Origin of the sequence: Pseudoalteromonas sp. TB25 (assembly GCF_000497995.1) — a bacterium.
Taxonomy (GTDB): domain Bacteria; phylum Pseudomonadota; class Gammaproteobacteria; order Enterobacterales; family Alteromonadaceae; genus Pseudoalteromonas; species Pseudoalteromonas distincta.
Genome location: NZ_AUTI01000279.1, coordinates 1 through 46,603 on the forward strand (window position 1 = coordinate 1; position 46,603 = coordinate 46,603).

General features: G+C 38.9%; 38 protein-coding genes, 2 pseudogenes and 1 other annotated feature. Of the genes and pseudogenes, 16 read left to right on the forward strand and 24 right to left on the reverse strand.

Going from position 1 to position 46,603, the window contains the following annotated elements; translation table 11 throughout:
- The 4 genes from L652_RS0109500 to L652_RS0109520 form a co-directional block, all read left to right on the forward strand.
- Window positions 1-3,162, forward strand: a 3,162-nt coding sequence (locus L652_RS0109500; protein WP_024603424.1) for an Ig-like domain-containing protein, incomplete at its 5' end; no start/stop codon positions are given.
- A 9-nt stretch (window positions 3,163-3,171) separates the two neighbouring features.
- The gene (locus tag L652_RS0109505) at window positions 3,172-4,005 is read left to right on the forward strand and encodes an MBL fold metallo-hydrolase (protein WP_024597121.1); all 834 of its coding nucleotides are present in this window, start codon (window positions 3,172-3,174) and stop codon (window positions 4,003-4,005) included.
- Window positions 4,006-4,133: 128 nt separating this feature from the next.
- A complete protein-coding gene (locus L652_RS0109515) occupies window positions 4,134-6,245 on the forward strand; it encodes an adenylate/guanylate cyclase domain-containing protein (RefSeq protein ID WP_253947736.1) in 2,112 nt (703 codons plus the stop codon).
- Window positions 6,217-7,884 (forward strand): HD family phosphohydrolase, encoded by a 1,668-nt coding sequence (locus tag L652_RS0109520; protein ID WP_024597119.1) that lies wholly within the window; start codon window positions 6,217-6,219, stop codon window positions 7,882-7,884. Before L652_RS0109515 ends, L652_RS0109520 begins: the two co-directional genes overlap by 29 nt.
- Before the next feature lie 289 nt (window positions 7,885-8,173).
- On the opposite strand, the gene L652_RS0109525 is transcribed toward L652_RS0109520, so the two are convergent.
- From L652_RS0109525 to L652_RS0109585, 14 genes and pseudogenes are all read right to left on the reverse strand, one after another.
- Window positions 8,174-9,601: an NAD-dependent succinate-semialdehyde dehydrogenase gene (locus tag L652_RS0109525; RefSeq protein WP_024597118.1), complete on the reverse strand. Its 1,428-nt coding sequence runs from the start codon at window positions 9,599-9,601 to the stop codon at window positions 8,174-8,176.
- A gap of 247 nt (window positions 9,602-9,848) precedes the next feature.
- On the reverse strand, window positions 9,849-10,187 hold the full coding sequence (gene fdx, locus L652_RS0109530; protein WP_002958430.1) for an ISC system 2Fe-2S type ferredoxin: 339 nt from the start codon (window positions 10,185-10,187) through the stop codon (window positions 9,849-9,851).
- Between the two features lie 11 nt (window positions 10,188-10,198).
- Window positions 10,199-11,849: pseudogene (gene hscA / locus L652_RS01000000123620) on the reverse strand (Fe-S protein assembly chaperone HscA).
- The gene (locus L652_RS1000000125605; protein WP_275451731.1) at window positions 11,771-12,043 is read right to left on the reverse strand and encodes an Hsp70 family protein; all 273 of its coding nucleotides are present in this window, start codon (window positions 12,041-12,043) and stop codon (window positions 11,771-11,773) included. Before L652_RS1000000125605 ends, hscA begins: the two are co-directional and overlap by 79 nt.
- A gap of 41 nt (window positions 12,044-12,084) precedes the next feature.
- Entirely contained in the window at window positions 12,085-12,612 is a 528-nt protein-coding gene (gene hscB / locus L652_RS0109540; RefSeq protein WP_024597117.1) for a co-chaperone HscB, read from the reverse strand.
- An 82-nt stretch (window positions 12,613-12,694) separates the two neighbouring features.
- The gene (gene iscA / locus L652_RS0109545; protein WP_002958427.1) at window positions 12,695-13,018 is read right to left on the reverse strand and encodes an iron-sulfur cluster assembly protein IscA; all 324 of its coding nucleotides are present in this window, start codon (window positions 13,016-13,018) and stop codon (window positions 12,695-12,697) included.
- Between the two features lie 12 nt (window positions 13,019-13,030).
- A complete protein-coding gene (iscU, locus tag L652_RS0109550; protein WP_002958426.1) occupies window positions 13,031-13,414 on the reverse strand; it encodes a Fe-S cluster assembly scaffold IscU in 384 nt (127 codons plus the stop codon).
- Between the two features lie 41 nt (window positions 13,415-13,455).
- A complete protein-coding gene (locus L652_RS0109555; protein WP_002958425.1) occupies window positions 13,456-14,673 on the reverse strand; it encodes an IscS subfamily cysteine desulfurase in 1,218 nt (405 codons plus the stop codon).
- 24 nt (window positions 14,674-14,697) lie between these two features.
- Window positions 14,698-15,189 (reverse strand): Fe-S cluster assembly transcriptional regulator IscR, encoded by a 492-nt coding sequence (gene iscR / locus L652_RS0109560; RefSeq protein WP_002958424.1) that lies wholly within the window; start codon window positions 15,187-15,189, stop codon window positions 14,698-14,700.
- A 237-nt stretch (window positions 15,190-15,426) separates the two neighbouring features.
- The gene (gene trmJ / locus L652_RS0109565) at window positions 15,427-16,152 is read right to left on the reverse strand and encodes a tRNA (cytosine(32)/uridine(32)-2'-O)-methyltransferase TrmJ (RefSeq protein WP_002958423.1); all 726 of its coding nucleotides are present in this window, start codon (window positions 16,150-16,152) and stop codon (window positions 15,427-15,429) included.
- A gap of 160 nt (window positions 16,153-16,312) precedes the next feature.
- Window positions 16,313-17,068 carry a class I SAM-dependent methyltransferase gene (locus L652_RS0109570; RefSeq protein ID WP_024597116.1) on the reverse strand — a complete coding sequence of 252 codons (756 nt, stop codon included), beginning with the start codon at window positions 17,066-17,068 and terminating at the stop codon, window positions 16,313-16,315.
- 57 nt (window positions 17,069-17,125) lie between these two features.
- A complete protein-coding gene (locus tag L652_RS0109575; protein WP_024597115.1) occupies window positions 17,126-18,304 on the reverse strand; it encodes a response regulator in 1,179 nt (392 codons plus the stop codon).
- A 139-nt stretch (window positions 18,305-18,443) separates the two neighbouring features.
- Window positions 18,444-20,487, reverse strand: a pseudogene (gene prlC / locus L652_RS01000000123625) (oligopeptidase A).
- A gap of 86 nt (window positions 20,488-20,573) precedes the next feature.
- On the reverse strand, window positions 20,574-21,248 hold the full coding sequence (locus L652_RS0109585; RefSeq protein ID WP_024597114.1) for a DUF2461 domain-containing protein: 675 nt from the start codon (window positions 21,246-21,248) through the stop codon (window positions 20,574-20,576).
- Between the two features lie 78 nt (window positions 21,249-21,326).
- Between L652_RS0109585 and gorA the strand changes: the two genes are divergently transcribed.
- The 5 genes from gorA (at window position 21,327) to L652_RS0109610 (ending at window position 28,215) form a co-directional block, all read left to right on the forward strand.
- Window positions 21,327-22,685 (forward strand): glutathione-disulfide reductase, encoded by a 1,359-nt coding sequence (gorA, locus tag L652_RS0109590; protein WP_024597113.1) that lies wholly within the window; start codon window positions 21,327-21,329, stop codon window positions 22,683-22,685.
- A 93-nt stretch (window positions 22,686-22,778) separates the two neighbouring features.
- Window positions 22,779-23,999, forward strand: a complete 1,221-nt coding sequence (locus tag L652_RS1000000125385) for a site-specific integrase (protein ID WP_008467214.1) — start codon at window positions 22,779-22,781, stop codon at window positions 23,997-23,999.
- Window positions 23,996-25,699 carry a hypothetical protein gene (locus tag L652_RS0109600; RefSeq protein ID WP_008467212.1) on the forward strand — a complete coding sequence of 568 codons (1,704 nt, stop codon included), beginning with the start codon at window positions 23,996-23,998 and terminating at the stop codon, window positions 25,697-25,699. Before L652_RS1000000125385 ends, L652_RS0109600 begins: the two co-directional genes overlap by 4 nt.
- Before the next feature lie 9 nt (window positions 25,700-25,708).
- The gene (locus L652_RS0109605; RefSeq protein ID WP_008467210.1) at window positions 25,709-27,796 is read left to right on the forward strand and encodes a hypothetical protein; all 2,088 of its coding nucleotides are present in this window, start codon (window positions 25,709-25,711) and stop codon (window positions 27,794-27,796) included.
- Window positions 27,793-28,215, forward strand: coding sequence for a hypothetical protein (locus L652_RS0109610; RefSeq protein ID WP_008467209.1), 423 nt, complete (start codon window positions 27,793-27,795; stop codon window positions 28,213-28,215). The genes L652_RS0109605 and L652_RS0109610 overlap by 4 nt, the downstream gene beginning before the upstream one ends.
- A gap of 360 nt (window positions 28,216-28,575) precedes the next feature.
- On the opposite strand, the gene L652_RS0109615 is transcribed toward L652_RS0109610, so the two are convergent.
- The 8 genes from L652_RS0109615 to L652_RS0109650 are packed head-to-tail and all read right to left on the reverse strand — an operon-like array spanning window position 28,576 to window position 37,222.
- Window positions 28,576-28,914 carry a DUF6488 family protein gene (locus L652_RS0109615; RefSeq protein ID WP_008467207.1) on the reverse strand — a complete coding sequence of 113 codons (339 nt, stop codon included), beginning with the start codon at window positions 28,912-28,914 and terminating at the stop codon, window positions 28,576-28,578.
- A gap of 25 nt (window positions 28,915-28,939) precedes the next feature.
- Window positions 28,940-29,470 (reverse strand): hypothetical protein, encoded by a 531-nt coding sequence (locus L652_RS0109620; RefSeq protein ID WP_008467204.1) that lies wholly within the window; start codon window positions 29,468-29,470, stop codon window positions 28,940-28,942.
- A gap of 13 nt (window positions 29,471-29,483) precedes the next feature.
- Window positions 29,484-30,179 (reverse strand): HupE/UreJ family protein, encoded by a 696-nt coding sequence (locus L652_RS0109625; RefSeq protein WP_008467202.1) that lies wholly within the window; start codon window positions 30,177-30,179, stop codon window positions 29,484-29,486.
- Window positions 30,169-33,312 (reverse strand): CusA/CzcA family heavy metal efflux RND transporter, encoded by a 3,144-nt coding sequence (locus L652_RS0109630; protein ID WP_008467199.1) that lies wholly within the window; start codon window positions 33,310-33,312, stop codon window positions 30,169-30,171. Before L652_RS0109630 ends, L652_RS0109625 begins: the two co-directional genes overlap by 11 nt.
- Window positions 33,313-33,321: 9 nt before the next feature.
- Entirely contained in the window at window positions 33,322-34,560 is a 1,239-nt protein-coding gene (locus L652_RS0109635) for an efflux RND transporter periplasmic adaptor subunit (protein WP_008467197.1), read from the reverse strand.
- An 8-nt stretch (window positions 34,561-34,568) separates the two neighbouring features.
- The gene (locus tag L652_RS0109640; protein WP_008467195.1) at window positions 34,569-35,849 is read right to left on the reverse strand and encodes a TolC family protein; all 1,281 of its coding nucleotides are present in this window, start codon (window positions 35,847-35,849) and stop codon (window positions 34,569-34,571) included.
- A 12-nt stretch (window positions 35,850-35,861) separates the two neighbouring features.
- Window positions 35,862-36,836 carry a M56 family metallopeptidase gene (locus L652_RS0109645; protein ID WP_008467193.1) on the reverse strand — a complete coding sequence of 325 codons (975 nt, stop codon included), beginning with the start codon at window positions 36,834-36,836 and terminating at the stop codon, window positions 35,862-35,864.
- A gap of 2 nt (window positions 36,837-36,838) precedes the next feature.
- Window positions 36,839-37,222: a BlaI/MecI/CopY family transcriptional regulator gene (locus tag L652_RS0109650; protein WP_008467191.1), complete on the reverse strand. Its 384-nt coding sequence runs from the start codon at window positions 37,220-37,222 to the stop codon at window positions 36,839-36,841.
- Window positions 37,223-37,318: 96 nt separating this feature from the next.
- On the opposite strand from L652_RS0109650, the gene L652_RS0109655 reads away from it, so the two are divergent.
- Window positions 37,319-37,672, forward strand: coding sequence for a DUF3147 family protein (locus L652_RS0109655; RefSeq protein ID WP_008467186.1), 354 nt, complete (start codon window positions 37,319-37,321; stop codon window positions 37,670-37,672).
- Window positions 37,673-37,842: 170 nt separating this feature from the next.
- Here L652_RS0109655 and L652_RS0109660 read toward each other — a convergent pair whose 3' ends face one another.
- Complete coding sequence (locus L652_RS0109660) at window positions 37,843-39,222, reverse strand: DEAD/DEAH box helicase family protein (RefSeq protein ID WP_008467184.1); 1,380 nt, start codon at window positions 39,220-39,222, stop codon at window positions 37,843-37,845.
- Window positions 39,216-39,764 carry a hypothetical protein gene (locus L652_RS0109665; RefSeq protein ID WP_024597111.1) on the reverse strand — a complete coding sequence of 183 codons (549 nt, stop codon included), beginning with the start codon at window positions 39,762-39,764 and terminating at the stop codon, window positions 39,216-39,218. The genes L652_RS0109660 and L652_RS0109665 overlap by 7 nt, the downstream gene beginning before the upstream one ends.
- A gap of 196 nt (window positions 39,765-39,960) precedes the next feature.
- On the opposite strand from L652_RS0109665, the gene L652_RS0109670 reads away from it, so the two are divergent.
- The 6 genes from L652_RS0109670 to L652_RS0109700 all read left to right on the forward strand — a co-directional run bounded on the left by L652_RS0109670 (window position 39,961) and on the right by L652_RS0109700 (window position 46,564).
- Window positions 39,961-40,269 carry a helix-turn-helix transcriptional regulator gene (locus tag L652_RS0109670; protein ID WP_008467181.1) on the forward strand — a complete coding sequence of 103 codons (309 nt, stop codon included), beginning with the start codon at window positions 39,961-39,963 and terminating at the stop codon, window positions 40,267-40,269.
- A 31-nt stretch (window positions 40,270-40,300) separates the two neighbouring features.
- Complete coding sequence (locus L652_RS0109675) at window positions 40,301-44,083, forward strand: SIR2 family protein (RefSeq protein WP_024597110.1); 3,783 nt, start codon at window positions 40,301-40,303, stop codon at window positions 44,081-44,083.
- 20 nt (window positions 44,084-44,103) lie between these two features.
- Window positions 44,104-44,595 carry a hypothetical protein gene (locus L652_RS0109680; protein ID WP_008467177.1) on the forward strand — a complete coding sequence of 164 codons (492 nt, stop codon included), beginning with the start codon at window positions 44,104-44,106 and terminating at the stop codon, window positions 44,593-44,595.
- A 19-nt stretch (window positions 44,596-44,614) separates the two neighbouring features.
- Window positions 44,615-44,956, forward strand: a complete 342-nt coding sequence (locus L652_RS0109685; protein ID WP_008467175.1) for a hypothetical protein — start codon at window positions 44,615-44,617, stop codon at window positions 44,954-44,956.
- Window positions 44,957-44,978: 22 nt separating this feature from the next.
- A complete protein-coding gene (locus L652_RS0109690) occupies window positions 44,979-45,332 on the forward strand; it encodes a hypothetical protein (RefSeq protein WP_024597109.1) in 354 nt (117 codons plus the stop codon).
- A gap of 12 nt (window positions 45,333-45,344) precedes the next feature.
- Window positions 45,345-46,564 (forward strand): IS3 family transposase gene (locus L652_RS0109700; protein WP_223230517.1). Its coding sequence is split into 2 segments (ribosomal slippage): window positions 45,345-45,633 and window positions 45,633-46,564, totalling 1,221 coding nucleotides; the frame shifts between segments, so codons are not numbered across the junction.
- Window positions 45,623-45,739 (forward strand) — a sequence feature (AL1L pseudoknot). It overlaps the preceding gene by 117 nt.
- Window positions 46,565-46,603 lie beyond the last annotated feature (39 nt).

Genomic DNA, 46,603 nt, shown 5'->3' on the forward strand with positions numbered 1-46,603 from the left:
GCAACCTCAGCTGACATTGGCTCGGTCTCAGTAGTTGGCAATCAAATTCAATACACCCCTGCACCCAATGCAAATGGACTCGCAACTGTTGTTTATACGGCAATTGATAGCAACGGTGGTGCCAGTACAGCAACACTATCTATTACTATTACTCTCGTAAACGATGAACCCATTGCAAATACCGACACGGCGACTATGGATGAAGATGCTGCGCCGCTACTCATTGATGTGCTGGTTAATGATACAGACGCGGATAGTGATAGCCTAAGCATAACAGCAGCGTCAGTCGATAGCGGNGTTGTCGATAACAAACTACAGTACACACCGGCTGCAAATACCAACGGTATTGTTGTTGTCAGTTATACTGTAAATGATGGGAATAACGCTACAGATACTGGTAGTTTATCAATTACGATTACTCCTATTAACGATGCTCCAGTTGCGTCAAACCAAGGTTTTAATATTAGCGAAAACGCAACCGATGGTGACACTATTGGGACTGTTAGTGCCTCAGACATTGAGAACCAAAATTTAAGTTACACCCTGCTCAGTGGTGCCCCCATATTCGAAATAAATAATGATTCTGGCTTATTAACTGTAAAAGGTGAAAGCCCGTTTGATTTTGAAACAACTCCTCAGTACATATTGAGCCTAGCTATTACTGACGATGGTACGCCTAACGAAACAACTACTATTGATATAATAATTGATGTCACTGATGATGCGGAGCCTCTAGTTCCTGTTGAAGATGAAACATTTGGTCGCCCTATAACAGGTGAACTTGAGCTTTCGGGTGTTTTTTCAAGTGGTGAATTTAATGACAGTATTGAGCTAAATAATAACCTTTACTTTGTAGGTTTTAGTAATAACAGCGACAAAGATATTGTTATTGCATCCTATACAACGAGTGGTGTGATAAATACAGCATTTAACAGTGATGGCGTTAAGGTATTAGATTTAGAAAATGATGAAGAAGCAACTGCTATTATCTCTGATGGTACAAGCCTCTTTGTTGCTTACACTAGTTTTGATGGCACAAATACCGAAGCATGTTTGTTGAAAATGAATACCGCTGGCGTATTAAGTAATAACTCTGGAGATAATAATTCAGGTATTCACTGTACCGCATTAGCAAGCACTCTCGTTATTAATGACCTTGAGTTTAGCGACAATAAAATTCAAGCTGTTGGTAAGTCATTTAATGGTAACGACGACGATAGCTTATGGATAAAATACGATATATCTACACTCGCTTATGAAGCCGGAAGCCCTAAAATAGTCGATGTGAGCGGTGCTAATAGAGATGACGAAGCGTTTGCTATTAAAAACTTTAATAGCTCTGATCTTATGGTTGCCGGCAGTGTAACAAGTGCAACTGGCGATAAAGACGTACTTATTCGTTATTTAATTTCTGATGGTGAAAACAACGGAAGTTTTAATGGTAGCGCAGCATTATCGTTCGACTTGTCTGAGAATAATAAAGATGACGAATTATTTGCAATTGGCGGCGCTAAAAACACCGAATTTACAGCTTTTGCAGGTGGTTACATAACTCGTAACAGTGGTGAAAAAGAAGCCGTGGTTTTGGCTATTGATAAAACGGGTACTCTTATAACGAGTTTTGGTGATGCAGGTACTGCTATTTACGATATTGATGGTAACGGTGGTGCAGGTAATGGTGGCGCGAACGTAACAGGCGTAAAATACGAGCCAATTAAAAATGAAATTACTTTATCTGGCACTACCGGTGTTTCAGCTAACGAAAAGTTATTTTCTGCCCGTATTTTAACTTCAGACGGCTCACTTGATAGTACTTATGGTGCATCAGGTATTAATATCATTTCAGATATCAATGGAAAACAATTTGCCAAATCAGCAACTATAGATGCTAATGATACTGTATGGATATCGGGTGTTGTTGACGACTCAACCACCAAACCATTTGTTGCTGCAGTTGACGAGCAAGCCACATTATTTACCAACTTTGCAGACGTTGGTTATCTTGCTTTTGATACTATAAGCGCAGAATCTGACGATCAATCAATGCACGTTTTACAACTTAGCAATGACCCTCATGCCGGTAAGTACATTCTTGCATCAACGGCTAAATCGGACTCAATTACTAAGTTAGTATTAACACGCTTTACGAGTGCAGGTGATATCGATACTAGCTTTAGCGAAAGTGGCCATAAAGAAATTGCCATAGATTTGAGTAAGTCGCGTGTTGCTTTAACCGAGCAAAGCGACGGCAATTTAGTTATTACAGGCTCTAAAAATAGTGAAAATGGTGAAGCGGGCTTTGTAGCTAAAGTTGATCAGTCTGGTAATTTAGACTCTTCATTTGCTACAGATGGTGTATATACAACTTCTGTCAGTGGCGCAGAATTGGTAAACCTGACAGATATTGCACTTGATAACAGCGGTAACATTATTACTGTTGGGTCAATAGTAACAAGTGGCACTCCTAGCCCAATCGTTATAATGTTGACGCCAGAAGGTACTCTAGAGCCTAACTTTGGCACTGGCGGAAGTATCATAGGCTCAGCTTTTGAGTACTATAACCGCGTACATACCGACAATGCAGATATTTTCATTGGTGGTAAGTCTGTATTAAGTGGCACTTCAAAGCTAATCGCATTGAAGTTGAGCTCAAACGGTACTGAAACCTTTAAATATGTAGGTGAAGAAACTACAGATACCGACAATAAAATAGTGCAGATTTTAACTGACACAACGGGTAAGTTATATTTAATAGCAAACCTTATTGATTCGCCAAATAAAGCCAATGTTATTAGGTTGCTTGTTACGGGTACGCTTGATACTAGCTTTGCCGTAAACGGTGTCGGTGAATATACTTTGGCCTCAACCGGTAACACTGAGCTAAGTGGTGCAGCGCTAGATAGCAGCGATCAACTTATTTTAGCAGGCAAGGCTAACAATAAAGGAATGTTAGCGCGCATTTTAACTGATGGTACTTTAGATAATACGTTTGGATCCAGTGGTGCCGGATTTTACGAAGCAAGCCAATGTACCAGTACACATGTATTTACTTCAATCATCTTACAAAATGACACCCAAGTAGTTGTAAGCAGCACCTGTAATGACACTAACTCTAACAATGTTAGTATTTCTAAATTCAATTTTGTAGAAGATGGAGCTTAGCCTTAAATTATGAAAGTTGAATTTTTTGGTGTTAGAGGCTCAATGGCTTCAGCAGGAAGTAATACACACATTTTTGGAGGAAATACCTCATGTGTGTACATCGAACAAAATAATGGCAAAGATCTCATTTTAGACTCTGGTACCGGTATTGTAGAACTCGGTATACGTTTACTAGAAACACAAAGTCCTATCAATATTTTGCTAACGCATAACCATTGGGACCATATTCAAGGGTTTCCTTTTTTTAAACCTATTTACCAACCCAACCGTGATATAACTATTACTGTGGGTAACGTTGATGATAAAAAAAGCCAAGATGCCATATTAAAGCAAATGAGTGGTTCGTACTTTCCGGTGTGTTATCAAGATTTACCTGCCAGCATTACGCTTAATACTGATTTATCGTCTCAAAAGCAATTTACACTTAATGGTTTTTTGGTTTCGACTGCTCCACTAAATCACCCTGGTGGTGGTACTGCTTATTGTATTAAAGCAGATGAAAAAAAGGTGGCTTACGTTACCGACAATGAGCTAAATCCGCCAGAAAAAGCAAACACAAGTATTAGCGAATGGGTCAACTTTATTGAAGGCGCTGATTTACTAATTCATGATGCTCAATTTATAGATGCAGACTTGCCTCTTAAACATGGTTGGGGGCATAGCACCATAGATCAGGTGGCTGAGCTTGCTATAAAAGCGAGTATTAAAAATGTGGTTATTATTAGCCACGATCCATCAAGAACCGATGAACAGTTATTAGCTATAGAAAAATATTTACACACGCAGTACTCTCAACAGGTAAAAATAGAATGCGGCCGAGAAGGACGAGTTTTTGATTTTTAGTCTATCAAGGAGCGCTACTCATTAGCTCCTTAAAACCAATTACTTCAAAGCACTTTTTCATTGGCGCTGTTATTACATTATTAATTGCATCAATAGAGCTATTTTCAACAGGGTCGCTTGCAAAGTTAGTGAACCGCGTAGAAGGTATAATATACGACTCTCGTTTATTACTGACGCTTTCAGAGACGCCTAGGCGCATCGATGAAACCGTTGTAATAATTGATATCGATGAAAAGAGCATGCAAGAACAAGGACGCTTTCCTTGGAGTCGCTCAAAAGTAGCTGACCTTGTTACAAAGCTTACCGATGCAGGTGTTATTGTTATTGCATTCGATATATTTTTTTCTGAACAGGAAGAAAACCCTGTTACAAAAATTATGTCTGAGATTCCTGATTTATCAAAAAAGTACACCATCCCCTTTGCTGAAATTACTAAACAAGTCGATGCAGACTCAAAGCTAGCAAGCGCATTATCTAAAAATGATACTGTTCTTGGTTTTTTATTAATTGATGAACAACTCACAAATCAAAACTTGCCAGCTAAAAGCAGTGTTGTATGGGCAAATGCAGATCATACTAATTCACAAATAAACCAGTTTCCTGGTGCTATTGTAAATATTCCTCAGTTACAAAATGCGACAACGGGTACCGGTTTTATCAATGCACATAGCGATGAAGATGGTTTTATACGTAAAGCAGCTCTTGTAAATCGAGTTGGCGATACACTCTACCCTTCTTTAGCACTTGAAGTTGCTCGGCTGTATACCCTTGCTGAAAACATAGAAACCCGTTCCAATATGTTAGATGGTATAACCTTATTCGAAGGTATAAAGTTTCAAGATAAGTGGATTCAAACTGATGAGTATGGGCAAGTATTAATTCCTTACAAAGGCCGTGCGCATAGCTTTCCTTATTATTCGGCTACCGATATTTTGACTCAGCGAATTGGCTCAGAGGAATTAGAAGGCACTGTAGCGTTTATTGGCACATCGGCAATTGGGCTCGCTGATTTAAGATCGACACCGGTTGGTTTGCAGTACCCTGGTGTTGAGGTACATGCCAACATATTTGAAGGATTAATGCACCCAGAACTACTTCCATCTAAACCTAATTGGTCACTGGGGGCAAGCTTACTCATCATTGCATTAACTGGTGGCGTATTATCGTTTTTTAGCCACGGTAAGAGCGCACGTTTTATTATTATTTTGTCTCTTATAGTCACAAGTGTCGTTATATTTTCAAACGTTTATTTATGGTCAGTACAAAAAATTAGTTTACCTTTATTAATGCCTCTTTTACTCATCATTATATTAGCCGGTTATTACATCATTGTAGGCTCTATCGCTGAAATGAAACACAGCCGAAAAATAAAATCTATGTTTGACCAATATGTTCCTCCTGAGCGTATAAACCAAATGATACTGCAAGGTAAAAGTTTATCTCAAAAAAGTGAGCGAAAAAATATGACTGTGTTGTTTGCCGACATTCGTAGTTTCACTTCACTATCAGAAAGTATGACCCCTCATCAGTTAAGTGAATATTTAAACGAATATCTTACGGCTATTACCAAAATCATATTTGATCATCACGGAACTATTGATAAGTACGTAGGCGATATGGTGATGGCATTTTGGAATGCCCCACTAAAAGATGAAAATCACGCTCGCCATGGTGTTGAAGCCGCAATGTCTATGATCCACGGGTTAACGAAAATAAATCAGTTATTTGCAGAAAACAACCAGCCTGCAATAAAAATAGGTATCGGTTTAAGTACTGGCGACATGAATGTAGGTGATATGGGTTCGGTTTACCGTAAAGCCTATACAGTTCTTGGTGATACTGTTAATTTAGGTGCTAGAGTAGAAAGCTTGACCAAATTTTATGGCGTAGCTATTCTTGTTACAGAAGAAACGATGAAGGAATGCCCTCATATTTCATTTCGTTTAATAGATAAAGTACAAGTTGTCGGAAAAACAACGGCTATACAGTTGTTTGAGCCTATAAATTTTACAGATAAGCTCGATGAAGAACAGTTAAATGAAGTTAAAAAATCACAGCAGGCCATGACGCTTTTTTATAATAAAAACTGGCCACAAGCGCTTAGCTTATTTAAAGAACTACACAGCACGACCGTATTTAGCTCTGACGTTTATACCATTTTTATCGAACGTATTAAGGGCACTGATTTGCAAACACTAGCTAAGGATTGGAATGGTGCCTTCAAACATACTAAAAAGTAGTAAACATATGCGACAGCACATTAAAGACAAAACAAACCTTCAGCATTTTATCGATATTAGTATTAGGCTAACAACAGAAAAAAACTCGTCTAAGTTACTTGATGAAATACTGCAAGTTGTGATGTCGATAGCAAATTCTGATGCTGGCAGCATTTACTCTATTACCCCAAACAAACAACTCAAGTTTGAAACGGTAATAAATAAGTCATTAAATCTTTATTTAGGTGTAGGTGGCACTTTAGGGAGCCCTGTAGATTTTCCTAATATAGATCTTTTTATTGATGGCAAACCAAACGAAACAGCTATTGTTGCCCACTCTGCAAATTCCGGCGAAGTGATTAACATTCCTGACGTGTATGATGCCCTGCCCTTTGATATGAGCGCAGCTCGCAAAATGGATGCCCGCACGGGTTACCGCTCTGAGTCCATGCTAACAATTCCTTTAAAAGATCATGAAGATGACATTATTGGTGTAATCCAGCTTATAAATGTAAAAGATGCGCAAAATAAAAATATCCCTTTTAGTGAAGAGCTTGTCACTCTAATTCGATCTTTTGCCTCTTTAGGCGCTATTTCACTAACTAACTCGACACTAATTAAGGGAATGGAAGATCTTTTTTCGACCTTTGCTGAAACAATTGCGATGGCAATAGATGAAAAGTCTCCTCATACCGGTGGCCATTGTAAACGAGTGCCAGCACTCACGTTAATGCTAGCAGATGCCGTGCATGATATAAATAAAGGCCCTTTGGCTTCATTTTCTATGAGTGAAGCTGACCGACATGAGCTTGATATAGCAGGCTGGTTACATGACTGTGGGAAAATAGCGACTCCCGATCACATTATGGAAAAGTCGACAAAACTAGAAACTATTTTTGATCGAATAAAATATGTAGATGCTAAATTTGAAATAATTAGCCGAGATTTAAAAATAGCGTATCAGCAAAAAATCATCTGTGCGATGAAGCTGCAAAAACCTATCGAAGTTCAACAATTTGAACGCCTACTTGATACCGAGCTTAAACAGTTGGCATTAGACCGTGCATTATTACAGCGTGTGAATGTAGGGGGCGAGTTTTTAGGTGATGCAGAACTTGAGCACATTGAACGCATTGCAAACAAATACCAACTCGTTATAAATGATATTAATACACCATTGCTCTCAGCTGATGAAGTTGAAAACTTAACAATACGAAGAGGCACGCTAACCGAAGCCGAACGTGAAGTAATGAAACGTCATATGGATGTAACTAAAAATATTTTAGATGCCCTGCCGTTCCCTAAACACTTAAGCAATGTGACTGAATATGCTTTAGGTCATCATGAAAAACTTGACGGTACTGGTTATCCAAGAGGTTTAACCAAAGAGCAAATGTCGGTGCCTGCAAGGTTAATGGCTATTACGGATATTTTTGAAGCGCTATCTGCGGTAGACAGGCCCTACAAAAAAGCAAAACCGGTCAGTGAGTGTTTATTTATTTTAGGCTCAATGGTTGCTAAAAACCATCTTGATGCTGACATTTTTGCTATTTTTATTGAGTCGCAAGTCTATAAAAATTATATCAATGAATATGCTAACCCAGAGCAGCTAGATGAGGTAGATTTTGATAACTTACCCGGTTACACACCTATAAGTTAGCACCTATAAAGCCATGCCTTTATTCAAAATACGCTTATTACAGCCTATACCTATCCAAACAAAAAAATGCCACCTTACGGTGGCATTTACACACGGGGTTATTTCTACTTATAGAAATCCTTTTACTTTTTATTTGTTTTTTTATGTTGTTTTATTAACAAAAAATATGGCTCCAAAGGTAGCATTTAGTGCTCTGTGTAGCAACAGTAAAAGATAAAGTTCATATATCTGCCATATTAACGTCATAAAAAAGCGCGAAGTAAATTCGCGCTCGTATACTTAACGGGCGTTATATTTTAATACACACGTATTTTTCTTCTAGGTACTCATCCAGCCCTTGATGCCCACCTTCTCGGCCCAAACCAGATTGTTTAACGCCACCGAAAGGCGCTACTGGGTTTGATATAACACCTTCATTTACACCTACCATACCAAATTCAAGCCCTTCACTAATTCGGTAAATTTGCTTAATATTTTGGCTGTAAAAGTAGGCTGCTAGACCAAATGGTACATCGTTAGCAAGTGCAAGCACTTCACTTTCTTCATCAAAAGGAATAACCGTTAATACTGGACCAAATACTTCTTCGTGGTAAATATCCATCTCTGTCGTTACGTTGTTTACTATTAATGGGTTTTGAAAGCTGCCACCTAAGTCACTATTATCGCCAATCAACGTAGCACCTTTATCGAGTGCGTCTTGTACTAACTGTTGTACTTTCTCTTTGGCTTTAGGGTAAATGAGTGGGCCAATATCAACATCGTCTTCAAAACCATTTGCCACTTTTAACGCTGCAACCTTAGGCGTGATTTTTGACAGTACTTTGTCGAGAATATTACGCTGTATAAAGATACGGTTTGCAGCAACACATGCCTGCCCACTATTTCTAAATTTAGCCGCCATTAGCCCTTCTACAGCTTCATCTAAATCTGCATTATCAAAAATGATAAAAGGCGCATTGCCGCCAAGCTCCATCGAGGTGCGTTTAATTGTGTCTGCACATTGCGACAGCAACTGCTTACCTACACCGGTAGAGCCGGTAAATGTAAACTTACGCACGATTTCTGAGTCAGTCAGCATTTTACCTACTGTTTTGGCATCTTGTGAAACCAGTACATTAAATGCACCTTTAACAAAACCAGCTTGATCGGCCAGATAAGCAAGTGCGATAGCGCATAGTGGCGTATGTTCAGAAGGTTTAAGTATAAAGCTACAGCCCGCAGCGTAAGCTGGAGCTACTTTACGAGTAACCATAGCAATAGGAAAGTTCCACGGTGTAATCCCAGCTACAACACCGACAGGCTGCTTAAAGCTAGTTAAACGATGCGAGTCATCTGTTGGCGGAATTACATCTCCGTAACTACGTTTGGCTTCTTCTGCAAACCATTTGATAAAACCTGCACCGTAGTTAATTTCGCCAAGGGATTCTTTGAGCGGCTTGCCTTGCTCTTTGGTCATAAGCTCTGCAAGTGTTTGTTTGTGTTTTATAACTAGCTCATACCAGCGCATCAAGGTTTCGCTTCGCTCAGTGGCATTCGTCGTTTTTAACTTAACAAAAGCCCCTTGAGCTGCGGTTATTGCGCTATTTACACCCTGCTCGTCAATATCGCTTACTTCAACAATACTTTTTTCGGTAGCGGGATCGTTAACGCTAAAGCGCGTATCGGTTTTATAAAATTCGCCGTTAATAAATGAGTCTGAGAAAATAAGATTACTCAAAATAAACCTCCAAAATAGATTTTAGGGATTGGGTTGAACTCGTAGCAGCGGGTTTACCCCGCGTTTATATAATCTGAAAAAATACGTGATCATTTTGATGTTCAAGTTTGAGATTAGAAAAATTTAACTTAAAACGTTTGAGATTTAAAAACGCGACATAAAGTCGCTGCTACGTATTTATAAATGCTTTCTTGAAACAAAAAAGCCGCTGTATCAAACAGCGGCTTTTAATATATATCGTTAAAAACTAGTGCTCTTCATTAACGATATTGAGATTGTACTTAGGTATTTCAACCACTAGGTCTTCATCTCTTATAATTGCTTGGCAACCAAGGCGTGACTCAGGCTCTAAGCCCCATGCTTTATCTAGCATGTCGTCTTCTAGCTCATCACTTTCTTCAAGTGAGTCAAATCCTTCACGAATCACTAAGTGACACGTAGTACATGCACAAGACTTTTCACAAGCATGCGCAATGCTAATACCATTTTTAAGCGCAGCGTCGAGTACCGTTTGACCTGTAGGAGCTTCAATTGCAGCGCCGTCAGGACATAATTCAGGATGTGGAAGAAAAACAATTTGTGGCATTCTAATCTCTCTTAAATGTTGTCTACTGACTGCCCTGTAAGGGCCTTTTTAATTGATGCATCCATTCTACGCGATGCAAAGTCGCTACTCGCATTATCGACTTTTTCGATAGCTGCTTTAATTTCGCCAGGCTCTTGTGCATTTTCGCGCACTTTTACCAGTTCTGCAATTTCAGCGCGTAAGTTAGCTAGTTGCATATCGTCAAGTAATGCACCATCGGCTTCAAGTGATGCGTTAAGCGCTTCTATTACGCGCAACGCTTCTACTTGTTGCTCTTTAAGCATACGCGCTTGCATGTCGCCTTTAGCGTTGCTCATTGATTCTTTTAGCATGTTAGCTACTTGGTCATCAGATAAACCAAACGAAGGCTTAACTTGAATCTCAGCTTGTACACCTGTTGATTTTTCCATAGCTGAAACACTTAATAGGCCATCAGCATCAACTTTAAAGGTTACACGAATATGCGCAGCGCCTGCCGCCATTGGTGGAATACCTTTTAAGCTAAACTTAGCAAGCGATCGACAATCATCAACAAGCTCACGCTCACCTTGCAGCACATGTAATGACATGGCTGTTTGACCGTCTTTAAACGTTGTAAATTCTTGTGCGCGTGCTACCGGAATCGTTGTATTACGCGGAATGATTTTTTCAACCAAACCACCCATAGTTTCAAGGCCTAGCGATAACGGTAATACATCAAGCAATAACATGTCAGAATCGGGCTTATTGCCAATTAACACGTCGGCTTGAAGCGCGGCACCTAAGGCTACAACACGATCAGGATCGATTGAAGTTAGCGGCTCTTTATCAAAAAAGCTTTGTACTTGGCTACGTACCAATGGCATACGGGTTGAACCACCTACCATAATAACTTGCAGCACTTCTTCGTTTTCAATGCCAGCATCTTTTACAGCACGACGACACGAGCGCAGCGTTTTTTTAATTAGTGGCATAGCCATTTCATCAAACGTTTCGCGCGTTACTTCAACGGTGTATTTTTGATCGTCAAACTCAAGGCCCACGTTTACTTTAGCGTATTGGCTTAATGCTTCTTTACACGCTTTTGCTTTATTGATAAATAAACGTAAAACTGAAGGTGATAATGCTGACACACCTGTTTGCTGCTTAAAGTAATCAACAAGGAGCGAATCAAAGTCATCGCCGCCGAGGCTAGAGTCGCCACCGGTTGCCATTACTTCAAACACACCTTGGTGTAATCTAAGTACTGATATATCGAACGTACCACCGCCTAAATCGTAAACAGCAATAATACCTTCTTGACCTGAATCTAAACCATAAGCAACCGCTGCTGCTGTTGGTTCATTTAATAAACGTAGTACGTTAATACCAGCAAGCTCTGCGGCATCTTTAGTACTTTGGCGCTGTGCGTCATCAAAGTAGGCCGGTACTGTAATTACAGCCCCTAAAATTTCTTGGTTGCCAAAACTTTGCTCAGCTCGTGCTTTTAATGCAGCTAAAATATGGCTTNCCTGCCGCAGTTTCTATTGCTAGCGCACCATTGTGCTCACAAAATTCATACGGTAGTTGCCCATAACTTTGCTCTATTTCAGCCTGAGTTTTACCTAAAAAACGCTTAACCGAAATAAGTGTGTTAGCAGGATCTTGCGTTGCTGCTTGTGCAGCTTCTGCGCCAACAGTAATACCGCCTGCTTGATAACGAACAACCGANCCGACGGTAACATAGCCGCGCCAAGATCATCAGTTAACGTGCGGGCTTCGCCACTTTGCACTGTTGCAACTAAAGAATTAGTTGTACCAAGGTCAATACCAATCGCTAGTTTATGTTCGTGTGGTGCCGCGCTTTGCCCCGGCTCAGCAATTTGCAATAATGCCATAATGCTCTTTAAACTCGTGTTGCTCGCTTTGCAGCAAGTAATTAATCGTCAAATAAACTGTCTTCGATACGCTCTAGTTCTTCACGTAACTTATAAACAAACTTCAGTTTACGAATATTATCTGCGGCAAGTTGATATTGCTGCTCATCGTTACTTGCTAATTGCTCAGCAAGTTGTGCACTGTATTGCGCATTTAATTGCTTAATTTGTTTTTCAAAATTTACAATGGCGGTATCAGGATCGCTAGCTGATGTTAGCTCTTCAAGTTCTTCGCGAAGTTCCATTTGCTGCATTAAAAACATTGGATCTTGCAAGGTTTGCTGCTCTGCACGAATATCAACGCCTAGCTCACTCAACATATATTCGGCACGTTTTACTGGGTGCTTTAATGTTTGTAGCGCATCGTTAATTTCGGCGGTGCTTTGCACAGCCATTAACTTATCGCGGCTGCTCGCATTCGCGTGGCGATCGGGATGTACAGTACGCTGTAATTCCAAGTAGTGCTTGTTAACCGTTGCTAAATCAATATTGTAATCAACGGGGACTGCAAATAATTCAAAGTAACGCATAACTTCAACCAATAATATTCAGAAATAACAAAGCCCTACATTAACTGGCAGGGCTTATTTATACTACAAAGATATTTAAAGCTTAAACAGTAAAGCTTTCGCCACAACCACACTCATCTGCTTGATTCGGGTTATTAAATTTAAACCCTTCATTTAAGCCTTCTTTAGTGTAGTCGAGCTCTGTGCCATCGATGTAAACTAAGCTTTTAGCGTCAACAATTAATGTGACACCTTTAGCCGCAAAAGTTTCATCGTCTTCGTTTAAATCGTCAACAAACTCAAGTACATAAGCAAGACCTGAACAGCCCGTCGTTTTAATGCCAACGCGCAGGCCTAAACCTTTACCGCGGTTTGCTAAAAATGATTGTACGCGGTTTGCTGCCGCATCTGTCAATGTCACTGCCATGAGTTTCTCTTCTTACTTCGCTTGTTTGCTTTTGTAGTCTGCAATTGCTGCTTGAATTGCGTCTTCGGCTAAAATTGAACAGTGGATTTTCACTGGTGGCAACTCAAGCTCTGCACTGATATCAGTGTTTTTAATTGTCGCTGCTTCGTCTAGCGTTTTGCCTTTAACCCACTCTGTTACAAGTGAAGAAGAAGCAATTGCGCTACCACAACCGTAGGTTTTGAATTTTGCATCTTCAATAACGCCAGTGGCAGATACTTTAATTTGCAGTTTCATTACGTCACCACATGCTGGTGCGCCTACCATACCCGTTGCCACTGACGGATCGTTCTTATCTAGAGTACCTACGTTACGTGGGTTTTCTACGTGGTCAATTACTTTATCACTATAAGCCATTATTCTATCCTCATTACCTGCTAGGGTATGTGCTCACACTATTAGTGGTGAGCCCATTCAACTGAATCTAAATCAATACCTTCTTGATGCATCTCCCAAAGTGGAGACATCTCACGTAGGCGACCGATAGAGTTTTTCATTAATTCGACGGTGTAATCAATCTCTTCTTCGGTAGTAAAGCGACCAATACTAAAACGAATTGAGCTATGTGCTAATTCGTCGTTACGGCCAAGTGCACGTAATACATAAGAAGGCTCTAAGCTTGCAGATGTACAGGCTGAACCTGACGATACTGCAATGTCTTTTACTGCCATAAGTAACGACTCACCTTCAACAAAGTTAAAGCTGATGTTTACAATACCCGGTACTGATTGGTCTTGTGTGCCGTTAAAGTATACTTCGTCCATATCAGCCATAATGCCGTCGATTAAACGATTACGTAAGGCGCTGATGTGTGCGTGATCTTTTTCGAAATCTTGCTTAGCAATTTTAAACGCAGTACCCATACCCACTAATTGGTGAGTTGCTAGTGTACCAGAGCGCATACCGCGTTCATGTCCGCCACCGTGCATTTGCGCTTCAAGGCGAGCACGTGGTTTACGACGAACGTAAAGTGCACCAACACCTTTAGGGCCATACACTTTATGTGCAGAGAACGACATAAAATCAACTTTAAGCTGTTGCACGTCGATTAATACTTTGCCCGCGCTTTGCGCTGCATCTACGTGGAACATAATTTTACGTTCGCGACACATTTCGCCAATAGTCGCGATATCTTGAATTACACCTAGCTCGTTATTAACGTGCATGATGCTTACAAGTACTGTGTCGTCACGCATTGTGTCGGCAAGTTTTTGTAAATCAAGTAGGCCGTTTTCTTCAACGTCCATGTAAGTTACTTCAAAACCTTGGCGCTCAAGCTCACGACATGTGTCGATTACAGCTTTATGCTCAGTTTTAGCGGTAATAACGTGCTTACCTTTTTTCTTGTAAAACTGTGCTGCACCTTTAATAGCAAGGTTATTTGATTCTGTTGCACCCGATGTGAAAACAATTTCACGTGGGTCTGCATTAATTAAATCAGCAATATCTGTACGCGCTTGGTCAACAGCTTCTTCTGCTTGCCAACCAAAACGGTGTGAGCGTGACGCAGGATTACCAAACTTACCGTCCATTGTCAGGCACTGCATCATTTCTTTAGCAACACGTTCATCAACAGGCGTGGTCGCTGCGTAATCTAAATAAATCGGTAACTTCATTTCTCTCTCCGCTGCAGGTCAACCTTAAAGTTGACAGCTTACTTGAATGTTTTCCAACTGCTTAATTGCATTATTGATACTGTTATCTTGGCGCGATGCTATTTCTTTCACATCTGATTTTTCCACCAATTCAGCAAGGGTAATATTATTCAAAAATTCTTCTATGCGTGCGCTTAAGTCTGACCACAAATTATGTGTTAAACAACGCATACCACTCTGACAGCCGGTATCGGCACCTTGGCAACGTGTTGCATCGACCGATTCGTCTACGGCGCTAATAATATCGCCAACAGAGATAACGCCCGCTTCACGCCCTAGTAAATAACCACCACCAGGTCCACGAACAGAACTTACTAGGCCATTTTTACGTAAACGAGCAAATAATTGTTCAAGGTAAGACAAAGAAATTTCTTGTCTTTGTGAAATATCAGCAAGGGCTACAGGACCTACACCTGTGTGTAGTGCAACATCCAGCATAGCTGTAACGGCATATCTGCCTTTTGATGTTAACTTCATAACGCCCCCTGCACAAAAGAGTGCAAATTTTAATTACCAGAGTAAATTAGTCAAGTATTATCACTTGATAAAAATTTGATTTATAAACTCTTACTTTTTAAATTGTAGAGTTAACAAACTTTCAATACTTGACCTCTTTGGTCAAGTATTACAGCCATTGTAATTACCTGAGTATTTTAGTCAAGTATTAGCTAGTTATTTACCCATTGGTTTTTATAACTAATAGCTATACCTAAGTTACTTAGGGATAGACTTATTAATTGAGGTGAGAATACCGCGTAAAATATTCATTTCGGCATCTTCAGGGTGAGCTCGGTTAAATAAACGACGTAATTTAGTCATAACTAAACCAGGGTGCTGTTTGATAATAAAGCCTGTTTTGAAAAGCGTCTCTTCAAGGTGCTCATAAAACAGCTCTGTTTGTTTTGAGCTTGGGTAAACAGCATCGTCTTCTTCAACCTTTTTAGGTTGTTGATTTAAAAACGCCATACGTGTTTCGTAACTAAGTGTTTGTACGGCCATAGCTAAATTAAGCGAGCTGTACTCTGGATTAGCAGGAATACATACGTGGTAATTACAAAGCTGTAATTCTTCATTAGTTAAGCCGCTGTTTTCACGACCAAATACTAGCGCTACAGGACCATTTACAGCTTCAGCAACGAGTTTTTCACCACATTCACGTGGTTCAACCATTGGCCACGAAAGCGTACGAGAACGCGCACTTGTGCCAATTGTTAATGTACAGTCAGCGATAGCTTCTTCAACAGTACCTACAATAACTGCATTGCCTAAAACATCAGTTGCGCCTGCAGCTAAAGCACTTGCTTGGCTGTCTATTTCACAAGCAGGATCAACTAAATAAAGCTTTGATAAACCCATGGTTTTCATGGCGCGAGCCGCCGAACCAATATTGCCCGAATGTGACGTGTTAACTAAAACAATGCGAATATCATCTAAGATCATTACTGTGCTACTTTGCTATGCCAAAAAAAATTGCGCAAATTCTAACATGAAAATGTAATAAGATCCTAGATTCAAAAGGCTAGATCCTAAGATCCAAGCCAATATAACGATTCTTACATGGGTAAAATTCTAGGGATATACCACCAATTTGTTTTGATGTTTAAACCATTGCCGCCTTTACATAAACATCAAAACGGTTCTTTTTGGTTTTAATTTGCATACTTGGGGTTTTTTCGTTTAAGAATGGCGCATAATCGGGGCGTTTTACAACGACACGCTTACTGGCAAGTGGATAGGCAAAATCAAGTAGGTTGTCAGCGTCGTTGTCTGCACCAACAAGCTCTTGGAATACGCGCATTTCTTTTTTAACTAATGCTGATTTTTCGCGATGCGGGAACATGGGATCTAAATAAACAACATCAGGCATGCTTTCGCATTGAGAGAGCAAAGTATGACTTGAGCCAAATATTAGGCTCATGTTTTCTTTCATCCACAAACCAATTTCAATATCGCTATAGGCTCGCTTTAAACCATCGTATAAAAGTGCAGCTACAACCGGGTGACGTTCATGTAATATAACTTTGCACCCTAGCGAGGCAAGTACAAAACCATCTCGCCCTAAACCAGCGGTAGCATCAAGTACAACAGGCGTTGCGCCTTTATTTAAACCCACCGCTTTGGCAATTGCTTGCCCTTTACCACCGCCAAACTTACGCCTATGGGCGGCAGCACCGGTTACAAAATCAACGTTAATTGCACCCAGTTTAGGCTCGTCGGTTTTAAATAGACTTAACCCTTTATCATCGTAATGTAAGCTAAAGCCACTGCAATTTTGCGCCCATTGGGCTAAACCAAAGCGTGTTTCTAATTCATTTAAATAAGGGCGTAACTCTTTAAAAGCACACTGAATAACCACAATAAACTCCGACGATAAAATACGCCTGTAGTATATCAACCGCTTTACTTTAAAGCACTAAAATAGCTCTATATCACTATGATGATTCGTATTGACCTTTGCGGCTTCCGCTTTAGTACGTAAATTAGATATAAGTTCATTGCGGCTTTCGGCAACTTGTTTAAGCTGATATTTGATAAAGGCTAAATCACTATTAGCCGATACAAATAACTGCATTGTTTGATCCAATTGAGATATATATAAAGTGAGATCCGCAGGATTTGCTTGTGTTTGTTGTAGCTTAATAGCGCAGTCAAGTTCATGTAGCTGCTCTATAAACTCTTTAGTACTTTTGTTTTGCTCTACATTTTGAGTAGTTAACTGCTTAACAATATCTTGAAGGGCTGTACTTATTTGAGCTGCCTGCTCATAACTGCTTTCGCTTCTTTCCATGGTAACAACCTTCTCGTTGGTTACTTCTAATATATGCGGGAACAGATCTTTGTAGCGCCCATACAAAGCATCGTTATCAACTGGCATATTTTTTATCAAAAGGGACACTTTGGGATAATTAATGATAGTGCTGCTACCAATATCAACAAATCGTTGAGCATTTCGATGTTGCTCAAGCAGCTCTTGTTCTAACGGGCAAACACCACTTTGCTGGCTGTAAAAAATACCTTTTCCTTGATACCAAAACACCACCACAACATCTAAATTTAAAGGAGCAAAAAAGGTAAAAAAGTATTCACTCAACGATTGAAAGTTATTAGCGTGATAACTTTGTCCAACGTAGCGCATTATACGCCCCATATCGCCTGAATCTGTCATCGCTATTTCCGCTGTTTTATTCGCTTTTGCTATATCCAGTTTTAGCTTTGCACATTTTTGCCTATATTCGTAAAGCACTTTTATACGCGCTATTAACTCTTCTGCATTAAAAGGTTTTGTAATGTAATCAGATGCGCCAACACTATAACCTTTTACCCGATCGCTTAGCTCTATTTTAGATGAGAGAAACATAACGGGAATATCTTGAGTGCTTTCACTGTGCTTTATCGTTTTACATACGTCATAACCTGACATACCTGGCATTTCAATATCGAGTAAAATAATATCTGGGTTGTATTTATTGGTTAGCCTTAATCCTTCATCGCCATCTTTTGCATGAATTATTTTACAAAACCCTGCTAAAGACTCTTCAATTATATGATGAACATACTTGTCGTCATCAATTGCCAATACCAACTTTGCCATGCCTTAGTCCATTTTATTAGGTGTGCTAAAAGCATAGTACGGTAGGATGAAATTACTAAAAATTATTAGATAATAATTTTAAAATAATAAAAAAGCGCCATTAAGGCGCTTTAATTTGGTTTGTGCTAAATATTAATTTTTAAACAGCAATACCGCTATGGCGTAGTAACGCGTCAACATTAGGCTCACGACCACGGAACTTTTTAAATAATTCCATTGGCTCTTCACTGCCGCCTTTTTCTAAAATATTTTGCATGAAGGCTTGACCGGTTTGCGGGTTAAAAATACCTTCTTCTTCAAATTTAGAATAAGCATCAGCAGAGAGTACTTCAGCCCATTTATATGAGTAATAACCAGCGCTGTAACCGCCTGCAAAAATGTGGCTAAAGCCATGTTGAAAACGGTTAAACTCAGGAGGCTTAACGACCGAGGTACGGCTGCGTACGTCATCAAGTACTGCTTGAATTTGACACTCTTCACCCACTTTATAATCATTGTGGATTTTAAAGTCGAATAACGAGAACTCAATTTGACGTAGCATTTGCATGCCTGAGTTGTAGTTTTTAGCCGCTAGTAGCTTATCAAGTAGCTCTTTAGGTAACGGCTCGCCCGTTTCATAATGACCTGAAATAAAGCTCAATGCTTCTTCTTCATAACACCAGTTTTCTAAAAACTGACTAGGAAGCTCTACCGCATCCCACGCCACGCCATTAATACCCGCAACAGGAGCAGCATCAACTTGTGTAAGCATGTGGTGAATACCATGACCAAACTCGTGGAATAAGGTTGTCACTTCGTCATGAGTAAACAATGCAGGTTTATCGCCAACCGCTTTATTAAAGTTACACACTAAATAAGCCACTGGAGTTTGCAGTTCGCCGTTAGCACGTACTTTACGACCCATACAGTCGTCCATCCACGCCCCGCCGCGTTTACGGTCGCGCGCATATAAATCGAGATAAAAACGTCCGCGTAGAGTATTGCTACTATCTACAATTTCAAAAAAGCGTACATCTTTGTGGTAAGTATCAAAGTCAGTAACTTCTTTTACGCTAATACCAAATAAGCGGTTAACGGTTTCGAATAAGCCACTTAATACTTTATTTGCTGGGAAGTAAGGACGCAGTACTTCATCTGAAATAGCGTACTTTTCTTGCTTAAGTTTTTCGCTGTAGTAACCAAAATCCCATGCCTGTAATTCAGAAATACCATGTTTTTGCTCAGCATAGGCTTTTAACTCTGCCACTTCTTGCTCTGCTTGTGGTTTTGATTTAGCCGCTAGGTCTTCTAAAAACGAGAATACTTGCGCCGGTGTTTCGGCCATTTTAGTTGCCAGTGACTTTTCAGCGTAGCTGTTGAATCCTAGTAATTGTGCAAGTTCATGGCGAAGCGCAAGCTCCTCATTCATAATTGCTGAGTTATCAAACTCACCGGCGTTAGGGCCTTGATCTGATGCGCGCGTAGAAAACGCGGTGTAAGTTTCTCTGCGTAATTCGCGGTTATCTGCATAAGTCATAATTGGTAAATACGATGGGAAATCAAGGGTAAATACCCAACCGTCTAACTCTTTACTTTTTGCCGTATCGGCTGNCTGCAAGTGCAAGAGCCGATTCTGGCAAGCCAGCTAAGTCGCTTTTATCAGTAATATGTTTGTGCCAAGCAAGTGTGGCATCCATTACATTGTTGCCAAATTTTGAGGCAAGTTCTGATAAACGCGCGCTAATTTCGCCGTAGCGTTTTTGATCTTCTGCTGATAATGCAATACCCGATAATTTAAAATCACGTAGCGCATTAGTAATTGTTTTTTGCTGTGCTGTAGTCAGCGTTTTAAATTCGTCGCTGTTATAAAGCGTATTATACGCGTTGTATAAACCTTGATGCTGACCTACAAATGTTGAATATTCAGATATTAACGGTAAGCACTGCTCGTAAGCTTCACGTAATTCGTCGTTATTCATTACTGAATTTAAATGCGATACAGGGGAGAACATACGCGATAATTTATCGTCCGCTTCTTCAAGGGGTAATACTAAGTCATCCCACGTGTACGAACCTTTCGCTAGCACGTCATCAATGGCTTTACGACAAAGCTCAATACCGTCTTTTAGTGCTGGTACTACGTACTCAGGCTTTATTTTTGAAAATGGTGGTAAGCCTTCAAGGCCAATTAGTGGGTTGCTCATAAATACTCTCTTTGCGTTAATGCATTACGTTTTAAATTGGGTCTAAAAGTAAAAAAACAACTCAACTGCTTTCAAGTTGTGTAATTTTAATATGGTTGCTCCAGAGCAAAACACAAATAACCCATTAATGAATCAGCCACTTTATAATGTTCTAGTACCGTATCAACTAAATTATTGCTACATACTTGTTTTTGAGTAAGCGAGCTAATGGCTATAAAGTCTTTTCGCTTGAGCTCATCTATTAAGGGATGCTCTTTTTCAAAACCTCTTGGTGGGCGTTTTAGCGACTCTCCTGACATTTCAAATATAGATTTAAATTGCTCATCATAAATTGCTTTTTTATAGCTATTTGGGTTTTCATCTATGCAGGTTCTAATTGCATTAAGCGCCTTTGATTCTGGGCGCCAAATACCAGCACCTACAAAACATTCGTCATTTGCTAAGTGAAAATAAAAACCAGGGGCGTGTACGTCTTTTCCCATAAAATGGCGAAATTGAATCCCTACATTAATTTTATATGGGGTTTTATCTTTACTAAAACGCGCGTCTTTATGGATTCTCATTAAACTACCGCCGACTTTTTTATCTGATGCGACAAAATGGCTAGAAACCTCAGCAAGTGGTGCTTGCATTTGCCTAATGAAATCTAAAGCGGGCTCTCTTACGTATTCCTCATACTGTGATTTATGGTCGTTAAACCAGTCTCTATTATTGTTTTGATCAAGCTGAGCAAGAAATTCGAATGTTTTTTTACTAAACATAGGTCACCTAAACACTCTTTATTTTTAAAACTTAATGTTATGCTAATGCGCATAAAACTCAACGCCTAAGGACATAAAATGACACAACACTTTGATTATATTGCAATCGGTGGTGGCAGTGGTGGTATTGCCTCTGCAAATAGAGCGGCAATGCGTGGCGCTAAAGTAGCACTTATAGAAGCAAAACACATGGGCGGCACGTGTGTAAACGTGGGCTGCGTACCTAAAAAAGTAATGTGGCACGGTGCTCAGGTTGCTGAAGCAATTAATTTATATGCCCCAGATTACGGCTTTAATGTTGAAGTTAAAGGCTTTGATTGGAGCAAGTTAATAGAAAGCCGTGAAGCCTACATAGGCCGAATTCATAAAGGTTATGACAGTGGCCTTGCTAGCAATGGCGTTACTGTAATTAAAGGCTTTGCTAAATTTGTAGATAATAAAACAGTTGAAGTAAACGGCGAGCACTACACAGCCGATCATATATTAATTGCAGTAGGCGGCCGCCCAAGTATTCCGCATATTGAAGGTGCTGAACACGGTATCGATTCAAATGGCTTTTTTGAACTAAAAGAGCAACCTAAGCGCGTTGCAGTTATTGGCGCAGGCTACATAGCCGTTGAGCTTGCTGGTGTATTACATGGTTTAGGTACTGAAACACATTTATTTGTTCGTAAGCATTCTCCACTTCGTAACTTTGACCCATACATAGTTGAAACACTTGTTGATGTTATGGCTGCTGAAGGCCCTACTCTTCATACAGAATCTGTACCTCATAAATTAGTTAAAGAAGATGATGGCTCTGTAACGCTACATTTAGATAATGGCAAAACTCATAACGTTGACCAAGTAATTTGGGCCATTGGCCGCCAGCCAACAACAGATGCAATTAATGTTGCCGCTGCCGGCGTAGAAGTTAACAGCGATGGTTTTGTTAAAGTTGATGAGTTTCAAAATACCACAGCTAAAAACGTTTATGCGGTTGGCGATATTATCGAAAACGGTATTGAACTTACGCCTGTAGCAGTTAAAGCAGGGCGTACTTTATCAGAACGCTTATTTAATAAAGAACTACCTGATGATTTAAAAATGGATTACAGCCTAGTTCCTACTGTTGTATTTAGTCACCCACCAATTGGTACTATTGGCCTTACTGAGCAAGAAGCTATTTCTCAATATGGCGAAGAAAACGTTAAGATTTACCAATCTGGCTTTACGGCTATGTACACAGCGGTAACTAAACATCGCCAGCCTTGTAAAATGAAGCTTGTATGTGCCGGCCCAGACGAAAAAGTAGTTGGCCTACATGGTATTGGTTTTGCGGTTGATGAAATGATTCAAGGTTTTGCAGTTGCCATGAAAATGGGCGCTACTAAAGCTGATTTTGATGCCGTTGTTGCGATTCACCCAACAGGTTCTGAAGAGTTTGTTACTATGTAAATTTTTCTCTGGAAAAGTGAAACTTTACATTTGCTAACTCTGGAAAACGAACTAAGCTGACCAAGTAACGTACAATTTTTGGTCGGCTTTTTCATGCTCACAATAGTTCAATCAGATGATTTTAAAACTGAGATCCAAACTCCCTTTTGCAAAACAAAATCAAGCATTCAGCTAAAAGGCTTTCCAACTTTTTATGAAGATGGTGAATACGTCATGCCAATAAACCTTTGGATGAATCACCTCATTAACGTTAAGCGCGCAAAAAACATCAATTCAAACGTTCGTGCCATAAGTCGATATTGGCGCTTTTTAAAAAGCCATGAACTCTCTTGGAAAGACTTTCCAACTATCAAATCAAATAAGCCCACATATATTTTCCGAAACCAAGATCTTTTGGCCTCAGTGAAAGCCGGTGAGCTAAATAGTTCAACAGCAGCTGTATATATGAACCATATAATTAAATTCTACGAGTGGGCATATTACGAGAGGTTAATTAACTTCTCTAAGGAAAATAAACCATTTGAAGTAGAGTTTGTTAGCATCAAAACGACTGGGATGCTTGCGCATATCAATCGTAATTATGTTGTTAGAAGCTCAGACTTAAGGATCAGGGTCCCAAGGCGTACACCAGAGCAAAGCTTGAATCCCCTTACAGAAGATGAGGTAAAATTATATTCGCGAGCACTCAAAGAACAGTCAATTGAGTTCCAAATACATCAACTATTACAACTCATGTGCGGCCTTCGTATAGAAGAAGCCTGCACCTTTCCTGCTAATCTAGTGAATAGATGTGACCCGAATAAATACCATATTCAAGTTAGTATAGGACCTCATAACGGTGTACTCACCAAATTTGGCTCAGTCAGAACTATCGAAATTCCAACACTGTTAATGAACAAGATGCATCGCTACTTGATTAGTGAGCGTCGCCAGAAAAGAGAGTCTAAAACCGATAAACCGATTACGGAATTATTAATTACCAATCGAGGTAAACCATATACTACCAATGCAATACAGCGTCACTTTAGCTTAACTCGTAATTACATACGCAATGAGCTAAATACCCACTTTCAGCATAGAACTCACGATTTACGTGCAACTTACGGTACATTTCGCCTTGCGTCCCTTTTAGACGAAAAAGTTGGGTTGTCACCATTCGATGCTATGTCATTAATCATGGGGTGGATGGGACATAAAGATGAGAAAACAACTTGGCGATACCTGAACTTTATAAACCGAAGCAAGGCATCGATACGTGCAGTTTGCTTTTTAGATCAAGTTATGGAGTCAGTCATTAATGAGGATCTCTCGTGATTAACAAATCAAATTTAAATATTGACCTTAAACTTAAGTTAAATATTTATGGTGATCAATTTGTATACCCAGACTTTCAAAGATTTAGATACAAAGGCGTGCCTAAACTTTTTGAAATGCATCGGGGTACTTTGCTTAACCGAGACAACCAAATTATTAAGTGGTATCAAGCATTCAAAGCTAATACAGAATATACTGACACAACAATGAATACCCTTTTTAGAACATTTACACGGTATGTGAATATTTGTGACAGTATTCCAGTAAATCCAGATTCAAAAGAGGGTATCAATGCATTTGAAACAGCTCTAGTTCACAGCGTTAGAATTGGCAGCAAAAGTTCAAACACAGCAAAAGGTGAATTAAGTAGTATAAGAACAATAATGAAGATGCTAGATCACCCTGTTGATGAGTGGTTTTCTAAATTCAAACTATTTCGCAGCCAAATAAATCCAACTCAAGCATACTCAGAATCTGAATTGAAAAAGTTAATTAAAATACTAAAAGAACTATATTTTCAGCTTTCCAAGCAAATTCAAACCTCACCTAAAGAATACATTCAAGCAAGGAGAAGCGACCAATACGCGAGCTTTTCTTTTAATAAAATCGAAGTGCCTGTAAGTGGTGCTATTACCAAGTGTTACTGTGCTGCATATTTCTTACTTGCCTATTACACATGGGCAAACGCTAGTACGATAAGAGATATGGATATCCCCAAAGCTTCACAAAAAAAGGGACAGCAAGGTAAGTGGTTTGTGCAAACAGCGTTAAAGAAGAGAGCTAATAAATTTGTTACCATCGAGCTCGGCGATAATCTTAGCACAGACATTCCAAAGCATGCGCTAAATTTTATTAATGACCTTATCACCCTTACGCACGTGCTGTTTCCAGATGCCAATAGACTACTTCATCAATGTCTAAACGGGATAAATAAGCCCTTGTGCCCAACGCATATTCGTTCCAATATGAATTGGCTAATTAATATATTCGATTTGACTGATGACAATGGTCAACAACTTAGGCCTGAAGCTAAACGCTTTAGAGCTACAGGTGCATCTAATTACTTAGCACTCACAGGAAACTCACTCGAAACATCCATGTTGCTCAATAACACACCTGATGTAGTTCGAAAGCACTATAGCAGAGGTAACGAGTCAGAAAATAACGCCCAACTTCAAGCCACAGCTAACACCTTAGAAAATGCAATTAAATGTGGCGATATTAGTAGAGCACGAGAACAAACTCTTGAGCAAATGAATCTAGAAATACTACCCTATGATGAATTCGTAAACCGCTATGCTAAATCAGGGAATGGTCAAAAAACACCTTTAGGTACAGGTTGCAAAGACCCCTTTGATAACCATGGTGACCGTTTTCGACGAAAGGCCTCTATCGATAGCGTTGACATGACCCATCTTGCCTGTGCAGACTTATTAAATTGCTTTTCCTGCCCAAATCAAGTGCTGGTTGAAGAAGTTGATGATATTTGGTGTTTATTGAGTTTTTATGAAGCGTTAGAGGATGCCAAAGAAGATCACCTCAACATGTCACACTTTAAAAACAATTTTGATCGAGTACTAAGAAAAATAAAGCAAGTGCTTTTTAGTATCGACTTAAAAGTGCGCAGGCAAGCTGAGCGGAAGCTACATACAATTGGTCGCCACCCTTTTTGGCCCGATACGCTTAATTTGGTTTTATAAGGAAATGCTATGAAACCGTTACTTGCTGCACCAGAACAAGTTATAAAAGAGAATACTGTTTTTGTTGAACAGGCAATACAGTATTTTGAAAATAAGGATTGGGACAATTTAAACAAAATCCCAGTAATGATTGACCAAAATGGTAAAACCATAAGTTACTTTGGCGATAACACATGGGATTTAACACACTATGTAGATGTCAAAATTGTTTCGAAAAAGCGGGCTTCTTTTACTCATTTAACAACTATTTCCTTGTTGCAAGAACAAAAGTTACTCGCATTCCTTGGTTTATTTGCTGTCGGCACCTTAAGGCAAGGGGCAATGATAAAAACCACAACATTTTTAGAGAGAAATATCAATTTAACCCAAGTATATAAATACATAGAATCCATCAAAGCAGATTCGATTTGTGTCCTTAACCATCCCATACAGTTTTCTAGGTTTTGCGAATATTTAAAGTCACTTAAAATGAGTGGGCCATATACTTCAAAACTTATTTTCGCATTAAACTGGATCGAAGCGGTTAAGAACCAAACCCCCATAAAACTATCATTACCTTTGACGACATCAATTACAGAATTAGGCCGTCAATTAGGTTGCCCAACCAAACTAGAAAGTGAGCAGTATTACGCTATACCATCACGCTTGATGCAACTCATATACTCAAAGGCTATCGAGTATATAGATACTTACTATCCTATTCGAGATACATTATTAGATATCCATACCGAGCAGCAAGAAAACTATGAAATTGGCAAAGCGGCTGTTGATAACAAAATAAAATCAGGTCAATGGAACTGGTTAACATCTGATTCCCCTCACTACAAAGCTGAGATAACTAAAGCTAAACCCCAAACTTCTACCAATATACTTAAAAGCTATATTTCCAACGCTGATATCGAAAAATTAATTCCTAGTGATATACGAAGATTCAATTGGTTATACTCCCATATTCTAACTTGCTGCTTTATAATTTGTGGAGCCTTTTCGGGCATGAGAAGAAGCGAGATCTATAGTTTACACTCTGATAGCTTTAAAACATTAAAATTAAAAGACCAAGTGTTTTATTCGTTACAATCCTACCACAGTAAAATGACACCTGCGGTGCCTGAAAAAGCAGAGTGGTTGGCATCTCCAATTACTGGGAAAGCAATCGAGCTCGCATCACTACTCACTCAAAATATGAGAACTCAACTCATGCTCTCAGATGACCGAGTCGAAAATGCTAGAGCCTCAAGCATCTGGCTAGTTCAACAAATGAAATGCAGAAAGCCAAACATGCTGACAGGTCCACCTTTTGCTCTTCATCATAAGCAGCTAGTAGAAGAGGCTGGCGCCATCGTAAATGAGCAAGATTATGAAGAGTTTAAACTTCTAAATCCAAACCTAAACATACACGCTTACAAGCAAAAGATAGTTATAGGTAAGCCTTGGGCTTTTACAACCCACCAACTCAGGCGAACTTTTGCAGTATTTGGTAAACGCTATAATTTACTCTCTGACGTTGCCATTAAACAACAGTATAAGCATATATATTTACCAATGTCTCAATGGTACTCAGAAGGAGGCGTAGCAGCCAAAATAAAACATGTAAAAGTGGACTCAGAACTCAATAATTTACTTCAAGAAGTGGATAAAGAAGTCACTACACAACTATTGCATCAGTGGTATAACTCAGATGACAAGCTATATGGTAAGAAAGGTATAGATGTTGTTAAAGATAGAGAAGATACCGCTGTTAAATACTCATCCTGGGATGCTCTTTATGCTCAAGTATCTGCTGGTAGAATATCTATTGCTGGTACACTTCACTCATACTGCATGGCTGGTTATGAATGCAGAATGGAAAAGGTCGTATCACCAACCAACTGTTTTAACTGCGAGAACGTTGTCATAGACGAAACTAAAGCACAAGCTTGGCAAAAACGACATCAGTGGATTGTTGAGACTATAACTGAAATGGAGCAGCATACTAAACTATCTCAATCGCAGCTAAGCCATTTTATTACGCAATTACGTGCAGCTGAAAAGGTTATGGACTACTTTGAGATAAGCTACACTCCATACAAACCCGAAATTGAGATCAGACAGCTTTGAGTAAGTCAGAGAATACAAGGTTAGAGCTTCTAAGCGCAATTGACAGGATACTTTCTGGCGATACAGTACGTATTGATGCCAAACGAGGTTTAAGTGCCATTGCAGTTGAGGAAGAAGCTAACCTTGGTAATGGCTCAGCTTACTATTACTCAGACGTCATTGAAAAAATTAAACTACTAAAATCAAAAGCTATAACAAAAAAGCAAGCACAGCAAAACTCAGATGTTACTAAGTTACGTGAAAAGCTTGCCAACGAGAAACGGTTAAAAGAAAAATATCGAGCGGAAATAGCCAGCTTAAAAGAGCAAATGGCACAAATGGCTTCTACCCACAATGCCCTAGCGCTTTCAAATCACCAGCACTTAAAAAAGATTAATGACCTCGAATCTGAGTTATTTCTGCTTAAGGGAAGTAACTAGCAGAATGTACCAATTTATAGCATGTATTAGTTTAGACTTGAACTTACAGCTATATATTTTTATATCATAAGCTTAAATTTCATAATGAGAAAACGACAAAAGTACTGACGCTTAGGTGAGAATAAAAAGCCCTCTTCAATATTATGTACAACTAAAGCCTTCCTTTTCTCGAAAAAGAGCCAACTTTCATTAGTAAAGCGGCTTAAAGACCAGCTAATACAAAAATATTTTATAAAAAACAAATGCGACACCCATTTTAGTTATTACCTACTAAGCCTTACCTTCTAATTTAATTAGTGTCAAAAATACAAATTGAAAATTGACACTGTAAAAGCTCACAGTGCCAATTTACCTTTAAGCTTAGAAATCGTTCTTCGGTTTTACATCTAGTAGCTGACCATTTTTAGCTATTTTGAAATAAACGTGATCACTACCGTTATTATTTGATGCTTGAACAACATAATAGTCACCGTTCTTGCTTATGACTGAAAACGCTTCTGAAGAAATATCTTGCCAAGAATCATTTAATTTTCCAACTTCAAAACCATAGTCTTTAAAGGTCAATTTTTTTATTGATTTAGCTGCGATACTAATCGCTTGTTGATCATTAATGTAGCCATGGGCATGATCACTATGTGCTAAAACACCAGTACTCATTAACGTAATACAAACTAAGACGATTGAAATTAATTTATTCATTGTTTTCTCCGGTTAAATTTTAAGTTTACTTTTTTAAGCCAATCACTTTAAATTGACCTTTTACTAAAAGTTGTATAGCCACGGGGTTATCTGAGTTGTTTTTCCAGTACCAGCCATGTGAGCCCCCAAATGGGGCGGTAAAGCTGCCCTTCATTTCGCTTAAATTGGCAATTGCATAGCTTTCGAAGTAACCGGTTGTGTCTCCTGCTGGCTCTCCGTGTAAATCAAAATGTAAAGAAGCGCCATCGGTCATCCATTCGTAGGTCATTTTTTCATATTGTTGCATCTCAAATTTATATTCAACCCCGCGATTTGCAGGGATAGTGACTTCAATTGTTTGAAACTCATCACTGCCCACTTGCAATGAATCTGATGTTTTAAGTGGTTTTTGCGCTGATGCCTGAGCTATTTTAGTAACGCCCAGTTGTTTACCGATCCCGGTTGGATCAATGTTATATTCTGCCGGAAGGATAAATAGCACAAAGGCGATTATCGCAACTAATGAAGCGGTGATACTGGCTTTTATAAGTGTTTTTGAACTAACTGTATGTTGCATATATTTCTCTAAATTAATTAATTATATAGCCGGTTAATTGAAGGCCGACTAGCATTAAGCCGGCACTCATTAACGCACCGTTGATAAATGTTGAAAAACGATGAAATGACGGCCGTTTACGCCACACATTAATGGCAATTAAAATAACTGCGAGCGCTAAAAATTGGCCAAGCTCTACGCCAATATTAAAGGCGATTAGGTTTGTCAGTAATCCATCTTCGGGTAATTGAAACTCTTGTAACTTGGTTGCTAGACCAAAGCCATGAAACAAACCAAAAATAAGCACCGCCATTTTTGTATTTGGCTGCCAATTAAAACAACGCTTAAACCCACCTAAGTTATCAAAGCCCTTATAAATAACTGAAAAACCAATAATAGCGTCAATTAAATAGGCATTAATCTGAATATCGCCAAGCACACCTAATAGTAACGTTGTGCTGTGGCCGATGGTGAACATGGTGACATACAGCAAAACCTCTTTACTGCGATACAAAAAGAAGATAACACCGATTAAAAACAATATATGGTCGTAACCGGTGATCATGTGCTTTGCACCAATATAAATAAATGGCACAAACTGTACGCCTTGGTTTTGCTCTAAAAAAGCGCGAGTGCTGTCATCAACTCCATGGGCCAAGGTCTCAAAGCTAAGAAAAGCCAAAACAAGCACCATAATCATTATGCTAACGTTTATTATTTTAGTTGACATCATGTTGCTCCAACGTTTCACTTTCAGTCAAAATAGACTCCTTTTCATTGTGTAAAAGTCGATACAGTGCGGGGATCACAAATAATGTTAGTAAGGTCGACGAAATAATGCCGCCAATTACCACGGTTGCTAAAGGCCGCTGTACTTCTGAGCCAATCCCTGTATTAAGTGCCATAGGAATAAATCCTAATGAGGCAACCAGTGCTGTAGTTATCACTGGGCGAAGACGTGTTAATGCCCCCTCTGTTATCGCTTGATTAAGCCCCATTCCTGAGCTGCGTAATTCACGAATAAACGATACCATTACCAAGCCGTTTAATATGGCAATGCCGGATAAAGCAATAAAACCGACCGCTGCAGATATTGAAAATGGAATATCACGTAACAGCAGTGCTGCAATTCCACCGGTAAGCGCTAAAGGCACACCGGTAAAAATAATCGCAGCATCTTTAAGTGAGTTTAAAGCTAAAATAAGCAAGCCTATAATCATTAACAATGTAACGGGCACAACCACACTCAAACGCTCAGAGGCCGATTGTAACTTTTGATACGTTCCTCCGTATTCAATCCAATAACCAGCAGGAATAGTGACTTTATCTTCAATAATTGTTTGAATATCTCCAACAAAGCTTCCTAAGTCACGTCCTCGTACATTGGTAGTCACTACAATACGACGTTTAGCATTTTCGCGATTAATTTGACTTGCGCCATTAGTGAGTTTGATTGTTGCTAACTCTTGGAGCGGCACAGCGCGACCATTAGGTAAATTAATAGGTAAGTAACCTATCTCTTGCACATTATTACGCTGCTGCTCTTCTAAACGAACAACAATATTAGAGCGGATATCCCCTTGATAATACTTACCTGCAATAGTCCCTCCTAATGCGGTGGCTAACTGTGACTGAATGTGTGCTTTGCTGATACCAAACTGGCTTAGCTTTTCAGTATTGGGTACAATTTCAAGCATTGGCAACCCGCTTGTTTGCTCTACCATTAAATCGGCAATACCGTCAACATTTCCAATAGCGGATTCAATCTCCTTACCTAACGCAGCAAGTGTTTCAAAGTCATCACCAAACACTTTAATTGCCAGCTCAGCGCGTACACCTGCTAATAATTCATTAAAGCGCATTTGAATTGGTTGTAAAAACTCATAGCGGTTACCTGGAATTGGCTTAACTAAGGCTGCTAACTCTTCAACAATTTGTGCTTTTGACTTATCAGGGTTTGGCCATTGCTCTCGTGGTTTTAGAATAATAAAGTTATCGGCTACGCTAGGGGGTACTGCATCTGTTGCTACATCTGCGGTGCCGATTTTTGCAAATACACGCTCGACTTCAGGCATCTGCGTAATTTTTTCTTCCAACACTTTTTGTAGCTCAATCGCTTGGCTTAATGATGTACCAGGAATACGAAGCGCATGCATGGCAATGTCTCCTTCATCAAGATTTGGTGCAAACTCGCTTCCTAAGCGTGTCGCTTGATAACCAAAGAATGTTACGAGTAAACAAGTTATTAGCACCACAGCCCAGCGGCCTTTTAATGCTAATGAGAGTACCGGCTTATAAATACGACTTAACCCCAGCATAATATGATTAGGTTTTTCTTTAATTGGCTTTTTAAATAATAGGGCGATCATTGCAGGCACAAATGTGATCGAAAGCGCCATTGAACAAAGCAAAGCAATCACAACCGTTAATGCCATTGGATGGAACATTTTTCCTTCAACGCCTTCAAGCGCGAAAATAGGTAAATAAACAACGGTGATGATGAATACACCGAATAAAGCGGGTCGAATAACCTCTCGTGTAGCCGTAAAAACAATGTCTAAACGTGCTTTTAAAGAAAGAGGGGTATCACCTCTCATACTTAAACGACGTAAGCAGTTTTCGACGATAATTATCGTACCATCAACCAATAGACCAAAATCTAATGCCCCTAAACTCATCAAGTTTGCACTGACTCGCGTATGTACCATACCGGTTATTGTCATCAACATTGCAAATGGGATCACTAAAGCCGTTAAAAATGCGGCTCTGAAATTCCCCAGTAATATAAATAATACAACAATAACTAAAATGGCCCCTTCGAGCAGGTTAGTTTGAACAGTATTAAGCGTTTTATCTACCAGTTTAGTTCGGTCATAGACGGCTTTTGCAACTATACCTTCGGGTAAACTGCCATTGATTTCTTTTAACTTTTCACCAACGCCTTGTGCAACTGTGCGACTGTTCTCACCTATTAACATGAACACGGTGCTCATCACCACTTCGCGGCCATTTTGTGTAGCAGCACCAGTACGCAATCCTTTGCCATCACTTATAGTGGCAACATCTTTAATAAACACTGCACTGCCGTCTATGGTTTTGATGGGTAAATTAGTGATTTCAGTTAAACCAGCAACCTGACCTGGGACACGAATTAACCATTGCGCACCGCTTTTTTCAATAAATCCGGTGCCTTGGTTTTGGTTGTTTTGACCAATAGCATCAACAACATCTGCTGAGGTAAGATTATAAGCCAGTAGTTTTTCAGGTTTAAACGCAACGAGAATTTCACGCTCGTAACCACCAATAGGGTTTACTTCAACAACACCTGGTACCCGCATTAATTGAGGGCGAATTGTCCAGTCATGTACTGTTCGTAAATCAATGGGGGTTATATCACTACCGTCGGGATTTTTAGCACCAGGCACAGCATCAACCGTAAACATAAAAATCTCACCTAATCCAGTAGCAATGGGACCAAGCTCAGGTAAAAGGTTTATCGGCAACTCCGAACGTGCACTAGACAACCGCTCATTAACCAACTGACGAGCAAAGTAAACATCGGTATTATCAGCAAAAATAGCAATAACCTGAGATAAACCATAACGAGACACTGAGCGTGTGTTTACAAGTCCTGGTAACCCCGCAAGTGCGTTTTCGAGGGGGAAAGTAACGCGTTGTTCAACCTCTAACGGCGTATAGCCTGGCGCTTCGGTGTTGATCATAACCTGAACATTGGTTATATCAGGTACTGCATCAATAGGCAGTTTAGTAAAATTCCATAAGCCTAATCCTGCAATGGCTAATACCATGACAAGAACGAGGATATTGCGCTTTATAGCAAAGCGTAAAATCGATTCTAACATTACGCTCTCCTAGTGATCGTGTGACGCGCCAGATTTTTCAATATCGGCTTTGATGACATAGCTATTTTCAGTAACATACTCGGTACCGGCAGGCAGTCCACCTAGTACTTCTATCCATGTTGCATCTGAACGACCCAGCTCAAGCATCCTGACTTCATATTCATCAGCGACTTTTGCATACACGACCGTAAAATCACGAAAGCTCTGTAAGCCTATTTTCTTTACCGCTAAAGGAACTTCAAAAGAAGCAGTTTCAATATCGGCTTTAACAAAACTCCCTTCCAACAAAGGCTCAGTCTGTTGTGCCAACGTAACCCACACCATTCTTGCCTGATCACTTCTAACTTTTGGCTCTATAAATGATACCTTACCAGCAATATTCACAAGACTACCTTCTGCCTTAATGCTCACTAGAGTGCCTTGAGATACTTTGCTGTAATCGCTCGGGTAGACAGCTAATTTAACGACAGATTGACTCGCGTCTGTGATAACAAGCAGTTCACGGTTATTCGTTTGCTCACCTGAATTAGCCATTTGTTTTGCGACAAAACCAGCAATAGGCGATTTTATCTCATAGGGGTTTAAACTTTCATTACTTTCAATCGTCATTAAAGTTTGGCCTTTATTTACTTTATCGCCAAGCTTTACATTTAAGTGCGTAATAACACCTTCAAAACGTGCAAAAACAGTGCGGTGCGCACTCGGCGGTAACCAAACCTGTCCATAAGCAGGGATCGTTTGATGAAGCTTTTGAGACCCTGCAATTGCAGTTTCAATCGCCATTGCATCTACTACTGCGGGTTCGATTTTTGTTCGCCCCTCTAGGTTATCGTATTGCCAACGATATGTTTTTCCTTGGTAGCTCGCATTTACTGTGACAATAAAAGAGTGCGGTTCGTAAATTTCCATATCCCCACGTAAAAAGTCACTTTGGCTAATAAACTTAATATCATCAATCACATTACCTAATCGGGTTAACGTAACCGTTAATTCAACATCGTCGGGATTAATTGGGTTTTTATTATCTGTTAACCATACTCTAAACTCAGGTGGTACGCCTGTTTCGAAAATCGCTAACTCCAATGCGAAGTTTCCTTCACGAAGCATACGACCATTATGCGGCCCTTTTTCAGGCTCTGCTTGCTCTGTAGTAGGTGTTGATACTGCGCTAGCGGGTAAATGTACCCCCGCGCTGAGGCCGAGTAATACGGCAACGGTTATGGAGGAAATAAAGTTTGTCGTTTTCATAAATAATCTCATTGTTCTATCGATGCGCCAGTAAGACGCTGAATTTCTATATGTTGTAAATGTAAGCTTTCATAAGCGCTAAGTAGTTCTGATTGCGCGCTTAATTGCGCCTGACGCACGCTACTCCACTGGTTGTAATTCAATTTACCAACGTTAAATGCTTGTTTTGCTTGGGTAAGCGCGGTTTCTAGCGTGGGAATGATTTCATTTTTTGAGGTGGTAATTACATGAACAGAATGCTTAACTTCTTGAAGCAAAGCATAAAGCTGGCTATTAGCTTGTTGAGTTAAACTCTTCGCTTGCGCTGTTAATACATCTTGCTCGGCACGTAACTTAGCGACCGTTCCGGCATTGCTGCCAGATGCTCCCCACGGAATAGAAACACCGGCCACGAGCCCATAGTCATCCGTTGATTCATAACGACGTAAGCCTGTTGTAAATTGCCATTGTGGTTTTGCTTCAATTTGAGCTAATTCAATGTGTGATTGTGCAATACGTTTTTGACTTGCTAACTGCATCAAACGAGGCGCATTTTTAAAGCGCTCGAACTGTGACTGAAAATCTACAATTTTAGGTAACTGCAATAAGTTACCTGTAAGTGTAAAGTCAGTGCGAGGCTCTGCCCACAAGGCTGAAAGCTGATATTTTCCGCTGGCTATTTCATGCTCAAGATCTTCGACAAGTAATTTTTGTTTAATTAGTTCAGCTTTGGCTAAATTTTTATCAATAGCCAACGACTGACCAATACGAACTCGTTTATCTATTGCATTTACAACTTCATTCGCTTGTCTTACTGCCATTTTATTGAGCTTTAGTGCCTCTTCTTTCACCAGTAGTTGAATAAATTGCTTCGCAGTCATCGCGGCTAAATCAAGTGCAATAATTTGTTTATCTAAACGTAACTGCTCAAGTTCAGACTGGCTTGCTTTTACGCGACTATCAATTTGCTCTTGTTGAATCAGCCAAGAGAAAGTTAAGGTTGATTGCATATTTTGCAAACCACTATGCTCACCTGTCCCAAAAGCATCTTCAACCATTAAGCCTATTTGTGGTCTTTGGCCTATACTTGCTTGCTTTATTTTGCCTTGCTGGGCTTTATCTCGATAAAAGAAGCCCTGTAACTGCGGGTTGTTAGCAAGCGTGAATGAGATGGCTTGCTTTAGATTTAATGTTTGATAAGCCTCAGCACTTGCAAAACACGGCAGTGCTGTAAAAGCCATCAATACCCCCACAAAAAACCGACTGCCAATCGGTTTTTTGTGGGTGAAATGACTACTAAATGATTTCATTTTAATCCTTACTTAGTGGATGAAAAAAGTTTCGATAAGATGGTGGACACTATCGACAGTCGACAGTGTGAATAAACTGATAACCACAAAGCTAAACAAAGTGATCATTAAAAGTAGCTTAGGCGTAGTGGAGATTGGCATTAACAATGTTTGTATACGCTGAGTTATTTGCTCATTACTAAAATGACTCATGTATATATTGTCATTCGTAATATGTTGTTGTCGTTGAAATCGAGCAACATTAATAAGTGCTTGAGCCACATCTAAGCCATCAAAACTTTGCGTTGCACCGACATCAGCAATTTGTTCTGTTAAAGCCGTATAAGATTGCTGTAACGCCGCGCGCGTTGACGCAGGAAAACACCAACCAAATAGACTAAACAGTGTTTTAAAAAGCGGATCTCGGGCTTTTAAATGTGCTAGTTCATGCTGTATGACTATGTGTACTGTTTTTTCATCAAGTGCTTGTAATCCGCTGGTTATATATACTTTTGGATTGAAAAAACCAACAGTAAATGCCTCTGGTATAAGGTGTTCAATAACGTGTACAGACTGGTTTGGATAATCTTTGTGAGGTTGAGTATTTGATAAAGCCAACAGACTGCTCATTGCTGAACTATGTCTATTAAGACTAAAAAATGCATGTACGCTAGCACTTGCCATCAAACAAACAGCCGATATAAGCAATACCGAATGCCAACTATATACAGAGAAAACCTCAAGGTGATGCCAGTGAGCGACTCCTTGCCACCAATTAGACATTGGATTTTGATGTGCCTGCCAAAATACAGCTGCACACAATAATGAGATCCACCAAGGGCTGCTAATAGTTAACCAAAGCATGAACTTACGCTCGGTAAACTGGAAAATAGTAAGTTTTTTACAAAGCGAGGTGTGGAAGAAGGAAATCAATATGATCACACAAATAAAAGCGGTCACCGCTGCGCTCGCTAGATTTAAAAACACGGCCCAATTTCCAACAATCATGTTTACACTTTTCCGCTTCGTAGTTTTCGCTGCTGCTCTATAAGTTTTTCGAGCTCATCTAATTGTGTATCATTAAAATTAGTCGAAGTAGAAGAAAATGCAGCAATTAAACTGTTTTCACCCTCTTCAACAAAGTCAGCTGTAATATCATTTATTAAAGTAGCTATAAGCGAGTTACGATCAACTTTAGTTCGGTAATTATAAGCATGACCCTGCTTAGTTCTGCTAAGAAGGCCTTTTTTATAAAGTCTTTCAAGGGTGCTTTGAATAGTATTGAGAGTGCAGCCACGTGTTTTACCTAAACGACTGTGCACATGCTTTGCATCCGCTTCTTTAGAAGACCACAAATATTGAAGTACTAGTTTTTCTAATTCGCCTAACTGCATAATCAAATATCTCTTAACAACATAGCCATATCATGGCAAAATAAAAACCGATAGGCAATCGGTTTTTATTTTTTTATTTAAAAAGGAAAGTAATACATGGGTTGGATAATTTTTAAATACTTAGTGACAGCAGCAATTGTTGTAGCGGTTTCAGAGGTCGCAAAGCGCAGTGATAAACTCGGAGCACTAATTGTAGCACTTCCATTGGTAACCATTTTAGCGATGATTTGGTTGTACGTTGAAAAACAGCCGCCAGAGAAAATTGCGAGTCATGCCTGGTACACATTTTGGTATGTTGTGCCTACCTTACCGATGTTTTTAATATTTCCATCATTACTACACCGATTTGGTTTTTGGCCATCACTCGGCCTCAGCGCCTTAATAACTTGTTTTATTTTTGGAGTGTTTGCATTCGTCGTTAGTAAATTTGGAATAAATTTATTACCCTAAAAGTTGTTTCTGAAATTAATAATATGGTGAAATCAAGGATGTAGCTGAGGCAATAATTTCGATACTTATCTCTAAAAAATTTCCCATTACTTAGCAGAGTCAAATAAAAGCTAGCCTTATTTATGTACTAAGAGTGATAATATAAACAGAATATGGCTCATTTTATGGAACTATAAAAATGCTTCTATAACTCTAGTTCTAAGTGATTTAATTTGTATACTGCTCAATGAACAACCTGAAAGCAGCTCATAATAAGCTAAACCGCGCTCTGAAGTTAGGCCCCCTAGAACGAGTTTATCAAGGTTTTCTTTTAACTTATTATCCCTGTTTATTTTTGGCAATGTTAAAGGTCTAAATGTATCTTTTCTCACCAAAGTTGTGTCACATTCCATATCAACATAAGAGCAACTATCTGGTATATCAATATTAATACGCTCAGCAAACTCAATTAAGCTTGTTTCTGCAAATGTGAATAACCAGGCGAATTCAACTTTACCTTTGCCAGACCTAAGAATGCGCCCTAGAACTTGCCTAAAATACAACTCTGTTTTTATAGAGCTTAAATGACAACATACTTGTAGCCTAGGTATGTCGGTCCCTTCACTGATCATACCAACACTAACGATCCACTGTTCAGTAGATGACTTAAATGAGTTGATCTTCTGTGTTGAATTATCGTGTAAGTAAGTAACTATGGTTGACGTTTGATTAAATTCTTCAATTAATAAGCTGTTTATCATTTCAGCGTGCTTAACTGAAGACGCAACAACTAGGCCGCCGGCAGCCGGGTTTGAAGCTCTTATCTCCGACAGTTTTAATACGGCTAACTTCAATAAATACCTAAGTGCAGAGTCATTATTAAGTACCTCTTGGTACGCTGATTGAGCTTGTTTAACAAATTCAGCTATTGATCCATATGTATCTTGGCCATCCGAAATACTATTGCTATCAACTAAAACTATTTTTGGCTCTCTACAGACGTTATCTCTAATAGCTTGACTCAAGCTGTATTGATAATCGCATATCAACTCACCTTCTGGGTCAGAATAATTCACTAAAGCAATAGGAAGGGCGTCTGAGCGCCAAGGAGTGCCCGATAGCGCAAGTGTGTAAGTTGCAATATCCTGTAAATGGAAAACAACTTTCTCACCCCACGTATTGATTTTAGATTTATCTTGCGAGAATGAGCAGTGATGTATTTCATCAAAAATAAAAAATGTACGATACTTTCTAAGCCCATCCCAAGTACTTTCAGGAATAGAGCATAAGCTTTGATAAGTCATAGAGGCACCTACAGCCGTAAATGAGCCATCAAACGAACACCCAATTATTTTTCCAAATGTTCTTTTGATATTATTAGCCACTTCAACCGATGGTGAAAAGCAGATCACTCTATCTATCATTCCTTTATCAAATAACGTTTTGGCCAATGAAGCTGCCATTATTGTTTTACCAGCACCAGGAGTGGCCTGACATAGAAAGTGCTTATCAATAGCTGTATATTTTTTTACTGCTAACTCAACACATTCCCTTTGCCAACTTCTCAGCATTGCCGTGCACCATTATCCAAAGAGGCCAATATATTAGTTAAAGCGTTAACTTTTCCTAATAACTTCGCTGAATTATTTTTAGCATCGTCTAATGCAGAATAAAACAAGCTAAGGTGCTCAGGGAATCGCTTTTGTAGAGCTTTATATTCATCAACTTCCCCTAACAAAATCGCAAGCTCAGCCTCAAACTGTTTCTTTTCATTCAATAAAGTTTCAACAAGCGGTGATGCTTGATTATTAGTATGACTGCTAATTGATTTTTCTTTTTCAATTACAACTTGTTTCGCCACAAACGTAGCGTTATTAAACAGCTCAGTTTTAAAATACTTTTTATGGCGGCCACTTCCTTTTGTTTTTAAGAGCTCTTTTCGTTCAAGCGCTGTAATTTGCCTATAAATGAATTTACGCGCCTCATCGATATCTTGATATTTATCAGTTACGGTTAATAACTCATCTCTGAGCTCGACAATTGTAAAACCATTGCACTCTTTTTCGATCAAAAGGGAGTAAATGTGTTGGTTTAATTTGATAACTTGGGGCATTTCTTATACTACAACAATTAAGAAAACTTAGGGTTGCTAAGTATATAGAACAATGCAAAACTTAGAAATACTAAGTTTTATGCTCGAGAGTGATTTTAAGAACATTCCCACAAATAGAACTTAGGATTCCTAAGTGTACAAACCTTTGTAAAACTTAGACAATCTAAGCTATTAGAGACTGAAAAATGATGCTTCTGTGTTCCAAAATCCAATTCCAATTAGACTCAAACAAGCCCGCGCTAAGTCAGGTATTACTCAAAAGCAACTGGGTATACTTATCGGTATGGATGAAAACTCAGCGAGTGGTCGCATGAACCACTATGAAAAAGGCCGTCATATTCCAGATTTAACGACTCTAAAAAAGATCGCTAATGAACTAAATGTTCCATTGAATTATTTTTTCTGTGAAGATGAGACAACAGCAGAACTAGCAATTGAAATATCAAAGTTAGATACAGAGAAAAAGCTTTTATTAATTCAAGAGCTTAAAGGACCATCTAAATAGCTATATTGTACCCATACACAAGGAAGGTTAAATGCGATTTAATGAAAATGGACCTAATATTCCAGATGAACTTCTTGATAAATGTGACCACGGCAAAGTAGTTTTATTTTGTGGGGCTGGTGTTTCTTTTAACTCTGGACTACCAAGCTTTATAGAACTAACAAAAGCTGTAATTGATTTTTTTTCTCCACTAGAAAGCTCCGAGGTTTACCAAGAGTTCTTACCTTGGATCACCGAAAACTCTAATAAGTCACATCTAAGAACTCCATTGGATCAAATTTTCCACTTGCTATACCAAGACTATGGACGTGACGAAGTTAATCAAATCGTTGCCAGGGTACTTTCCAAATCTAATTCTATTGATGATGTTGGCAAGGAGCATGGTATATTAAAACTCTTATCCAGTGGTCAAAGCGGTAAACCAAAAATAGTAACTACAAATTTTGACCTACTTTTTGAGCAGAACGAAATCCTCTCTTATAGTGAACCTCCATTTTTCCCTGATTTATCATCCGGCGCAAGTCTCGAAGCAATAACCTATTTGCATGGCAGGCTAAAAGATCCGTCTGAAAAACATCATCCTTATATTTTAAGTAGCGCAGATTTTGGAAGAGCATATTTATCCGAAGGTTGGGCAACTAAATTTATAATTCAATTATTAGAGGTATACACAGTTGTTTTAGTCGGCTATCAAGCTGAAGATCCTCAGGTGAAATATTTACTTCAGGGACTTAATCATGATGAAAAGTTTGACCGGACAAAAATTTACGCATTTGATAAAGGTGAGGCTGAAGACATCGAAGTCAAATGGCGTGATCGCGGTGTAACTGCAATAGCATACCCTGACCATAGTGATTTATGGGAAACACTTTCTATTTGGTCAGAAAAAGTCGATAAGCCAAAAAAATGGATAAGTTACATATTAAACCTTGCAGCCTCAAGCCCAAGGCAGTTGAAATCATTCCAAAGAGGCCAAGTTGCTAATTTTCTTACTACCTCAGCTGGGGCTAAATTATTTAGTACTACAGAGCCCACACCTTTAGCTGAATGGTTATGTGTTTTTGACCCGCAAATAAGGATAGGAAACCCGAGTAAAGGTCACAATTTTAGGGATAGTGATGGCGAATCATTTGACCCATTTATTGAGTATGGACTAGACGATGATCCTTCGAGACCGGTGGATAAAGAAAACTACAATTTACCAACACTACCACATAAAAACTATTTATCATGGTTACCGTGTGACAATATTGCAACTGAAGATATGGACTTGCGCTCAAACAATAACTTGATATCACCTAGACTCTGGTATATCACAAATTGGATAGTAAAGAACTTAGACGATCCTGTCATTGCATGGTGGGCCATTAGAAAAAGAGCTTTGCATAACGCCTTAAAAGAAAGAATCTTAGTGAAGCTTTATAGTGCCAATTCACTTCCCGCTAAGGCACAAAAAATACTAGGCTTTATAGCTAGCAAGCAGTTTGAGAGTAGTGAATGGTTTAACCCGTCCCATAACTACTATAGATTTCAAGATCTAATAAAAAATGAAGGATGGAATTTAACAACCTTGCGTTTTTATGAGACAAAGTTAGAGCCTTTCGTAGAGTTTGAAAACCCTTATGGTATACATGCATCAAAGCCTCCTTTAAAAGCATGGAGTGCAATACATTTATCTGATATTTGTAATTTCGAAATAAAGTTTCCTTTAAAGCTTAACCCTAGTATTGAAGTTCCATATGACAACTTGTACAGAATATTGCAAGCTACTTTAACCCACTTGGAATACGCTAGTGATTTATCAGATGAGTTTGGCCACAAGCACTTTTATAATACTCCTTCGTGTTATCCAGACCCTAATGAAGACACTTACAACTTAGAAGAGCACAGCTCATTTTATTTCTTTATTGAAAACTTTAAACGATTAGTTGATAAGTTTCCTTCACAGGCAAAAGCGCTTAGCTTTAATTTAAATTTAAAAAACTCCTTATATTTTAATAAACTAAGCTTATATTCATTTGGGTTTAACTCTATTTTCTCCGCTTCAGAAGCCGCAAACTACGTATTATCAATTGATCTAGAATACTTTTGGAATAGAAGTTATCAACTCGATTTGCTTCGTTTATTAGAAAAACGATGGAAAGATTTTTCTAATACAAATAAAGAAAAGCTAGTTAAAAAAATCTTAGATGGTCCTAATAAATCTAAACAAATAACAGATGAAGAATTTCAAATTTTCAAGAACTTAGAGATATTTCGCTACATTAAATGGTGTGAACTCAGTCAATTGGTACTGCCTGAAAAGTACAGAAAAAAAATCGATATGATCATATCCATGCATCAAGACTGGCAGGTTAAAGAACCGGCAGAGCTGGTGCATAACACATCTGTAAAAGTTCATGGAATTACAATTGATGAAGAAGCTGATTTAATCATTAATGCGCCTATTAGTGAAGTAATTAAAAGATCAATACAAGTTTATAATAGAGGCTTTGAAGAATATACAGCTAGGAGGCCATTTGATGGCTTAGTAAAACTTAGGCCTAAAAAAGCGTTATTAGCATTGTCGTATTTGAGTAAAAGAAAAGATAACCCAAAGTATTTCTGGTCGGTTTTATTAGATAATTGGCCGGATAGTGCAAGCAGAAAGACTAAAATTACATTACTAAATCGGCTTTATTTATTACCTAAAGAGATATTAACTGAGCTAAGTTATCACTTAGGTAATTGGCTTGATCGCCACGGACAAATCTATCTAAAAGAGTTGCCCAACTTATGCTATAAATTTTTTGACCACTGTACATTAGTAGTTTTAAGGGGTAAGCAAGGTGCTTCGAAATCCAAGGAGACTTCATTAAGTCATATTACATGGGTTGAAGCTAAAAGTAGCCTGACAGGGGCTATTCTTAATACATATATTCAAGAAATTGACTCCTATCGTTTAGACAAAGATGCTGAAATACCAAGCATATTTAAAGACAAAATTGAACAATTTTTAATAAGTGAAGATACTGTTAGCGCTTACGCATCAGCAATACTCTCTTATCAAATAAGTTGGTTACATTATATAGACTCTTCTTGGGTTCAAAGCTTCCTGTTGCCATTACTAAATCTAGATAATAAGTTATCTGGTCCTGCTTGGAGTGGTGTGATTGCAAATAAATTACCATCTGTCGAAGTAAGCGTCCTATTGAAGCCAAAGATTACTCATCTATTCCCCAAAATTTATGAATGGGCTTGGGATCAGAGACTCATAGAGGCCACATCACATAAAATAATTGAGCTTGCCTTACCTTCATATAAAGGTAAGGATAAAATAAACGCTTCAGATGCTAAAAATTGCTTTAGAAATATGAGAGAAAAAGAAAGAGCAGCGGTAATTCGTTATTTGAGTAAGGGCTTTGCAAAAAATTCTAATGAATGTCTTAGAGACGTAACTACTATTATCGAGAGTATTTGGCCCAGAGAGAGAAAATACAGAACTAAAGAACAAACTTCTGCATGGATTAACTTATTAGAGAAGTCTGGTAGCTATTTTCCCAACTTATTTCACTCTATGGAGTGGTGTTTAACACCATTGGAAGTTCAACATCATTGGTTAAATTCATTTGCACGCAATACTTCAGATTCAATTCCATTAGCATCTCAATTTCCCAATGAGGTTCTAAGCCTGTGTGATTTGATAATACCAAAAGAGACACGTTCATCCCTTTATCACTTAAAAGAAGTTCTAGATCTTATAGAGCAAGCAAACAATGATATTGTTAATAATCAGCAATTTATGAAACTAACTAAAATATGTGAAAATAATTAACTTACAATTAAGAGGTTAGAATGGATATAAACCTTTTGGTTCAGCTCATTACAACAATAACAGCGTTATTAGCTATTGGGCTTACCTATTGGACTATTAGAACACAACAAAAACACAATAAACTATCGGTTGCACCAAGGCTAAGTGACTGGCTTCATACGGACGATAGCTCCATTTGTTTTGATATAATCAATAAAGGGCTAGGTACTGCACAAGTTAGATCATTTGAGTTCATTGTTAATGATAAAAGCATCTCTTGGCCTGAACTTGATAGTGATATTCGTAATTATTTTAAAGCTGAGTTAGACACTAAGAATATATATACATCAAGTTTATCTGCCACGAGCTACATAGCTCAAAATGAAAAAGTATGTATTCTTAAATTACATTTTTTACCTGGAATGGATATGAGCTCTATCGAGAAGAGACTAACTACCAGATATCAACTAAAAATAGAATATGCCTCGTTATATGAGCAAGTATATTTTTACAGCTCCCCCCTTGAGAGTTAATAGTATTTAGGTGTATGTAATGATGAAAAATGAAGTGGAAAAAGAAATCTTTGAGCTGCAAATACAATTTACTGAGTTAATGCGCCTATTTGATGACAAAGAAATAAATTTGGATGTTATCTCAGTCAAATATTCCAAATTAAAACAACAAGTAAATGGTCGTGTAAACGATTTAGAAAAAGCTAAAAAGAATAATCGGCTCAATGAATATGAAGGCTATTTCTTACTTCCATGCATGAAGAAGATAAGCCTCAGCTGTAATGCTAGAGTAGGTTCAAAAGATAAATCCGCACTAAGCTCATCTATATATGATGGTGAGGATTATTGCTCATATTGGCTGACAGAAATAAGAAGCTGTTGAATTACTTTTAGGTAAACAATTAATGTCAAACCAAATAGAAATATCTATTGTTAGATCGCAACGACTTATATCTGCTGCAAAAACTTTGCTAGATTTAATCGAAGACGATGAGCTATTTTTGTGCGATAAGCGAGAGCCCTTTGTTTTACTTTGCGCTTTAGCAATAGAAGCAATACTAAATGAAGCTCTAAGCGACTTAAAATACTTATTGCAAGAACAAGAGCTAGGCAAAAGCTTAATTGATGCCTTTGCGACTATGGGGTTACAAGCAAAGCTTAATAGTTTGTTTTATATTCTATCTAAGGGGCGCTATACAATAAATAAATCTTCAAACTGTTTGAATCGCCCCGTGTTTGCCAGAGACTCAATAACTTGAGAAACTGGAACTATGAAAAAATCAAATCGCTATACATCAGAATTTCGTGAACGTGCAATTAGGCTTGTTACCACACAACAGCATGAATACCCTTCTCTTTGGGCTGCGCTAGTATCGATTTCAGATAAACTGGGATGTACCCCAGAAACACTTAGAGCATGGGTCAAGAAATCTCAAGCTCAACCGTCTAAACCCTCTTCTAATACGCAATCAACTGAAGAACGCCTTGCCGTCTTAGAGCGCGAGAATAAAGAGCTCAAGCGAACGAATGATATCCTGAGGCAAGCTGCCGCTTTTTTCGCCCAAGCGGAGCTCGACCGCAAACAGAAGTAATAGTGGATTTTATTGATGCTTGCAGAGAGCATTACGGTGTCGAGTCAATTTGCAAGGAATTGCCGATTGCACCATCAACGTATTATTCTCATAAACAGATACAAAGAGAGCCTGAGCGACTGTCTAACCGCAAAAAGCGTGATGCTGAGCTGATAATACTCATTCGCGAAGTGTGGGAGGATAATATGTCAGTTTATGGTGCAAGAAAAATATGGAAGCAGCTACAGCTTGACGACCATCAAGTCGCCCGCTGTACAGTCGAACGATTGATGCGAGTTATGGGAATTCAAGGTGTTCGTCGGGGTAAAGCACATAAGACAACGATACCTGACGAGCAACAAGATAAGCCACTTGATTTAGTTAATCGTCAATTTACTGCTGAGCAGCCAAATCAACTTTGGGTAGCTGACATCACCTATGTTGCCACATGGAGTGGGTTTGTTTATGTCGCTTTCGTGATAGATGTTTTTTCACGATACATTGTAGGTTGGCGTGTATCAACGACAATGCACACAGAGCTTATTCTTGATGCGTTAGAGCAAGCTATTTGGCATCGTGGCAACCCCGAAGGGTTAATTCACCACAGCGACAGAGGCAGCCAATATTTGTCTATACGATACACTGAGCGACTTGCTGAAGCTGGAATTCAAGCGTCTGTAGGCAGTGTGGGTGACTCTTATGACAATGCATTGGCTGAAACAATAAATGGATTATTTAAAACAGAGATTATTCGCAGAAATGGCCCGTGGAAGAATGTTGATGCTGTTGAATACGCAACGTTAGAGTGGGTCAATTGGTTTAATAATCAACGCTTATTATCTTCAATTGGGTATATTTCACCAGCTCAATATGAAACAGACTACTATGATAATTTAAACGAGTCAGGTAAAGTGGCCTGACTTAAACAAACTGGTCTCCGATGAACTCGGGGCGATTCA

Bases quoted from the DNA above. Each gene is read 5' to 3' on its own strand.
- L652_RS0109505 (WP_024597121.1), top strand. From the start codon at position 3,172: ATGAAAGTTGAATTTTTTGGTGTTAGAGGCTCAATGGCTTCAGCAGGA.
- L652_RS0109520 (WP_024597119.1), top strand. From the start codon at position 6,217: ATGGTGCCTTCAAACATACTAAAAAGTAGTAAACATATGCGACAGCAC.
- fdx (WP_002958430.1), bottom strand. From the start codon at position 10,187: ATGCCACAAATTGTTTTTCTTCCACATCCTGAATTATGTCCTGACGGC.
- hscB (WP_024597117.1), bottom strand. From the start codon at position 12,612: ATGCGTTACTTTGAATTATTTGCAGTCCCCGTTGATTACAATATTGAT.
- iscA (WP_002958427.1), bottom strand. From the start codon at position 13,018: ATGGCAGTGACATTGACAGATGCGGCAGCAAACCGCGTACAATCATTT.
- iscU (WP_002958426.1), bottom strand. From the start codon at position 13,414: ATGGCTTATAGTGATAAAGTAATTGACCACGTAGAAAACCCACGTAAC.
- L652_RS0109555 (WP_002958425.1), bottom strand. From the start codon at position 14,673: ATGAAGTTACCGATTTATTTAGATTACGCAGCGACCACGCCTGTTGAT.
- iscR (WP_002958424.1), bottom strand. From the start codon at position 15,189: ATGAAGTTAACATCAAAAGGCAGATATGCCGTTACAGCTATGCTGGAT.
- trmJ (WP_002958423.1), bottom strand. From the start codon at position 16,152: ATGATCTTAGATGATATTCGCATTGTTTTAGTTAACACGTCACATTCG.
- L652_RS0109575 (WP_024597115.1), bottom strand. From the start codon at position 18,304: ATGGCAAAGTTGGTATTGGCAATTGATGACGACAAGTATGTTCATCAT.
- L652_RS0109585 (WP_024597114.1), bottom strand. From the start codon at position 21,248: ATGTTTAGTAAAAAAACATTCGAATTTCTTGCTCAGCTTGATCAAAAC.
- gorA (WP_024597113.1), top strand. From the start codon at position 21,327: ATGACACAACACTTTGATTATATTGCAATCGGTGGTGGCAGTGGTGGT.
- L652_RS1000000125385 (WP_008467214.1), top strand. From the start codon at position 22,779: ATGCTCACAATAGTTCAATCAGATGATTTTAAAACTGAGATCCAAACT.
- L652_RS0109605 (WP_008467210.1), top strand. From the start codon at position 25,709: ATGAAACCGTTACTTGCTGCACCAGAACAAGTTATAAAAGAGAATACT.
- L652_RS0109615 (WP_008467207.1), bottom strand. From the start codon at position 28,914: ATGAATAAATTAATTTCAATCGTCTTAGTTTGTATTACGTTAATGAGT.
- L652_RS0109620 (WP_008467204.1), bottom strand. From the start codon at position 29,470: ATGCAACATACAGTTAGTTCAAAAACACTTATAAAAGCCAGTATCACC.
- L652_RS0109625 (WP_008467202.1), bottom strand. From the start codon at position 30,179: ATGTCAACTAAAATAATAAACGTTAGCATAATGATTATGGTGCTTGTT.
- L652_RS0109630 (WP_008467199.1), bottom strand. From the start codon at position 33,312: ATGTTAGAATCGATTTTACGCTTTGCTATAAAGCGCAATATCCTCGTT.
- L652_RS0109635 (WP_008467197.1), bottom strand. From the start codon at position 34,560: ATGAAAACGACAAACTTTATTTCCTCCATAACCGTTGCCGTATTACTC.
- L652_RS0109640 (WP_008467195.1), bottom strand. From the start codon at position 35,849: ATGAAATCATTTAGTAGTCATTTCACCCACAAAAAACCGATTGGCAGT.
- L652_RS0109645 (WP_008467193.1), bottom strand. From the start codon at position 36,836: ATGATTGTTGGAAATTGGGCCGTGTTTTTAAATCTAGCGAGCGCAGCG.
- L652_RS0109650 (WP_008467191.1), bottom strand. From the start codon at position 37,222: ATGCAGTTAGGCGAATTAGAAAAACTAGTACTTCAATATTTGTGGTCT.
- L652_RS0109655 (WP_008467186.1), top strand. From the start codon at position 37,319: ATGGGTTGGATAATTTTTAAATACTTAGTGACAGCAGCAATTGTTGTA.
- L652_RS0109660 (WP_008467184.1), bottom strand. From the start codon at position 39,222: ATGCTGAGAAGTTGGCAAAGGGAATGTGTTGAGTTAGCAGTAAAAAAA.
- L652_RS0109665 (WP_024597111.1), bottom strand. From the start codon at position 39,764: ATGCCCCAAGTTATCAAATTAAACCAACACATTTACTCCCTTTTGATC.
- L652_RS0109675 (WP_024597110.1), top strand. From the start codon at position 40,301: ATGCGATTTAATGAAAATGGACCTAATATTCCAGATGAACTTCTTGAT.
- L652_RS0109680 (WP_008467177.1), top strand. From the start codon at position 44,104: ATGGATATAAACCTTTTGGTTCAGCTCATTACAACAATAACAGCGTTA.
- L652_RS0109685 (WP_008467175.1), top strand. From the start codon at position 44,615: ATGATGAAAAATGAAGTGGAAAAAGAAATCTTTGAGCTGCAAATACAA.
- L652_RS0109690 (WP_024597109.1), top strand. From the start codon at position 44,979: ATGTCAAACCAAATAGAAATATCTATTGTTAGATCGCAACGACTTATA.